Source organism: Variovorax sp. PDC80 (genome assembly GCF_900115375.1).
GTDB lineage: Bacteria > Pseudomonadota > Gammaproteobacteria > Burkholderiales > Burkholderiaceae_C > Variovorax.
On sequence record NZ_FOWG01000005.1, the window covers coordinates 223,973 to 281,643 of the forward strand.

Here is a 57,671-nt window from a genome sequence, read left to right on the forward strand (position 1 = left end):
GCCGGGCGCCACGGCCTCGGTGAAGACCCGCGCTGCGCTGACGGCGGATTGACAGGCAGGGCTCCTACGATGGCGGGCGCGACATCGACACAGGAGACCCCATGACCATCCAGCGCCCCCGCCTCGCGGCCTTCACGCGCCGCGCCCTGCTCGGCGCCGCCCTCGGGCTCGCGCTCGCGGGCTGCGGCAGCCCCGGCGGCAATCCGCAGGCACCGAAGCCCGAGCTCCACGTGATGACCTCGGGCGGCTTCACCGCCGCCTACAACGAACTGCGCCCCGGCTTCGAGCGCGCCAGCGGCCGCGCGGTGAAGACCGCCTACGGCGCCTCGATGGGCAATGCCAGCGACTCCATCCCGAGCCGCCTCGCGCGCAAGGAGCCGGTCGACGTCGTGATCCTGGCGCGGCCCGCGCTCGATGCGCTGGTCGCGCAGGGTCAGGTGCGGGCCGGCAGCCAGGTCGACCTGGTGCGCTCCTCGATCGGCTTCGCGGTGCGCAAGGGCGCGCCCAGGCCCGACATCTCGAGCGTCGAAGCACTCAAACGCACCCTGCTCGCGGCGCCGTCGATCGCCTATTCGGCCAGCGCCAGCGGCACCTACTACGAGACCGAGCTGTTGAAGAAGCTCGACCTCGAGGCCCAGGTCAAGCCCAAGAGCCGCCGCATCCTCAGCGAGCGCGTGGGCAGCGTGGTGGCGCGCGGCGACGCCGCGCTCGGCCTGCAGCAGGTCAGCGAGCTGCTGCCGATCGAGGGCATCGACTACGTGGGCCCGCTGCCGGCCGAGGTGCAGCAGGTGACGGTGTTCTCGGCCGGCATCGCCACCGCGTCGACGCAGCCCGAGGCGGCGCGCGAACTGATCCGCTACCTGAACTCGCCGGCCAGCGCGCCGACCATCGCGAAAACGGGACTGGAGCCGCTCGCTTCGCGTTGAGGCGCGCGCCGCGTCAGGCGCCGCCCGCCATGGCGAGCGGCGCATGCTTCGCCATCAGCTCGTCGACCCAGTCGATGAAGACGCGCAGCTTCGCGCTCTGGTGCCGGTTCGGCGGGAACACCAGGTACAGCGGCATCGAAGCCACCTCCCAGTCCTCGAACAGCGGCACCAGCTCGCCACTGGCGAGATGCGCCTGCGCCATGTAGCGCGGCAGCCAGAGCACGCCCATGCCCGCGACACCGGCCGCGGCATAGGCGTTGCCGTCATCGAGCGCGACCACGTAACGGCCCTGCGGCACGAACTGCTCGCCCGCGCGCGACAGCGCGATCGGCGCCAGCGTGCCGCTGCGCGAGCGCAGGAAGCCGACGATGCGGTGGTGCGAGTCCTCGAGTTCGCGCGGATGCACGGGCGTGCCGGCGCGCGCCAGGTAGCCGGGCGCCGCATAGACGCCGAGTTGCAGGTCGCCCACGCGGCGCGCCACCAGCGAGGAGTCGGTGAGCTCGCCGCCGCGCAGCACGCAGTCGACGTTGTCGCCGATCACGTCGACCACGCGGTCGCTCACGCCGAGGTCGAGCTGGATCTCGGGATGGCGCGCATGGAAGGCCGGCAGCGCCGGCACCAGGATCAGCCGCGCCAGCGGGGCCGGCACGTCGACGCGCAGCCGGCCCTTGGGCGAGGCCGAGGCGCTGGCCAGGCTGGTGTCGGCATCCTCGAGATCGGCCAGCAGGCGCACCACGCGCTCGTAGTAGAGCGCGCCATCGGCCGTGACCTTGACCTGCCGCGTCGTGCGGTGCAGCAGCTTCACGCGCAGCCGTGCCTCGAGCTGCTGCACCAGTTGGGTCACGGTGGTCTTGCTCATGTGCAGGGTCTGCGCCGCCTTGGTGAAGCTGCCGGCCTCCACCACGCGCGCAAAGGCCTGCATCGCATCGAAACGGTCCATCTGATCGCCTGATTGTTTGGGATTACCAAACAGTCATTGTGCGTCTTGCTCGTTTATCCGCAAAGAGCGAACACCTAGATTCACTGCATCCGCAACCATCGAAGAAAGTGAATCCCATGTCCTCCGCACGCGATGTCGTCTTCCCCGCCGGCCGCCAGGCGCTCTACGAGCGCCACCGCTACTCGCCGGCCGTGCGCGCCAACGGCCTGCTGTTCGTCTCGGGCCAGGTCGGCAGCCGGCCCGACGGTTCGCCCGAACCCGAGCTCGAGGCCCAGGTCCGGCTGGCCTTCCAGAACCTGAATGCCGTGCTCGCGGCCGCCGGCGCCAGCTTCGCCGACGTGATCGACGTGACGATCTTCATCGTCGATCCGGCCTCGAAGTTCGAGCGCATCTGGCAACTGGTGCTCGCCGAGTTCTGGGGCGAGGCGCCGCACCCCACGGCCACCGCCATTGGCGTGACCTGGCTCTACGGCTTCGACTTCGAGATCAAGGTGGTCGCGAAGCTGCCCGAAGCCGCCGCCGCCTGAGGCCCTACCGAGCGACGATCCGCTGCACGCCGAGCATCACCAGCATGCCGCCGGCCACGCCATCGACCCAGCGCTCCACGCGCAGGTAGCGCGCGCGGATCGCCTCGGCGCCGAACACCACGGTGATGCCGAAGTGCCACAGCAGCGAGAGCACGGCCACCATCAGGATGGTGGCGGGATAGAACCAGCCCGCGGCCTGCGCGGGCACCAGGGTCGCGAACACGCTGGTCCAGAAGGCGGCGCCCTTGGGGTTGGTGATGCCGGTCAGCAGGCCGGCGCGGTAGGCGCTGCGTGCATCGCGGCGCGTGCCCGCGGGCGTGCGGCGGGCGCTTCCCGCCGCGGTCTTGGCGGGCGGCGACACGGCGCGCCACAGCAGGCTCGCGCCATACCAGACCAGGTAGCTCGCGCCGAGGAAGCGCACGGCCGAGGCCAGCCACGGATGGTGCGCCATCAGGGTGGACATGCCCGCGAGCGAGAGCACGACCCAGAAGATCGAGCCGGTCGTGAGTCCCAGCACCACGTAGCGCGATTCGCGCTGGCGCCCGTCGAGCGCCATCTGGCTCAGGATGAAGAAGTTGGGGCCCGGGCTCGCGAGCACGGCGAGGTAGACGCCGGCGATGAGGAGCAGGGGCGAGAGTTGGGTCATGGCGCCGAGGAGGATGCAGGAGGATGCGAGAAGGACCCGCCGATCCTAGCGGCGGGCGAACATCCCTGCCCTCAGCGCGATTCGATCAGCGTCTTGACCCGCTTGGCCAGCGCATCCATCTCGAAGGGCTTGGTCATCACGTGCATGCCGGGCGCCAGGTGGCCATGGCTCAGCACGGCGTTCTCGGCATAGCCGGTGATGAACAGCACCTTGAGGCCGGTGCGCAGGGTGCGCGCGGCATCGGCCACCTGGCGGCCGTTCATGCCGCCGGGCAGGCCGACGTCGGTCAGCAGCAGGTCGATGCGCTGGTTCGACTCGAGGATGCGCAGCGCATCGGCACCGTCGCCGGCCTCGAGCGTGGCATAGCCCAGGCCCTGCATCACCTCCACGATCAGCATGCGCAGCGAGGCCTCGTCGTCGACCACCAGCACGGTGTCGCCGCGGTCGGCGCGCGGCGCGGTCTCGACCTGTTCGGCCTCCGTGGTGTTCTCCTCCGTGCGGTCGTGGCGCGGCAGGTAGATGCTGACCGAGGTGCCCTGGCCGACCTCGGAATAGATGCGCACCTGGCCGCCCGACTGCTTGGCGAAGCCGTAGATCATCGACAGACCGAGCCCGGTGCCCATGCCGATGGGCTTGGTGGTGAAGAAGGGATCGAAGGCGCGCGCGGCCACCTCCGCGCTCATGCCCACGCCGTTGTCGCTGACCGTGAGCGACACGTACTGGCCCTCGGGCAGGTCGCGGGCCGGCGCGGTGCGCGCGTCGACCCAGCGGTTGGCGGTCTCGACCACCAGCGTGCCGCCCTCGGGCATGGCGTCGCGCGCGTTGATGCACAGGTTGAGCAGCGCGTTCTCGAGCTGGCTCGGGTCGGCATGCACGTTCCACAGGCCGACGGCGGCCACGTTCTCGAGCGCGATGCCCGGGCCCAGGGTCCGGCGCAGCAGGTCTTCCATGCCGTTCACGAGGCGGTTGAGGTTGACCGACTTGGGCTCCAGCGTCTGCCGGCGCGAGAAGGCCAGCAGCCGGTGCGTGAGCGCGGCCGCGCGCTTGACGGCGCCGTGCGCCACGCCGATGTAGCGCTCGAGGTCGGCCTGCCGCCCCTCGAGCCCACGCCGGCGCATCAGCTCCAGGCTGCCGCCGATCGCGGCCAGCAGGTTGTTGAAGTCGTGCGCGAGGCCGCCCGTGAGCTGGCCCACGGCCTCGAGCTTCTGGCTCTGGCGCAGTTGCTCGCGCGCCGCGTCGAGTTCGGCGGCGCGCTCCTTCTGCTGCGTGATGTCGCGCGCGGCCGAGTAGTTGAGGCCGCCCTCGGGCACCGCGGTCCACGACAGCCAGCGGTAGCTGCCGTCCTTGGCCCGGTAGCGGTTCTCGAAGCCGCGCGTGCGCTCGCCCTTGGCCAGCCGCGCGAGCTCGGCCTCGGTCGCGGCCAGGTCGTCGGGATGCACCAGCTGGCGGAACGGCATCGCCATCAGCTCCTGGCGGCTCCAGCCGAGCACCGCCTCCCAGGCGGGGTTCACGCTCTCGAAGCTGCCCTGCCCGTTGGCCACGGCCAGCAGGTCCTGGCTCAGTTCCCAGGTGCGGTCGCGCTCGCGCGTGCGCACCTCGACCTCGCGCGCCAGCGATTCGGCGAAGGCCTGCAGCTCGAGCTGCGCCTCGCGCCGCGCGATCGCCGAGCGGATGCGCTCGCCGACCTCGCGCGTGAAGTCGAGCTCGTCGCGCGACCAGGCGCGCGCGCTGCCGTGGTTGAGGTAAAGCAGCCCGACCAGCCCGCCGCGCTCGGTCAGCGGCATGTTGACCACGGCGCGCGCGCCGATGCCGTCGAGCGCATCGGCGGTGGCACGCGTGCGCGGATCGTCGTGGGCATCGGCGAAAGCCACCGTCGTGCCCTGGCGCAGGTCGTCGATGTAGCTGCCGTAGTCGCGAAAGTGCAGCGTGCCGGCCAGGCTCTTGACGCCGGGCGCGGTCCAGTCGCGCTCGATCTCGATGGTCTCGGCCGCCTTGTTCACCACGCCGTAGCCCGCGCGGTCCACCTGCAGCTGCATGCCGAGCATCTGCGAGGCCGTGTAGGCGATCTCGCAGATGCCGTCCATGTCGCGGATGCGGTCGCTGAGCTCGATCAGCGCCAGCCGGCGCGACTCGGCGGCCCCGAAGATCTCGTGGGCCACGCGCAGCTTGGCCTCGGCCGCCTGCTTGGCCTCGCGGTCGGCCGCTTCCTTAAGCGCGCGCTCCATCACCACCGGCAGCCGCGCCAGCCGGCCCTTGCTCACGTAGTCGGTGGCGCCGCGCTTGAGCAGCTCGACCGCGTTGTCCTCGCCGATCACGCCCGAGACGAAGATGAAGGGCGTGAGCGGCGCCACCGCGCGCGCGATCTCGAGCGCATGCGCGCCCGAGAAGCCCGGCAGCTCGTAATCCGACAGGATCAGCTGGTAGCGCGCGCTCTGCAGCGCGCCCGTGAAGCCCTCCTCGTCGCACACCACGGTCACGCGCGCCCCGGGGAGCGCGGCGACCAGCGCCTCGGTCAGCAGTTCGACGTCGAAGCGCGAGTCCTCGAGGACGAGGATGTCGGGGGCCGTCGTGGAAGCCGTGCCGCTACTCATGGCGCCGGGTGGCCTTGAGCGACCCCGGCGGCGGTTCGTTGAGCACGGCCCAGAACACCCCGAGGTCGGCGATCGCCGAGACGAACCGGTCGAAAGCCACCGGCTTGACCACATAGGCGTTGACGCCGAGCTCGTAGCTGCGCAGCACGTCCGATTCCTCCTGCGACGAGGTCAGCATCACCACCGGGATGCTGCGCAGCGTCGCCGAGGCGCGCACTTCCTGCAGCACCTCCAGGCCGGTCACCTTGGGCAGCTTCAGGTCGAGCAGGATCACGGCCGGGTTGCCTTCGGCGCGATCGGCGTGCTCGCCCTCGCGCTTGAGGTAGTCGAGCGCCTGCGCGCCGTCGCGCAGCACGACCACGTCGTTCGCCAGTTGGCTGCGCTCCAGGGCCACCAGGGTCAGTTCCAGGTCGCGCTTGTCGTCCTCGACCAGCAGGATCGGCTTAAGCATCCTCTTCTCCGTCAGTTGCGTTGCTCGAATTCGTTCCATCCGCCTCCGCGCCCGGCAGCACGAAGCCGAAGCAGGCGCCCGCGCCCAGTTCGCCGCGCGCCCACACCGTGCCGCCATGCCGCTCCACGATCCGCTTCACGTTGGCCAGGCCGATGCCGGTGCCCTCGAACTCCTCGGCCTGGTGCAGCCGCTGGAACACGCCGAACAGCTTGTCGACGTACTTCATCTGGAAGCCCACGCCGTTGTCCTCGACCTCGAGGCCGGTGCCGGCGTCGTTGCGCACCGCGCGCACCGTGATCACGGCGGGCTCGCGGGTGCGCGAGTACTTGACCGCGTTGGCCAGCAGGTTGCGCACCGTGACCTGCAGCAGCAGCGGGTCGGCGTACAGCGGCGGCAGGTTCGGCTCGACACGCCATTCGATGGCGCGGGTCGGCTCGATGCGCACCAGCTCGCGCACCAGGCCCTCGACCAGCGAGGGCGTGTCGACCGTGCGCTTCTGCAGCGCGGCGCGGCCCATGCGCGAGAAGTCGAGCAGCGCGTCGACCATCTGGCCCGCGAAGGCCGCCGCGTCCTTCACGTGGCCCAGGTAGCGCCGCGCGCGGTCGGTCAGTTGCTGGCCCTCGGTCTGCGTCACCAGATCGACGTAGCCCGCGATGTGGCGCATGGGCGCGCGCAGGTCGTGCGAGACGGTGTACGAGAAGGCCTCGAGCTCGCGGTTCACGCGGCCCAGTTCGGTCGCCACGGCCGCGAGTTCCTCGGCGCGCCGCAGCACGATGCCGATCAGCGCCTGGCGCAGCTCGACGGCTGCGCCCACCTCGGCCGCCGACCAGGGGTTGGAATGCCCGCGGATGTGCTCGACCCAGCTCTGGAAGCTCAGCCGCGGATGCATGCGCTGGCCGTTCGGCACCATCGGCTTGCGCGGATCGCCGGCCCATTGCACCGTCTGCACGATCTCGGGCCGGAACCACAGGATCAGGTGGCGGTGCACCTGCGAGATCGAGATCGCCAGCACGCCGGCCGCGACCGCCTGGCAGTCGGCGAAGGGCTTGAAATGCCCGGCCAGCGAATCGCTGTCGTAGACCTCGACGCCGAGCCCGGCGATCCAGTGCGCGAGCTCCTGGACCCGCGCTTCGTCGGGAACGTCGCCCACGGTCCAGACCGCGTCGTCGAGCACCACGGCCGCGCCGGTGGCGCGCGCCACGCGCAACAGCAGGGAGCCCTCCTCGACCAGCCGGCGCAGGGTGGCGTCGCTGTCGGCGAGCTGCGACACGGTCTGCAGCGTGAGCTGCCGCAGCTCGAGCCGGTCGGCCACCTCGCCATGGGTCTGCTTGGCGTCGATCTGCATCGACAGCAGCTGGCCCATGTGCTCGCAGGCCAGCCGGGTCGCGGTGTCGAGGAAGCGCGGGTCGTGGTCGTGGCAGGAGATCAGGCCCCAGAGCTGGCCGCGCACCACGATCGACACCGACATCGACGCCAGGGTGCCCATGTTGCGCATGTACTCGAGGTGGATCGGCGACACGCTGCGCAACTGCGCCTGCGAGAGGTCGATGCCAGTCGGCGCCAGCGCCGCGTCGCTCGAGACCAGCGGCACCGGGCGGTAGTTGGCGTCGGCGATCAGCCGGAAGTGGTTGACCAGGTAGAGCGCGCGCGCCTGCTGCGGAATGTCGGAGGCCGGGAAGTGGTGGCCGACGTAGCTGTCGTAGCCCGCGTCGGCCGCCTCGGCCAGCACCTCGCCGTGGCCCGCGGCATCGAAGCGGTAGACCAGGCAGCGGCCGAAGCCCGTGAGCTGCTTCATCGCGCGCGCGACCAGCCCGGTGAGTTCGTCCACGTCGCGCGCCTGCTGCAGCGCGGGCAGCAGGACGCGGCTCAGCGCATAGATCGGCGCCTCGTTGCCCGCGGCCGGCTTCGCGGCCTCGAACTCGGCGATCAGGTGCTGTTCGGTGCGGTGCACCGCCACGTCGAACAGGCGGCCGTCGATCTCGAATGCGCCCAGCGACACCGGCGAGGCGCCGGGCTGCAGCACCGGCAGCGCCATGCCGCGCAGGCTCTGCGCCGCGGCGGCGGCTTCGCCCTCGGGCCAGTTGTCGCTCCAGGCCAGCCGCTCCAGGCCCTCGGCCGCCAGCACCAGCATGCGGCCGTGCGGCTGGATCGAGCCCGGCACGCGGATCGGCTCGAGATCGCAGCTCGTCAGGTCGGCCGCGTCCGGCGAGCCGGAAACAGCACCCGGGGCACCCGGCTGGTGAGGGTTCGAGGACGTGGGAAGTGCTGACACTTTCGAGGGGAAGGACGGGGCCGGATCGGCCGGCACGGGGTTGGAGGGGGGATGAATCGGGGTCGGATCGATCATGCCAGCGGCCCCGGGGGCCGCTTCGTCGGCCGATTCCTACCCGGCATGCAGGCTGGCGGCGCGGCTTGGGGACGGCGCGGTTCCGCCGTCGCGCTCGAGGCCGAAGCACGGCATCAGCGCCTCGAAGCCCGCCACCGCGCCGCGCTGCGCCGACTGCACGGCCGCGCGGTCGCGCAGCGCCTCGCCGAGCTGGGCGACGAAATGGCGCCAGTGCGCGGGCGTGCCGTCCTCGGCGCCGACGGGCGCGAAGTAGCGCATCGGATGCGGCGCGAGCCGCGGCGCCAGCCGGCGGTGCATGACGCTGCCGCCGAGCCGCGAGCCTTCGACCACGTAGGCCAGGCCCCAGGCGAAGCCGGGGTCGGCGGCCTGCGCGGCGAGCGCCGCGCTGTCCTCCAGGGCGGGCGGCGTGGCCGGCCCGGCCGCCTGCGCATCGCGCAGATCGCGCAGGTCGAGTTCGAGCGCCTCGAGCCGCAACCCGAGCTGCCTCGCCACCACCTCGAGCGCCGCGACGCCCGAGCCCGCCAGCGCGGTACGCACCGCGCCCAGCCATGGCCGCAGCGCGCGCAGGTGCTCGGCATAGTCGGCCAGCGTGGCGTCCTCGCCGCCGATGCGCAGCCGGCTGTCGAGCGCATGGTGCAGTTCGCGCGTGGCTTCGCGCAGCGGCTGCAGCGCGGCGGAGGCCGCCGGTCCGGGCGCCGCCATCAGCGCGCGCCCGGGGCCTCGGCCCCGAGTCCGGCGCAGAAGGAGAAGAAGTCGTCGAGCCCGGCCGACTTGTCGAACACCGCGTCGGCGCCGAGCTCGCGCGCCCAGCCCGCGATGTCGTCGGTGCCGTAGTTGGTCAGCACCACCACGCGCTGGCCGGCGCGGCGCTCGCGGTAGCGCTTGACGATCCCGAGGCCCGAGCCTTCCTCGAGGAACAGGTCGACCACCAGCAGCTCCCAGGGCGGATCGCAGGCATCGAGCCGCTCGATGGCCTCGGCCTCGGTGGCGGCCGTGCCCACCAGCAGGATGTCGGCTTCGTCCTCCATGGCGGCGATCAGGTTGTGGCGGATGAGGGGGTTGTCTTCGACGAGAAAGGTGGAGATCGGCACGATGGGCGACAGCCTCGGTATTTTTTTTCGGATGCAGCGAGCCTACGCGATGGGGCTGAACATCCGGTGAGCGAGAACCTTCAGCCCAAGTAGGAATTTCGGCCGCCCGGGCGCGCCGGGCGGCGGGCGATCGGCGGGCCCGGCGCCGCGCCCGTAAACTCCAGGGCCGCGCCGGCCGCTCGCGCGCCTCCCTCCGACGGACTGCCATGACCCAGATCTCCCCCGCCCTCGTCACCGCCTTCGCGCCCAGCGGCACGCTGCGCGCCTCGATCAACCTCGGCAACCCGATCCTCGCCAACAAGCATCCGGTCAGCTACCAGCCGGTCGGCGTGTCGATCGACCTGGCCCACGAGTTCGCGCGCCGCCTCGGCGTGGGCGTCGAGCTGGTGGTGTTCGACAAGGCCGCGGCCTCGGTCGACGCGGTCCGGGCCGAGCGCGCCGACATCGGCTTCTTCGCGATCGACCCGGCGCGCAGCGAGGGCCTGCGCTTCACCGCGCCCTATGTGCTGATCGAGGGCAGCTACCTGGTGCGCGACGGCTCCGAGCTGCAGGACAACGCCGAGGTCGACACCCCCGGCCACCGCATCGCGGTCGGCGCGGGCAGCGCCTACGACCTGTTCCTCACGCGCGAGATCCACCAGGCCGAGCTGGTGCGCGTGCAGGGCGCGCAGGCCGTGCTCTCGGCGCTGCGCGCGGGCCAGGTCGACGTGGCGGCCGGCATCCGCCAGTTGCTCGAGACCGAGGCGCAGCGCTCCTCGGGCGTGCGCCTGCTGCCGGGTCGCTTCATGGTGATCCAGCAGGCCATGGGCACGCCGGCCAGCCGCGGCGCCGAGGCCCAGGCCCTGCTCGCGGCCTTCGTCGAGGAGATGAAGGCCAGCGGCTTCGTGGCCGAGGCGCTGCAGCGCCACGGCATCGAGGGCGCGAGCGTCGCGCCCTGATCCCGGTCCGGGCTAGGATGCCCGGGACACGGCTTCGGCACGGCCGGCCACTGCCGGCGCGCGGTCGCGCCGCCACAGCGCCAGCCCGCAGCCGAACACCACCACCTGCGTGCCGATCAGCAGCGCGAAGCCCGCGAAGAAGCCCGCCGCCGATCCGCCGCCGGCGCCATGGCCCGCCGCGCCGGCCGACGAGAGCGCGCCGATCACCCCGCCCATCAGCACCGGCATGAAGCCCGCCACCAGGCTGCCCACGCCGTTGGTCACGCCGAAGGCGCTGGCCGTGTGCTCGGGCCGCGCGCAGTGCTGCACCGTGCTCGGGATCGCCGGGCTCTGCAGGCCCCAGAAGAAGTTCGCCGCCACCAGGCAGCAGGCCGCCACGTAGGGATCGTGCGCGCTGATCGCCAGCAGCACCGACAGCGCCACGCCCGCGCTGGCGCCCATGAAGATGAAGGGCACGCGCGCGCGGCCCAGCCGGTCGACCAGCACGCCGCCCACGAACACCGCGAGCACGGTCGCGTACTGCGGCAGCGAGGCCAGCCAGCCCATCTCGCGCAGCGAGAAGCCGCGCGCCTCGCGCAGGTAGGTCGGCAGCCAGTTGCTGCTGCCCCAGAGGTAGGCCAGCGCGGCCGAGGTCAGCAGCGTGATCAGGAACAGGTGGCGCGTCTGCAGCGCGCCCTTCACGATGCCGCCCACGCGCGCCATCGCGTCGCCGAAGGACTTCGGAGCGATCGCATCGCCCTGCCCCGCCGGCATGCGCACGAAGGCCAGCACCAGCGGAATGCCCAGCACGATGTTGAGCACGCCCAGCACGTGGAACGAGGTGTCCCAGGCGTACTGCGCGAGCAGCCAGCCCACCAACGGAAAACCGAGTGCCAGCCCGAGCCCGGTGCCCATGTTGACGATCGCGTTGGGCTTGCCGTTCTCGTCGCCGCGGAAATGCGCCTTGATGTACGACGAGGCCAGCGAGAACAGCGGCCCTTCCGACACCCCCAGCAGCACGCGCGAGGCCAGCAGCAGCCCGTAGCTGTGGAACAGCGGCGAGGCCCAGGTCACCACGCCCCACAGCACCAGCCCGAAGATCAGGCTGCGCCGCACGCCGAACAGCGCCGAGCAGAACGGCGTGAGCACGAAGGCCGAAATGCCGTAGCCCAGCATGAAGGCCGTCGCGAGGAAGCCCTGGCGCACCCGGTCGTCCGGCGCGAGACCCACGTGGCGCAGGAAGTCGGCGTCGGTGATCAGCACCGCGATGTTGATGCGGTCCACATAGGAGATCGCGACGATCAGGAACAGCGTGATCACGCCGTACCAGCGGAGGTTCTTGCTCTGGCTTCGCATGGGACTTTCCGGGCGCGCGATGCGGCCCTCAGAACATGTGGCGCATGCCGAACTCGGTGCCGCTCGAGGACCGGTTCGGCGCCGTGATCGCGCCCGTGAGGGCCGCGGCCGCGCCGTTGCTGTTGCTGATGCGCGCCACGGTCGCGTAGAGCGCGGTGCGCTTCGACAGGTTGTGCACATAGCCCAGCGCGAGCTTCGACGAGGTGGGATTGCGCAGCGCGCCGAAGGGCTCGAGCCGGTAGCGCGCGTACGAGCCCTTGATCTCGCCGGGCCCGATCGGCAGGTGGAAGCCGATCAGCGCGCCCTTGGCATCGGCGGAGCCCTTCGACTCGCTGTAGAGCTCGCCCGTGAGCTTGAAATTCATCAGCGACGGGCCGAAGGTGTAGGAGGCGCCGAGGTTGGTCACGCGCAGGTCGCCGCTCGCGTAGCGCGTCTTGCCTGTGGCCAGCGCGATGTTGAAGCCGCCGTCGGCATAGCCCAGGCGCAGGCCCGCATGGTTGCCGTCGCGCTTGTTCGACACCAGCGTGCCCGGCAGCACCGAGGTCGATTCGTTCTCGCCCATCGCGTACATCACCTGGCCATAGAAGCCGCCGAGGCCGCCCGGCAGCAGGTAGCCCACGCTGTTGGAAGCACGCGTGCCGGTCGGTGCCGTGAGGCCGCCCAGGCCCGAGAAGTAGAGCTGGTTGGCGCCGATGCCGCCGCCGGTGCCGAAGGGGTCGTAGATGGCCGTGTTCCAGAACGCCGGCACGTAGTCGCGGCCCAGGCGGATCTCGCCGAACGGTCCCGCGAAGCTCACGGTGGCGCGGCGGTTGAAGCTCAGCACGCCGGGCGTGCCGTTGCCGCTGGCCTGGTTGTTCGAGTTCGAGGGGAAGCCCAGCGCGCTGTCGTTCTGCAGCCCCATCTCGAGCCAGAAGCTCGCCGACAACCCGCCGCCGAGGTCCTCGGTGCCGCGGAATCCGAGCCGGCTGAACATGTTGCCGCTGTTCGTGAGCTGCGTCTTGCTGCCCGCGCCGGGCCCGTTGCCGCGCGTGTAGGTGACGGCGGCGTCGACCACGCCGAAGATCGTGAGGGAGGATTGGGCCAGCGCTCCGCCAGCCGCGCTGATCGAAACCAGCGTGAGCAAGTACTTTTTCATGGAATGTCTCGGGTGGTTTTTCTTCTGGCCTGAGGCCTGGGAGGGGAATCAGATATCGAGCACCAGGCGCGCGCCCTTGCAGCGCGACACGCAGATCATCATGGTCTTGTTGGCCGCGCGTTCGGCCTTGGTGAGGATGCCGTCGTGGTGGTCGATCTCGCCTTCGAGCACGGCCGTCTCGCAGGCGCCGCACACGCCTTCCTTGCAGCTGTGGTCGGGGTCGAGGCCGGCATCGATCAGGCTGTCGAGGATCGACTTGCCCGCGGGCACCTCGATCTCGCGCCCGCTCTTCGCGCAGGCCACCACGCAGCCCTGCGTGGCGGCCGGTGCCTCCACGTGGACGGCGGCGAAGCGCTCGATGTGCACGTTGGCACAGGCCAGTTGCTCGCAGCTGCGCTCGAAGGCATCGAGCATCGGCGTCGGGCCGCAGCAGTAGTAATGGCTGTCGGTGCCGCGCCCTGCCAGCAGCTTCGCGAGATCGGGCGGCGCGCCCTGCTCGTCGTCGAAGTGCCAGCTCAGTTCGATGGCCTTGTCGCGCGCCAGCGCCTCGATGGCGTCGACGAAGGCCGCTTCCTTGCGGCTGCGCGCGCAATAGACCAGCTCGACCGGCCGTCCGAGCGACGCGAGCCGCTGCAGCATGCACCAGATGGGCGTGACGCCGATGCCGCCGGCCACCAGCACCGAGCGCCGAGCATCCTCCTCGAGCGCGAAGTTGTTGCGCGGCGCCGAGATCGGCAGGGTCATGCCCACGCGCAGTTGCTGGTGCACGTAGCGCGAGCCGCCGCGGCTCTTGCGGTCGTTGAGCACGCCCACCACGTAGCGCTGGCGGTCGCTGGCCGGGTTGCACAGCGAGTAGCTGCGCACCAGGCCGTTGGGCAGGTGCAGGTCGATGTGCGAGCCGGCCTCGAAGGCGGGAAAGTCCACCGCGGGCGTGGCCGGCCGGAACTCGACGCTCACGATGCCGTCGGCCTCGTAGCGCATCGTGTGCACGAGGGCGTTCAGCGTGGGGGAAGACATGGCGATCGCTTCCTCGCTCAGGCGGTGACCGGCTCTGCCGCTTGCGCGAGCTGCGCCACCGCCAGGTTGCGCATGTGGCGGCGCAGCCGCACGATGCCCAGGTCGTGCTGGTAGAGGTTCTCGTGCTGGTTGGCGTCGGCCTCCATCTCCTCGAGCATCACGCGGTCCTGCTCGAGCACGTGCCAGTGGCGCGCCTCGAGCCGGTTGCGGTAGAGGAAGCGCCAGGTGTCGCGCTGCCAGCCCGGCGCCAGCTTGCGCACGCGCCAGAAGAAGGTGGCGGTCATGCCCTTCACGATCGGCGAGAAGGCGCCGACGATGATGAAGTTGCCGCCGGGGCCGCCGGTCTTCGGATACGGGATCTCCAGCCGCATCCAGTGGATGCCGGTGTCGGCCCATTCGGTCCAGTCGAAGTTGACGTTGCGCTGGCCTTCCTTCTCGAACACGAAGCCGATGTCGGTCGGCCGGATGCCGAACTTGGCGCTCGAGTCGCCCTCGGCCATCGAGTGCGACTGCTTGTGCAGGTAGGTGCCGTGCATCGGGTCCATCACGTTGTCGAGCACGTAACGGTAGTCGCCCTTCCACTCGGTGTAGCAGAGGAAGCTCGAATACTCGGCGTCGTCGGTCAGTTGCTCGGGCAGCACCAGCGACGGCGGCGTATCGACCGGCTCCTTCGAGTTGTAGAGGAACACGGCCCCCGCGCGCTCCTGCACGTGGAAGTGGCGCGTGGCCTTCGAGCCCTCGAGCTTGCAGCCCGGGCTGCCGGGCACGCGCGTGACCACGCCGTCGTGCCGCACTTCCACGCCGTGGTACGGGCAGGAGAGCCGGTCGCCGAGCACCACGCCCTGCGACAGCGGCGCGCCGCGGTGCGGGCAGCGATCCTCGAGCGCATGCAGCACGCCCTCACCGTCGCGCCACAGCGCGAGCTTGCGGCCCAGGCGGCGCAGCGAGACGGGGTTCTCCTTGATGAAGTGCGAGGGGCAGATCGGATACCAGAGGTCCTTGAGGCCGATCTCGAGCAGGTGGTCGACTGGGTCGGCGGGAACGGGTTGGATGGCGATGCTCATGGGTGTCTCCTCAGCCGGCCAGCGTGGCCATTTCCTTGCGGTACAGCGCCTCGGTCCAGGCCAGGCCGCCGGGCGTGGCCAGGCCGCTGTCGTTGAGCCGCTGCACCAGGCCCGGCAGGTCGTGGATGCCGTCGGCGAAGGCGCGCTCGATCACGTCGCCCAGCAGGTCTTCGTAGGTGGTGGCCGGGCGCTGGCGCGCCTGGTGCGGTTGCAGGTAGCGGTCTTGTGGCATGGGGTCCTCCGTGGGTGAGGTGGAATTCTTCAAACGGTCGCGGCCATCGCGGCCATCGCGGGCGTGGCCAGCGGCGCGGTCCAGGCGTCGTAGCCGTAGACCCAGTCGGCATTGCCGCCCTCGCGCAGCCAGTTGTTGCCGCGCGAGCCGAGCTGCACCTGGCTCGCGCGCTCGATGCGGGCGGTCTCGAAGTCGGCCAGCGCGGCGGCGACGCCGTCCATCGCCACGCCCTCGAGATGGCGCGCGAGCACCACCGCATCCTCGATCGCCATGCCCGCGCCCTGCGCCATGAACGGCAGCATCGGGTGCGCGGCATCGCCGATCAGCGCCATGCGGCCGCGCGCCCAGGCGGGCATCGGGTCGCGTTCGTAGAGCGCGGTCTTGAGCACCGTGTCGCAGGCATCGAGCAGCGCGCGCGCCTCGGGGTGGTAGGCCGTGTACTGCGCGCGCAGCTCGTCCACGTCGCCGGGCGCGGTCCAGGACTCGAGCTGCCAGCTGTCCTGCGGCGTGGTCGCGAAGATGAAGATGTCCTTGCCGCGGTTGAGCGGGAAGGTGACGATCTGGCTCTGCGGATTCGGCCCCCACCACTTGGTGAAGGCGCCGAGGTTCGGCAGGCCGGCCACGCGTTCAGCGGGCACCACGGCGCGGTAGGCCACGATGCCGGTGAAGCGCGGGCTCTCGGCGCCGAACATCGCGTTGCGCACGCAGGAGTGGATGCCGTCGGCGCCGATCAGCGCGCCCACGCGGGCCTCGCTGCCGTCGGTGAAGGAGATCGTCACGCCACCCTCGTCGGCCGCGATGCGCTCGGCGCGCCTGGCCAATGCCACGCGCTCGGCCGGGAACATCTGGGCCAGCGCGGCCAGCAGGTCGGCGCGGTGGATCGTGAGCTGCGGCGCGCCGTAGCGTGCCTCGGCCGATTCGGCCATCTCGAGGCGCGAGGTCTCCACGCCGCTGTCGTAGGTGCGGCTGATGCGGTGCGAGGGCCGCGCGGCGGTCACGCGGGCCGCCTCGCCGACGCCGAGGCCGTCGAGCGCGCGCACCGCGTTGGGCGTGAGGTTGATGTCGGCGCCGACGCGCGCGAACTGCTTCGCCTGCTCGAACACGACCACGTCGTGGCCGGCACGGCGTAGCGCGATGGCGGCGGCCAGGCCGCCGATGCCGGCGCCGACGATGCCGAGGGTGGATTCGCTGGTGTTCATGGGTGTGTGTCTCTTCCTTCTTGTTCGCGGCTCACTCGGCCACGATGTTTCGCGCCTTGACGATCCGGGCCCAGACGGCCGTCTCGTCGCGGATGTGGGCGGCGAACTCGGCCGGCTTCATCGCGGCGCCGGTCATGCCCTGCGCCTTCAGGCGCTCGCGCACCTCGGGCTGGGCCAGCATCTCGGCCGCGTCCTTCGCGAGCTGGTCGACCACCGCCGCCGGCGTGCCGCGCGGCGCCATCAGGCCGTACCACGAGGTCACGGCCACGCCCTGGATGCCCTGCTCCGCCAGGGTGGGGATGTCGGGCGCGGCGGGGCTGCGCACGGCCTCGGTCACGCCGAGCGCGATCAGCTTGCCGTTGCCGATGAACGGCAGGGTCGCGGGCAGGTTGCTGAACATCAGCGGCACCGAGCCGCCGAGCACGTCGTTGAGCGCGGGCGGCGTGCCCTTGTAGGGCACGTGCAGCAGGTCGATGCCGGCCTGCTGCTTGAACAGCTCGCCCGCCAGGTGCAGCCCGCTGCCCACGCCCGGCGAGGCATACGACAGCGTGCCGGGCTTGGCCTTGGCCTGCGCCACCAGTTCCTTCACGCTCTTGATGCCCGAGGCCGGCGATGCCACCAGCACGTTGGGCGCCTTGGCCAGCATGGTGATCGGCACGAAGTCCTTCTGCATGTCGAACGGGAAGTTCGGCATCAGCGTGGGATTGATCGTGACGTTGCCGGCCGGGATCACCAGCAGCGTGTGGCCGTCGCCCTTGGCGCGCTTGACCTTCTCCATGCCGATGTTGCCGGCCGCGCCGACCTGGTTGTCGACCACGGCCGCCTGGCCATAGCGCGTGGCGAGGCCGTCGGACAGCATGCGCGCCAGCGTGTCGACCGGCCCACCGGGCGGAAACGGCGAGACGATGGTGAAGCGCTCGGCGGCCAGTTGCTTGTGCACATCGCTTTGCGCAGCCGCGGGCAAAGCGATGGCAGCCAGCGCCGCGAACAGGAGGGAGAGGGAGAAGCGTCGTTGCATGGTGATCGGAACCGTCATTTCTTCTCGGTGAGGAAGGCGCCCTTCGGCCCCTCCGCGTTCTTCTGGCGCCGCGTGTGGCCGTCGAGGCCGCCATCGACCGCCCATTCGGCGAACACCGTCGGGCCCGGCTCGAACTCGCGCGGCTCCCAGTCGGCCGTGAGCTGGTCCTCGTCGGCGTAGTACTCGATCAGGCCGCCGGCCGGGTTCCTGAAGTACCAGAAGTAGGCCGAGGAGACCGGGTGCCGGCCCGGGCCGAGTTGCGTGTCCCAGCCCTGGCGCGAGAAGTGCAGCCCGCCGCCGAACACCTCGTGGATGTCGCGCACGGTGAAGGCCACGTGGTTGAGCCCGCGCTTGCCCGAGGGAATCTGCAGCAGGAACAGGTCGTGGTGGCCGCCCTCGGGCGCGCAGCGCATGAAGGCGCCGCGGTTCGGATAGCTGTCGGAGCCGACGAAGCCGAAGCGCTCGGCATAGAAGGCGCTCGTGGCCTTCACGTCGCCGACGAAGAACACCACATGGCCGACCTCGATCGGCGTGGCGCGCTCGTAGATCGGCGCGGGCTGGTTGAGGCGCGGCTTGGCGTTCCAGGTGTTCATCGCGCCGCAGTCGACCTCGACGGCATGCTTGCGACTCACCTGCAGGCGCACGGCCAGGCCGTTGGGATCGATGCAGCCGATGCGGCGCGCGCCGTCGATGCTGGCGTCGAGGAAGCCCGGATCGTTCGCGATCGCGGCGGCATAGCGCTCGAGGTCGGCCTCGCTCTCCACGCCCCACACCACCTCGCGCAGGGTCGGGCCCTCCTCCATCGCGGGCGGCAGGCGCGCGTCGTCCAACGCCGCAACGACGACCCGGCAGCCGTTGAGGCACTCGAAGACGAGTTCGCCGGGCGCCTCGGACTTCAGCGCGAGGCCCCAGTCCTCGAAGAAGCGGCGGCAGGTGGGCAGGTCGTCCGCCCCGTAGGTGATCTGGTCGATGCCTAGAACGCTCATGGTGTGGCCCTGTTCAGTTCGCCCACGCGAGCGGTTGTTCGTTGGTGCCCCAGTACATGCTCTTCTGCTCCATGTACTGGAAGATGCCTTCGCGGCCCTTCTCGCGGCCCAGGCCGCTGTCGCGCCAGCCGCCGAAGGGCGTGGAGACCGAGAACTGCTTGTAGGTGTTGACCCAGACCGTGCCGGCCTGCACCGCGCGGCCGAGCTTCCAGGCGCGCTTGAAGTCGCGGCTCCACACGCCCGCGGCCAGCGCATAGACGCTGTCGTTGGCCTGCGCGATCAGCGAGGCCTCGTCGTCGAAGGGCATCGCGACCAGCACCGGTCCGAAGATCTCCTCCTGGCTGGTGCGCGCGTGGTTGTCCAGGCCTTCGATGATGGTCGGCCGGTAGAAGTAGCCGCTGTCGTAGCCGGCGCCCTGCGGACGCACGCCGCCGGTGCGGATGCGGCCGCCCTCGGACACGCCGAGTTCCACGTAGCGCTCGATGCCCTCGCGGTGCTTCGCCGTGATCAGCGGGCCCATCTGCGTGCGCTCCGAGGCCGGGTCGCCCACGCGCAGCGCGTTCGCGCCCTCGGCCAGCCGCGTGAGGAACTCGTCGTAGATGCCGCGCGCCACGAACAGGCGCGAGCCCGCGATGCACGATTCGCCCGACGAGCTGAAGATGCCGTAGAGCACGCCGTTGACCGCATGGTCGAGGTCCGCGTCCTCGAGCACCATGGTCGGCGACTTGCCGCCGAGCTCGAGCGACACCGGCATCATCTTGTCGGCCGCGATGTGGGCGATGTGCCGGCCGGTGGTGGTGCCGCCGGTGAAGGACACGCGCTTGACCAGCGGATGCTTGGTGATCGCATCGCCGATCACCGAGCCGCGGCCCGGCAGCACGCTGACGATGCCCCTGGGCACGCCGGCCTGTTCGCAGATGCGCGCCAGTTCGAGCGCCATCAGCGGCGTGACCTCGGCGGGCTTCACCACCACCGCGTTGCCGGCCGCCAGCGCGGGCGCGAGCTTCTGCGCCTCGCTCGCGATCGGCGAGTTCCACGGCGTGATCGCCGCGACCACGCCCATGGGCTCGTGCACGCTCATCGTGACGAAGGCACCGCGCGAGGGGGTGATGCTTTCCTCGAGCGTCTCGAGCGCGGCCGCGAAGAACTGGAAGGTCCCCGCGGCGCTGGCCACGAGGTTGCGCGTCTCGTTGATCGGCTTGCCGTTGTCGAGGCGCTGCTTCTGCGCCAGCGACTCGGCCTCGTCGCGGATCAGCTGCGCCACGCGGTGCAGCACGGTGGCGCGCTCGTGCGGCAGGCGCTGGGCCCAGCCGCTGGTGCGAAAGGCACGGTCGGCGCCCGCGATGGCCTCCTCGACATCGGCCAGGCTCGCGGCGCGCAGGCGCGCGATCGGTTCGCCCGTGGCCGGGTACAGGCTCTCGTAGATGTCGCCACCGCCCAGGCGCCATTCGCCGGCGATGCAGATCGGAAGAAGTTCGGAAGAAATCATGGGGTGGCTCAGATGGCGAGCGCCGCGACGCGGTTGCGCAGCGCGCGCACGGCGCTGTAGACGGTCAGCGCGGAGGTCTTGGGATTGGCCGCGAGCGGCTTGTTGCGCATGGTCAGCTCGAAGCTGCCGAAGGCGCCCTCGGCTTCGACGGTGTGCACGTTTTCGGCCGTGGCCGGGTCGGCGATCAGCCGCACCTGCGTGCGGTCCAGCCCCAGCCCCGCGAGCGAGACGGTGGCCGCCACGTTGGCATTCTTCGGATAGAGCAAGGCCGCCTCGCGCGCGCTGCCCTCGAAGATGACGGTGGCCTGCGCCAGCGCATCGAGGTCGCGGCCCTGCTCGGCCGGCGTGCCCTTCCAGGCCTTCGGCGGCTTGCGGCCGGTGTAGCGCACGCTGGCCAGGCCGCCGATGCGGGCCGCGGCCAGCGCATCGATCGCGCCGATGGCACCCGGAATCAGCTGCACCTGGGTGCGGCCCGCGACCGCCGCGGCCTCGAGCCGTTCGGCGAAGCCTGCCGCCGACAGCGCGCCCACCGAGGCGACCACGCAGGGCGTGCCGCGTTCCAGCGCCGGCAGCACGTGCTGCTCGATGGCCGCATGGCCCGCGGTCTCGACCACGAGGTCGATGCCTTCGGCCGGCACCGCGGCGAGCACCCGCGCGCCGGGCGCGGCCTGGCGCGCGGCTTCGGCGCCGTCGGCGGGCACGACGACGGTCGTCACCTTCAGGGCCGGGTCGTCGCGCAGCAGTTCGAGCACCGCGGTGCCGATGGCGCCGCAGCCGACCAGGGCGATGCGCGTGGGGGCGGTCATGGATCGGGTCTCGCTCGCTGTCACTTCTACTGTCACTTGGCCGTGCCGAGCGCGGGAATCTGCGTGACCGTGTTGGTCGGCGGGCCCGCGAAGCTGGTCTTGAAGCCGCCGATCGACAGCATGTCGATCTCGAGCAGGAAAGGACCGTCGGTGGACAGCGCCTCGTCGAGCCGCGCCGGCAGCTCGGCCAGGTCCTTCACGCGCGCATGCGGCAGCGCGATCGACCGGCACAGCAGTTCGTAGTCGGGCGTGTGCAGCTCGGCATAGCACTGGCGGCCGCCGTACTGCGCGTCCTGGATGTTCTTGATCACGCCGTAGCTCTGGTCATTCATCAGCACGATGGCCATCGGCGCCTTCTCCTGCACCATGCAGGCCAGCTCGCCGAGGTTGAGGATGAAGCCGCCGTCGCCGGCCAGGCAGAAGGTCTTGCGGCCCGAACCGGTGACCGCGGCACCGATGGCCGCGCCGATCGCCATCGGCATGCCCTGCCCGATGCCGCCGCCCGTGGCGTGCACGCCGGCGCTCGGTTCGAAGATGCGCAGCTCGCGGTTGCCCCAGGTGCTGTTGGAGACCGTCACGTCGCGCACCCAGTTGAACTGGCGGCCGGCCGCCGACTGCAGGCGGCGCACGAGTTCGGCGTAAGGGCCGAGGCCGTCGCGCAGCGTGGCCACCGCCTGCTCGTGCGCGGCGCGCAGGTCGACCAGCAGTTGCGGATCGGCGCGGTAGCCCGCCGCCTCGAGGCGATCGGCCAGGCCCTCGAGCGCGAGCGCCGAGTCGCCGCAGACGAAGGCCTCGGAGGCATAGCAGCGGCCTTCGGCGGCCGCGTCGGCATCGATGCGGTAGAGCGGGCGCGGCAGCTTGAGTTCGTACTTGAGCGTCTCGTTGCCGCGCAGCCGCGAGCCGACGACCAGCAGCGCATCGCAGCTCTGGTAGAAGGCCTCGACCGGCTTCTGGATGTTGTAGGCGCCGAGCGAGCCGGCATCGTCCTCGGGCACGGTGCCGCGGCCCTGCGTGGTCGTGACCACGCCGAAGCCCAGCTTCTGCAGCCGCTGGATCGCGGCGCGGGCATGGCGCGCGCCGCCGCCGATCCACAGCAGCGGGCGCTTCGCGGCCGCGAGCCGCGCGGCCAGCGCATCGAGCCCGGCCGCCGAGGGCACGGCCCGCTCGATCGGCAACGGCGACAGGTCGGCAGGCATGGTGGTCAGCGCCGACTGGATGTCGATCGGGATCTCCACGCTGACCGGGCCGGTGGGCGCGGTCAGCGCGAGCTGCACCGCGCGCTTGAGCGTGCCGAGCACGGTCTCGACGCTGCGCACGCGCAGCGCCGCCTTCGACACCGCCTTGAGCATGGTGAGCTGGTCGGGTGCCTCGTGGATGTACGACATGCCCTTGTCGAGGTAGGGCGTCTCGATCTGGCCGGTGATGTGCAGCAGCGGCGCGCCGGCGGTCAGCGCCTCGACCAGGCTGCCCGCGATGTTGCCCGCGGCCGGGCCGGTGCTGGTGATGCACACGCCCAGGCTCGCGGTGGAGCGCGCGTAGGCATCGGCCATGTTGCCCGCGCCGGCCTCGCCGCGCGCCGAGACGAAGCGGATCGTGCCGCGCTGCGCGAAGGCATCGAGGATCGGCATGTTGTGGATCGAGATCACGCCGAAGGCGGCCTTGACGCCGCACTGCTCGAGGAAGGCGGCGACGACCGCGCCCACTGTTACTTGATTGGTCTTCATTCAGTTCTTCTCGAGAAGCCATTGGATGGCACACGCGCGATTACCGGCGCAATTGAGGCGGGAAACACCGCGGAACCGGCTTTGCCGGGCCGCTGGTGTTGCCCCCTCGAGGGGGTGCAGAAGCCACACGAAGTGGGCAAGGCTGGGGGTGGGCTCATGCATAGCGCGAGTGGCCTCCGGAGATATCGATATGGCTGCCCGTCGTGTAGGAAGCGAGGGGGGAAGCAAGGAACAGGATCGCGCGCGCGGCTTCGGTCGGAAGCCCCAGGCGACCCAGCGGGATGTGTTTGGTCTTGGCGAGCTGGCCGCTCCAGGCGGCCCAGTCCTGCGACTTGTCTTCGCGCGCCTCGAAGCGGCGGCGCCACTGGCCCGACTCGACCAGGCCGATCAGGATGCCGTTGACGCGCACGCCCTGCGGCGCGAACTCGGTCGCCATCGAGCGCACCAGGTTCAGCAGGCCCGCGCGCGCGGCCGAGGTCGCGACCATGTGCGGCTCGGGCTGGCGCGCCAGCAGCGAGTTGGCGCAGACGATGGCGGCGTCGCCGAGCACGGCGCGCTGCGCCGCGAGCTGCGGCAGGAAGGCGCGCGTGGGATGGATCACCGAGAAGAACTTCAGGTGCAGCTCCTGCGTCCACGCCTCGTCGTCGGTGTCGGCGAAGGTCGAGACCCGGCCCTGCCCCGCGTTGTTGACGAGCATCGACGCCGGGCCGAGCGCGGCCTCGCTGGCGGCCGCGAAGGCGCGTACCGCGGCGGCATCGAGCACGTCGCAGGGCTGCGCGAACAACCGCGCCGCGGGAAAGCGCGCGCGCAGGCCGGCCACGGCGCCATCGAGCCGCTCGGCATTGCGGCCGCACAGCGCGACCGCGGCGCCGCAGGCCAGCAGCAGCTCGACCGTGGCCAGGCCGATGCCCGACGACCCGCCCGTGACCACGGCCACGCGGCCGGCCAGCGCATCGGCGGCGAAGAAGAACGAGGAGGAGGAAGAAGAAGCAGCCATGGGTCTCAGGCGCTGCGCAGCGGCACCACCTTGGCGGCGCGCGCGGGCGAGTAGTTGAGCAGGCCCGAGATCTCGTCGGCCGTGCCGCGCACGCGCTGCACCATCTCGTCCATGCGGTTCTCGTCGATGTGGCCCGAGGTGATGGTGGCGCCCAGCGCCGCCACGATGTGGCCGCCGTGGTCGCGCACCGGCGCGGCGATGGTCGAGATGTTCGATTCGAAGAAGCCTTCGCCGAGCACGTAACCGCGCTGGCGGTCGGCCTGCACCATGTCGAACAGCTCGTTGACGGTCTTCGGCGTGCTCGGCGAGAAGGTCTCGAGCTTGTCCTCGGGATAGAGGGCGCGCAGCTGCGGCAGGGTCAGGTCTTCCAGCAGGATGCGGCCCAGCACCGTGGCATGGGCCGGCAGCCGCGTGCCCACGGTGACCGAGCTCGCGAAGGGCGTGGGCGGCGCGACCTTGGCGACGTAGACGATCGAGCGGCCGTCGCGCACCACCAGGTTGCAGGGCGTGCGCAGTTCCTCGCAGAGGCGGTTGAGCAGCGGCGTGCCGAGCTGCGTGAGCTCGAGCGAGGCCAGGTATTCGAAGCCCAGGCGCAGCACGGCCAGGCCCAGGCGGTAGTCGCGCCCGCCCTCGGCGCGCTCGAGGAAGCCCATGTTCTCGAGCGTGGTGAGCAGGCGGAACACGGTCGAGCGCGGCAGGTCGAAGCGGCGCGCCAGCTCGGGCGCCGAGAGCGTGCGGCTCTCGCGGCTGAACTCGCACAGCACGCGCAGTCCGCGCTCGAGCGCGGGCACGTTGTAGCGGTCCGCGCCTTCGTCCATCGCGTCGTTGTCGTTGGTGGCCATGTCTCTTGATTTCCTTCGTTGGATAGGGGTGATGGCGCTCAGTGCGCGAGCGATTCGCGCAGCAGCGCGGCGACGGCCCGCGGTTGCTCCACGTAGCCGGCGTGGCCCGCATCGTCCACCAATTCGAGCGCCACGCCGCAGCGCCGCGCCACTTCCTCGCAGGCCGCGGGCGGCGTGACCGCATCGAGCGCGCCGCAGGCCACGCGCACCGGCATCGGCGGCGGCAGCTCGGCCAGCAGGTCGGCGTTGCACAGCAGCTCGACGGCCTGGCGGTAGCCGCGGTCGTTCAGGCGCGCCATGTTCCAGCGCACCCATTGGCGCGCGGACTCGCTGGCCTGGTCCGACACCAGCCGGCCCGCGCGCTGCGCGGCCATGCCGGCGATGCCGAGCTGGTCGAGCGTGGCGAGCCGCTCGGCGCGGACCTTGGCGCGCGCTGGCTCGCGCTGCGCGGCGCCGTAGCCGATCGCGGGGCTGACCAGCAGCAGCCGGCGGATGCGCGCATCGCGGCGCGCGGTCGCGGCGGCGACGATCGCGCCGAGCGAATGGCCGAGCAGCACGCAGGACTCGATGCGCAGCGCATCGAGCAAGGCGCCCAGGCGCGCCGCGTAGTCGGCGGCCGCCGGTGCATCGGCCTCGAGCGACGTCGATGCGCCGTAGCCCGGTGCGTCCCAGGCGATCAGGCGCGCCTCGGGTGCGAGCAGTTCGGCGACCTCGAGCCACGAGGCCGCGCCCGAGCCGATGCCATGCAGGCAGACGATCGCCGGGCCCTGCCCGCGTTCGCGCACCGACACCACGGCACCGCCCGCGACCGCGACCTCGCGGGCCGCGAAGCGCGCATCTAGCCGCGCCAGCTCGGAAGCGGGCGGCATCGAGGCCTGGATGTCGGTGCTCTGCATGGCCGCCGTGCTCAACGCTTGATTTTGGCCAGCGGGTGGTCGGCCGGATAGGTCGGCGTCACCGGCTTCTTGGCGCCGAGCATCACGCACATCAGCGCGTCCTCGTCGCCGATGTTGATCTCCTCGCGGTAGACGCCGGGCGGCACCGAGATCAGGTCGCGGTCGGTCATGATGGTCTCGAAGCGCTCGCCGTCCTTCTCGATCACCACCTTGAGCTTGCCGCGGATCAGGAAGAACACTTCCTCCACGTCGGTGTGCAGGTGCGGCGGGCCTTCGTGGCCGGCCGGGATCACCATGGTCGAGAAGGTGAAGTGCTCGGCCGGCACGGTGTTGACGTCCTTCGCGACGCCGGTGCCGCCCGTGCCCACGTAGCGCATCTGGGCGCGGCGGAACTTGGGATCGAAGTCGGCCTGGAACTTCAGCGCGTCCCAGTCGTACTTGCGGGTCGAATAGCGCGCGATGCGGCTGTCCATCCACTCGGCGAGGCTGCTGCCTGCGGGCTGCGCCAGGCTGTTGCTGCCGGCATCGTTGATCTTTTGCTGTTCGGACAGATCGCTCATGGTGTGGGACTCCTGGGTCGAAGAGGAAGGGATTCAGTGCATCGCGAAGCCGCCGTTCACGGCCAGCAACTGGCCGGTCACGAAGCGCGCGAGGCCGGAGAGCAGGAACACGGTGGCGCCGCAGACGTCGGCCGCCTGCTGTTCACGCGGGATGGCGCGGCCCTCGAGGTATTTCTGGTGGCGCGCCATCGGCACGTACTCGGTGGCCTCGACCAGCGTGAGGCCGGGCGCCACGGCGTTGACGGTGATGCCGTCGCCGCCCCATTCGCGCGCCAGCGAGCGCGTCATGGAGATCACCGCGCCCTTGCTCGAGGCATAGGCCAGCAGGTTGGGCGCGCCCCACAGCGCGGTGTCGGAGGCGAGGTTGACGACGGCGCCGCGGCCGCTCTCGGCCAGCGCCGCGCGGCAGGCACGGCCCATGAGCCAGCTGCCGCGCACGTTGACGGCCATCACGCGGTCCCACATGTCGATCTCGAGCTGGTGCGCGTCGCGGCCGCCCGAGTTGGTGATGGCGGCGTTGTTGACCAGGCCGTCGAGCCCGCCGAGCAGCCGGATCGCCTCGGCGGCACCGGCCTCGATCGAGGCGGGGTCCGCGAGGTCGATGGCCAGCGCATGCGCCTGGCGGCCGGCGTCGCGCAGCGCCTTCGCTTCGGTCTCGGCCTGCTCGCCGAGGATGTCGGCCAGCACCACGCCGGCACCGGCCGCGGCGATGCACTGCGCGAACGCGAGGCCGAGGCCGCGCGCGCCGCCGGTGACGAGCACGCGGCGGCCGGCCAGCAGGTTGGCCGGCAGTTCGGCCAGCAGCGCCTGCAGGCTGGCGGGATCGGCGGTGGTCTTGAGTTCGGTCATGGCGGGTTCAGTCGGCCTGGATGCCGAGCTCCTTGATGACCTTGCCGAAGCGCGCGTAGTCGGCGGCATTGGTCTTGCCGAGCACCTCGGCCTCGCCGCCCACCGGCGTGGTGCCGAGCACGGCCATGCGCGAGACGATCTCGGGCATGCGGAGGATCTCGTTGAAATGGCCGTTGAGCGTCTTCACGATCTCCGGCGGCAGGTTGCGCGGGCCCCAGAGGCCGTTCCAGGCCGTCACCTCGACGTCCTTGTAGCCCTGCTCCGCCAGCGTGGGCACGTTGGGCGCGAGCGGCGTGCGCTGGGCCGAGGCCACGGCCAGCGCGCGCAGCTTGCCGTTGGCGAAGTACGGCGCCACCGGGCCCAGCGTGATGAAGGTGACGGGCACGTGGCCGCCGAGCACGTCGTTGACCGCCGGCGCCACGCCCTTGTAGGGCACGTGCGCGAGGCTGGCGCCCGAGGCGCGCGCGAACATCTCGCCGAGGATGTGCATCGGCGAGCCGCTGCCCGGGCTCGCGTAGCCGAGCGGTTTGCCGGGCTTGGCCGCGGCCACCGCGTCCTTCAGGCTCGCGAAGCCGCTGCCGGCGCCAGCCACCAGGAACAGCGGCTGGCTGCCGGTCTGCACGATCGGCGTGAAGCCCGCGAGCACGTCGTAGCCCGAGGTGCCGCCGGTCTTGAGCACCAGCTGCGCGATCGAGAAGGTGCTGGGCGCGAGCAGCAGCGTGTAGCCGTCGGGCGCGGCCTTCGACACGAAGGCGCTGCCGATGATGCCGCTGGCGCCGGGCCGGTTGTCGACCAGCACCGGCTGGCCGACGCGCGTGGCGAGCTTCTCGGCGAACAGCCGCGCGAGCGCGTCGGTGTCGCCGCCGGCCGGGTAGGCGACCACCAGCGTGATCGGCTTGGCCGGATAGGCATCGGCCCAGGCGGACCCGGTGGCGCTGGCGGCGGCCGCGCAGACGGCGGCGGCAAGGGCGTGGCGGCGAGTGAAGGGCATGGATTCGTGGGTCCGGGTGGATCGTTGTTTGTTTCACTAACGAAACAACGATTTATTAATGGAACGCCACGAAGGATAACGATCAGGACAACTTCATATCTAAGTAGAAACCCTAGTCAACAAATCTCGAAAAAGTCACGGCCTCACGCCGTCAACCGAGCGTCGCCATTCCGGCTTCCTCGGCGCAGCACGCCAGTGCCTGGCGCAGCACGGTGTCGAGCCGCCGCAGCGACAGATCGCTGCGGCGCGCCACCTCCTCGCGGGTCATCTCGTCGACGCGCAGTGCCATGAACACGGCGCGGTGGCGCTGCGGCAGCCGCCGCATCGCGCGGTCCACCGCATGCAGCGCGCTGCGCGCCTCGGCGATCGCGCAGGGGCCCGGCGCGTGGTCGACCAGCGCCTCGAGCTCGGTGTCGGCGGCGTATTGCCACGAGCGGTTGCCGCGCATGCGGTCCATCGCCACGTTGCACGCGACGCGGTAGACATAGGCCTCGGGGTTCTGCACCGACGCGACCGGGGTCTCGCCCAGGCGCAGCCAGGCGTCGTGCAGGCACTCGCTGGCGAGGTCGGGGCACCGCAGCTGGCGCACCAGGCGCTGGTGCAGGCGCCGGTAGTTCGCGGCCAGCCAGGCCTGCAGCGCCCACTGGCGCTGCGCCTCGTCGAGCGGCTCGTTCGCCGCCTCGTGCGCAGCGGACAGGTCAAGATCGTGGAGCGCATTCGACGCCATGGCGGATCTCCCTCTTCGGTCGTGGATGGTTCGCGCAGCGCCGTGCCCGCCCGCTCCCGTCCTGCACGCGTGCAGGCGGGAGACCGGGCGGCGCGGCCGCGCGGTGCTCGGCTCAGCGGTCCTGGCGCAACTGGCCGCGTTGCTCGCGGGTCAGGCGGGCCAGTTGCCCGGCATCGAAGTCCTGGCCCACGCCCACGATCTGCACCGGGCTGGCCGGGTCGTAGGGAACGCCGCGCGACTGCAGGCCGGTGCGGCGCGGCTCGGGCGGCCTGCCATCCTCGCCGGGCTCGTTGCCGAAGCCGAGCACGCGCACCGTGAACACCGAGGGCAGCGCCTGGCGCTGCGCCGTGCGCTCGCGCTGCAGCACGTTCTGCGCGGCGGCGGCCGCCTGCGAGGTGGCCGCGCTGGCATTGGTCAGCGCGCTCACGTTCACCGCCGCCAGCACCGGGATGCCCGCCGACTCGCCCTTGACCGCGATGTTGGCCGCGTTGACCACCTGCAGCGCCGCGAGATTCACGTTGCCCGACACGCGGATGCCCGCCTCCCCCGCATCGATGGTGCCCAGCGGCGCGATCAGGTCGATGTCGCCCGCGGGCACCTCGGGGATCGGCGCCAGCGTGGCGATGCCGGCGCCGGTGCTCGGCACGTTCGAGGACAGCGTCACGTTGCCCCAGGCGTCGTACTCGCGCTTGGGCGGCGTGTAGACCACGGTGGTCTTCGAGCCGCGGCCCGCGTTGATGTCGCCCTCGGCCGACCAGCCCAGGATGTGGCCGCCGAAGGTGGTCATGATGCGGCTCTGCCCGAGCAGGATGCTGCCCAGCGCATAGGTCGAGATGTCGCCGCGGCCCTGCGTGATGACGCCCGGCGTGACCCGGCCCCTGGCCACGGGCGCGTCGCCCTCGATGCCGAACACCTGCGCGCCGCCCGGAGTTAGCAGCTGGATGTCGCCGCCGAACAGCGTGTTGATGCCGGCGGAACCGTACATGGTGATGTCGCCGCGGTAGCTCAGCGCGCCGCCCGCGGCATCGGTGGAGGGGAACAGCGCCGCGATGGCATTGCGCCCGCGCAGGTAGCTGCCGAAGCGCACGCCGTCGGCGTCGTTGTACTCGCGCCCGCCGGCCTTCAGTTCGGCGAAATACACCTGGCGCGCGAACACGCGCTGCTGCGCGGGCGGCAGGGCCTCGAAGAAGGCCCGCGCATCGGCCGCCGTGCCGGCGAAGCCGAAGCCGTTGGCCGGATCGGCCAGCCATGCGAGCAGCTCGGCCTCGTAGGTCTTGACGACCTTGCCGGGCTGGTCGGCCAGCGAGGTGCCCGACTGCGCGCGGTTGGCCGCATCGAGATAGCGCGCGAGGAAGCCCGCATAGTCCGCGCCCTGCGCGCCGGTGCCGGCCGTCATCGCGATGCGCGCGCCCGGCCGCTTGTCGCCCGGCGTCGCCGAGCCCAGGCTGGCGATGGCGGCACGGTCCTCCATCACGATGTTGCGGCCCGCGCCGAGCTCCAGCGTGCCGGGGCCGGCCACGTAGAAGCTGCTGTAGAGGATGTCGCGGCCGGCGACCACGCGCGACACGTCCTGCGCATGGCCGTGGATCGCCAGGTTGCCGCTCGAGGTCGCCGCGTTGTCCAGGCTCACCAGCGTCGACTGGCCGGGCGCGGTGCCCGCGCCCACGATGTCGCGTCCGGCCATGACCCAGCTCGGTGCGGCGGCTTCGTACCAGGTGCTGCCATCCTCGCGCGCCAGGATCTCGCCGCTGCGCAGGCCCACCACGTCGCCGGCCAGCGCATAGAAGCGCGCCGGCGTGCGCGGCGCATCGCCGCTCGTGCCCGCATAGGTCTCGGGGACGAAGGCGAACAGGCGGAACGGGTCGGTGCGCGCCGTCATCCTCAGCCCCTCGGTGCCGAGATTGCTGGCCACGCGCGCATTGCCGCTGAAGCCGGCGAAGGCAGGGTTCAGCGGGCCGGGCATCGCCGCCGGGTCGGCGCCAGACTGGTTGATGGGATAGCTGCCCAGATACAGCGAATCGCCGGCCAGCAGTTCCAGCTGGCCGCTGCGCGACGGGGCCAGCAGCAGCGAGGTGCGCGAGGCGAAGTCGTTGACGCTGTCGCTCGCCGCGTTCGCGGCCGCGCCGCTGAAGATGCTGCCGCCCGCGGCCGTCGCGCGCAGGATGGCCGGGTAGACGAAGCGGTAGTCGCTGGCCGAGGCGTTGACGCTGGCGGTCAGCGACGAGCTCGTCGCCTCGCTCATCTGGGTGCTCGGCGTCAGGCTGCCGCCGGCCGAGAACAGGTCGATGGCGGTGCGCCCGGTCCACAGCGAGAACCAGCTGAGCCCGCCGCCGCCGTAGGCGCTGGTGCCGACGCTGAAGGGCGAGCTGTTCAGCATCCGCACGCGGCCCGGGTCGGCCGCCGCGCCCACCACCAGGTCGCCCAGCGTGTCGATGCGCACGGCCGAGTCGCCGGGCACCAGCACCAGGCCACCGGTCGCCTCGGCACGGTTCGCGCTGAAGGGATCGAAGGCGCGCGGGTCCTTCAGGTCGCGGCCGCCCAGGATCATGCCGCCGACCGAGGCCGCGCTCAGCTGCGTGGCGCCGCGCAGGTTGACCAGCGCGCCCTGCAGGTCGTGGTTCGGAACGAAGGTGCTGTTGGCGTTGCCGCGCGCCAGCTGCGAGCTGTTGATGCCGCCGCCGATGCGCATGTCGATGTCGCCACCGCCCGTGAGCACCAGGCTGCCGTCGTCGGCCACGCGGCCGGTGCTGCCGACCGCGACCACCAGGCCCTGGCTGCGGGTCGTGCCCTTGCGCTCGAGCATGCCGGCATCACCGCCGGTGAGGATCTGCACATTGCCGCCGCCCAGCGTGCCGAAGCCGGTGAAGCCCACCAACGACGGCTTCGGGTCGGCGCCCAGCACGCCCGCCGGGTTCACCGCGTAGCTGCCGAAGTTGATCCACCACGCCGTCGGCAATTGCGCGCTGCCGTCGCCCTGCCGCCAGAGCCAGTTGCCCACGCCCACGCTGGCCTGCTGCACCACGTCGCTGGTGGACGCGGACAGCATGTCGCTCGTGAGGTTGCCGCCCGCGCGCACCGTGAGGTTGCCGCCGGCTTCGGGGAACCACGCCTGGTAGACGCGACCGTCACCGGCCACCAGCGATTCGTACTCGGTGCCACCCGCGCCGAGCACGCTGCTCGCGCCCGGCGCGTTGCCGCGTGCCCGGTTGAAGCGGCCGTCGACACCTGCCGACGGCGTGCCGGCCGTATAGATGCCGTAGAGCGAGCGCACGTCCACGTCGCCCGAGGCGATGAGGTCGAGGTCGCCGGTGCCGGTGCGCACCATGCTGAGGCCCTGGCCGTGCGCGGCGATCACGTTGGTGGCCGAGCCGTAGTCGATGCAGGAGCCGGCGATGATGTCGCACAGCACCAGGTACTCGTCGGGAACGGTGGTGCCGGCGGGCTCGCCGAAGACGTTGTCCGGCGCCCACACGATGCCGGTCTTGCTGACGCAGTCGGACGGGTCGATGATCGGACACAGCCCCTCCTCCTCCTTGGTCACCGGCTGTCCCGCGGGCATGCCCCAGTTGTTGTTCTCCGCCCAGACCAGCGTGCCGCCGCCCTTGGTGACGGTGGCACCGTAATGCGTGTCGGCCAGGCGCAGGCTGCCGGTGTTCGCCAGCGCGATGCGGGTGTCGGCCGCGCCCAGGTCGGCGCCGGCCACCAGCCGCACCGCCCATGACTCGCTGCCCGCCGGCAGCATCGGCGCCAGCGCCCAATTGCGCCCGCGCGTGCCGTCGCTGTCGGGGCGCAGCTCGATGTAGCCGACGCCGTTTTCGAGCACCACCCGCGTGGTCGACGGAATCAGCGCGCCGCGTCCCAGTTCGAGCGCACCGCGCAGCAGCACGGTGTTGCGAACGACGTCGTTCTCGTAGGCCACCGGCAGCGGCACGCCCTTGGGCCATCGCATGTCGCGCAGCGCGGTGCCGCTCGGCAGCGGCGTGCCGGCGCCCAGTTGCGTGCCGGCCGGCAGCGTGACGGCGTCCTTCAGCAAGGTGCCGCGCGCATGCAGCAGCGTGCCCGCCGCGTCGCGCACATCGGCGGCCAGCACGGTGCCGGCGGCCAGCGAGAGCGGCTGCGCCAGCGTCGCGACAGCGGGCAGGCGCACGGCCGCGCCCAGCGTCAGCGCCTGGATCGGCAGGTCGTAGTTCAGCGTCGCACCCGACGGGAACGCCGTGCCCTCGGCCAGGCGGACGCCGCCGATGGGCAGCACGAGGTCGCCGTTGTAGGGCTGCACGCCCGGCACAAGCGCCCAGCCGTTCTCGTCGGGCGTGAGCGGCGGCGGCGCGAAGCCGTCGTTGATGCTGCCGTAGACGTCCATGTTTCCCGCCGCGCGCAGCACCAGGCTGCCCGCTTCGCCCGAGCCGTAGACGCCGGTCTTCTGCGTGCGCGGGTTCAGGCTGGCATAGCGGTAGCCCGACAGGTCGAGGTCGCCCTGCACCACCAGGTCCTTGTCGGTCACGATCTCCACGCCGGGGCGCAGGTGCAGCGCGTCGGCATAGGTGGCGTTGTTGAGGCCGGCGAGCTTGCCGTGCAGCAGCGCGCCGTTGGCGAGCGCGGCGTCGATGAACTTCGTGCTCTGCGCGTGCTTCTGGTCCAGGTAGGCCTGCGTGATCTCGCGGTACGGACGGCCGCTCACCGAGTCCAGCCCGTCCTTGATGACGGCCGCCGGATCGCTGTCGTCGTAGCGCCAGACGGCGTTGAGCGCGATGGAACGCGCGCCCTCGATGTCCAGGCGGCCGCTGGCGTCGATGCGGATGTCGCCGCTGGTCTCGCCGGTGCGCGCCGCATTCAGTTCGAGCGTGCCGCGCTGCTGCCCGTCGTGCTGGCCGGGCTGGCTGCCGACAGCGGCGTCGGTGCCGTGGCGCAGGTCGATGCGCGCGCCGCCGGCCAGCGTGAGCGTGCCCTGGCTGCCATCGAGCTCGACGATGGCGCGGTTGGGCGCGTCGATGATCCGGCCGCGGCTGTCCACGCGCAGCACCGTGCCGTGCGCATCGAGCACGGCGCTGCCGCCGAGGGTCAGGCCGTTCCTGCCCGCCAGCCGGATGCTGCCCACGCGCTCGCCGCTGGCATCGATGGTGCCGCGCACCGTGAGGCTGCCGTTGTCGACGGAGACGTTGACCTCGCCGGCCTTCAGGCCGTCGCCGATGACGAGGTCGCCCTGCTTGAGCTGGAAGCTGCGGTTGCCGAACACCGCGCCGTCGTTCAGGCGCCGGTTGAGGGCCGCGAACTGCTCGTCCAGCGTACCGGCATCGCCCAGGCGCTGCGCGCGGATGTCCACGCTGCCGGCCTTGAACGGCACCAGGGTGCCGCCGGCGTCGTAGTGGCGGCCGCTGGCGCCGAGGATGCGGCCCTGCAGGTCCACCGTGCCGGCCGCCGCGCCGAGCGCCACGGCCGAGAGCATGCCGGCGCGGTTCTGCTGCGCCGACAGGTCGATGCTGGCGCCCGCCGCCTGGCGGATGCTGCCGGCGCGGCTTTCGAGGGCGACGTCGCCGCCCCAGCTGTACTTGTCGACGTCGTTGAAGGCCAGCCTGCGGCCGCCCACGTCGATCAGCGCGCCATCGGCCAGCGTGATGTCGTCCTGGGCCGTCAGCGTCAGCTTGCCGCTGGGCAGCACGATGGCCGAAGCCAGCGCGATGGTGCGCGCGTCGAACGCGAGGTTGGCGCCCAGTGCCTGGATGCCCTGGGCCGCCGCCGCGTCGAGCGCCCGGCCTTCGGGCGCGCCGATGCGCAAGCCCTCGCCCGCGGTGATGCGCAGGACCGCGCCGGCCTCGCCGGTGATCAGCGGCGTCGAGATCTCCAGGTCGCCGCCGCTGTAGGCGTAGCCCTTGCCCTCCTCGTAGGTGCCCTGGCTGCGGTAGACCGCGAGGCTGCCCTTGCGGCCCGCGCTCAGCCGCTCGCTGGCGGTCAGCTTCACGGTGGAGAAGCCCAGCGCGAGGCGGGCCTCGTCGTCCTGCCCGTTCGCCACCGTGTGCGGCGCGTCGCCGAGCTCGATGCGCGCGGCCTGGATGTCGAGCGTGCCGCTGCCCGTGCCCGCGCCGCCGGCGATGACCATGCCGGGCGCCTGGGTGGCGCCGCTCCAGACCAGGTTCTGCGTCCGGATGGTCGCCACGTCGCCCGCCGCGCCGGCGCCATGGATGGCGGGCGTGGCGAGCACCAGCGTGTCGAGCCGCGACCTGCCCGTGACCGGGTCGATGGTGTCGAGCGTGACGTTGCCGTAGAAGTTGATGGCGTCGCGCACCGTGAGCGTGAGCGACTCGAGCGCGGGCGCGCCGCTGCCGGTGTCGCCGTTCAGCAGCCGCTGCAGCAGGTCCTGCGTGAGCGTGAGGCCGCTGGCGAGCACGCCGCGCGCCTGCGCATCGGCCAGCGAGTCCGAGGAGCCCGCGTTCACCGCGCCCACCGCCAGCGCGAGGTGGCGCGTGCCGTAGCGGGTCGCGTCGCCCAGTTCGAAGGCGCCGTTGGTAGCCACCGTCAGCGTGCCCTCGGAATAGAGGGTGCTGGCGCGGTCGCAGGACGGCAGCGCGCAGGTGCCCAGCCGCACCGAGCCCGCGCCGCCGACGCTGGGCGCCAGCGGTGCCAGCACGTCGAGCCGCCCGTTCGAGACCGCCAGCAGGCTGGTGGTGCCGGGCTGGTAGGCGAAGCCCGTCGACGCGTCGTAGATCGCATCGCCCTGCCCCAGCGTCGAGATGCCGGCGCCGGCTTCCACCGCCACGTCGCGCGCGGCGAGAAAGACCTCGGGGGCGCTCAGCGAAGCCCCGGCGCGCAGCGTCACGAGGCCGGACGGCGCGCTGAACGTGACGAAGCGCCCCCGCTGGCCGTAGACCACCGTCGGCGTGGCACCGATCACCAGCCGGCCGGCATCGAGCGCGTCGAGCGTGTCCGAACGCACCGACGCGCCGTCGAAGCCCGCCGTGTGCCGCTGCCCCGCGCCCAGCACCTCGAGGTGGCCGCCGAGCACCAGGGCCGTGCCGCCGCGCCCGCCCTGCGCCGCCTGGAAGCGCGCCAGGCCGTCGAAGCGCAGCGCGACGTCGTCGTTGCCGGAGCTCAGCACGAAGGCCAGCGAGCCGGCATCGGCCGGCAGCACGGCGCGCGGCACGCCCAGGCGCGCGGCATCGGCGCGCACGAAGTCGGCATAGCTGGTTTCGTTGTACTGCGCGTAACTGCGCAGCACGTCGGCCGGCGTCAGGATCAGCTGGCTCGGCAGGCTGTCGCGCAGACCCGTGCCGGCCACCGAGAGCTGGCCGCTGCTCGACCAGGAGCCGTTGCGCATCGCCAGCGGCAACGCGGCGGCGCCGTGGGCACCGGGCGCGCCGTTGAGTTCAACGCGGAAGGCGCCCGGCAGCAGCGCATAGGTCGAGGGCATCAGCGTGTAGGTGCCCGCCGGCAGCCCGGGCACGCCGGCGCCGATGGTGATCTGGCGGCCGAGCGCCGCCTGCGACGCGCCCGCGGCACCGCCGCTCGGGGCCGCCACCGGCTGCACGCCGGGGACGATGGCATAGACCGCGTTGGTCGACAGCGACGGCAGCGAGAAGCGGCCATCGGCACCGATCTGCATCAGCGGATGGAAGCGCGCATCGGTCGAGCCGCCGCGCCCCGCGATGAAGCCGGCGCCCCTGAGTTCGCCGCCGCCCGAAAGGTCGAGCAGCGCGCCGGCCTGCACGTCGACGAGTTCGGCGCCCAGGCGGATGCCGGCCCCGCTGCCAGCGCCCTTGAGCGCCACCGTCCGGCCGTCGTACTGGTAGCCGATGCCGTCGGTGGTGCCGCCGTAGGGCATCGCCAGCCCGGCGGCGCTGACCGAGGTGATGCTGTCCGGCAGCAGCGCCACGCGCCGGGTGCCCTGCCCCAGCTCGGAACCCAGCGTGATGTTGCCGAGCGGCGCGCGGATCGTGCCGCCCTGCTCGATCACGGCGGCGCCGAATTCCAGCGAGCCGAAGGCCGAGTACGGAACGCCGGCCGGCGCTTCGCCGCGGCGCTCGATGCGCAGCACGCTGCCGGGGTCGTAGTAGGTCCGCAGCAGCACCGGGTCCATGCGGTAGCCCGCCTGGACCTGCGCGCTGGCGCCGGTCTCGGGCGAGAGCTGGGCGGCGGCGAACGTGAGGCCGCCACGCGTCCACAGGCGCGAGAGCGCGCTGCCGTCGTTGGGGGCGAGGAAGCGGATCTCGCCGTCGCTCGCCAGCGTCACGTCCGAAAAGCCACGCCGCACGACCGGCACCGGCGTGAACTCGGTCTGCTGCGCATAGCGGCCTTCGGTGCCGAAGGAGATGCTGTTGCCCAGTTCGAGCAAGCGGCCGGCCTGCACCGAGAACGCGGCCTCGGAATCCAGCGGCGTCATGCCATGCAGCATGCGTGGGCGCAGCACGCCGTTGTCGGCGTGGTAGAGCCCCGTGCCCGAGAGCTTCACGTAGGGTGCAGCCAGTTGCACGCGGGCCGTGTCGCTCGATGACTCGGCCAGCGTGAGCGAGCTCGCATAGAGCGACAGGCTCCGGCCCAGGCGCAGGCTCACGTCGCCCTCGAAGGACAGCTGGCCGTTGGCCAGCAGCGTGAGCTGGTCGAAGCCGCCGGCACTCAGCCGGTCGACCGAGATGCGGGTCTTGCCGTAGCGCAGCGCGGGGTCTGCCTGGCCCGGCGCGAGGCCGTCCGGCAGCAGGGAGTCGGCCGTCTGCGCCACGATCAGTTCGCGCGGGACGATGGCCTCCTGCTGCGCCCGGTCGGTGCCGGTGGCGTCGTACAGCGGCGATTCGAGCGCGATGTCCAGCGCGCCGCCGGCCGCGCCTGCGCCACCGGCCGCCGCGCGCAGCGAGCCGTCAATGTGCAGGCCGAGGAAGGAACTCAGCGAGATGCGCCCGCCGTCGCTGGCGACGCGGGTGCGCCCCATGCCCGGCAGGTCGAGCACCGCCTGCGCGCCCGAGGCATCAAGCCGGGCGCCCGGCCGCACGATCACGTAGGCATCGGCCGAGGTGGCGACGGCCCGGTCGTGGTCGATCTCGCCGCCGATCGTGATGCGGCCGCCGCCATCCACGACGCCGTAGCTGCGCCCCTGCACGTCGGTGGCCGTGTGCGCGCGGCCCGACACGTCGAGCACGGCGTTGTCGCCGATCCAGATCGAGCGCTCGTGCACCTTGCCGTCGACCTCCGTGGTCGACACGGCCGGATCGACGAAGCCATGCTGCTGTTGGCGCACGTCGATGCTGCCGCCGTGCGCGACCAGCACGGCGTCGATGGTGATCTGGCCGGCGCCGCGCAGCGCGATGGCCTGCCCGGGGTCGACCTCGATGCGCGCGCCGCGCCCCACGGTCAGCGGGCTGGCCGCCGGATCGATCTCGGTCAGCAGGTTGCGCCCGGCCTGCAGGCCGAGGCTCGCGCCCTTGCGCTGCAGCAGCACGCCGTTCGCGGCGTCCTCCTGGTAGAGCGGCGGGGTCCACAGCTCGAGGGCCCGCGCCGTGCCGCTGGCGGTCGCCACGTGGCGCGCGTCGTCCCGCAAGCGCAGCACGGGCATGGTCACGTCGACCTGCGTGCCCTCGGCCACGCTCAGGCCTTCGCTGCCGGCGATCTCGTAGGCGGAGAAGCCCTTGTCGAAAAAGCCGCCGCCCAGCACCAGGGTGCCCGGGCCGGCATCGGACGGCCGGTCGGACACCAGCACCCTGGCGGCCTCCAGCGCCAGCGTGCCGCCGCCCGCGACCCCGTGGCCGCGCAGCTGCGCCTCGGGATCGAGCTGGAGCGTGGCGGTGGGCGTGGTGGCGGCCAAGGTCACGCTGCCGCCCTTGCCGCCCAGCGCCTTGCCGCCCGTGCGCATCACGGCGCCGGACGACACGTCGATGACGCTCGCGCGCCGCAGCGCCACGTCGCCGCTGCCGCGGATCGACACGCTGCCGCCGTTGGCGTAAGCGAGGTCCTGCGCGGACGGGTCGAGCTCGAGGTTGCGCCACAGGCCGCTCGCGTCCAGCTTCACGCCCTCGGCCAGCGTCACGTCGCCGACCGCCGTCGCGGTGTTCACGAGGGTGTCGACACGGCCGCTCGCGCCCAGCTGCGACAGCACGTTGCCCAGCACGATGCTGCCGCCGCGCGCCGTCAGGTGGGCCTGCACCGCGACCTCGTTGCCGTACAGCGTGAGGTTGCCGCCCGCGGCCACCTGCAGCTCGGCATCGACCTCGATCCGGCCGCGCGCGGCGATGCGCACGGCGCCCAGCGCCATGCCGTTGAGCTGCGCGGTGTCCAGCACCAGCTTGTCGCGGCGTTCGGCCGGCAGTGCCGTGCCCAGGTCCAGCCCGGCCGCGATGCGCTCGCTCGTCGCGCCCAGTTCGACCCGCTCCAGCGTGGCACTGAGCACGTGGCTCACCTTGCCCGTGCTGCGGTCGAACATGGGCACATAGCCGCCGATGACCAGTTGGCCGCGCCGGGAGGCCGCGTCGTGCGACTGGTCGTAGCCATCGAGCCCCGCCTGCGGGGCCTGGGTCTGGCGCGCGCCCTGGAAGGCTTCGCTGACGATGTCGCCCTCGAGCACCGCCGCGGCGGTGGAGACGACCAGCGTGCCGGCGTCGCGCCCGACCGTGTAGCCGTTCTCCAGCCGCTTCTGCGGGCCGATCAGCGGGTTGTAGAAGAAGCCGGTGGTCTTGTCGCCCCAGCGCTTGTGCGCGTCCTCGAAGCCGCGGTAGAGCCCCTCGTAGCGCTGGTCGCCCGGCGCCTTCGACACTTCGTGGAGGCGGCCGTCCGCGCCTTTGAGCCAGGTCTGGCGGATGAAGCCGGTCTGCACGTCGAGCGTGCCGCCCGAGAGGTTGATGCGCGAGCCGCCCTGCGTCACGAGCTCCGCGCCGCCGAAGCTGACGGTGCCGCCCTGCGCCATCCATTCGCCGATGCCATGGCCCTCGGTGCCCAGGTAGCCGCCCACCTCGAGCAGGCCGCCCGCGGTGTACCAGCGGTCGCTGGCGTAGCCGTTGGTGCCCTTGGGCACGAAGACCAGGCTGCGCCGGTCGATCCACACGTCGTTGTTGTTGAGGCTCTTGCCGTCCCGGTTGAGCGGCGCGTCGCGCTGCTCGTTGCCCTGGACGTTGACCTTGAGGTTGTTGCTCTCCATGGCCAGGTTCACGCCAACCGCGCCCGACACGTCGATCTGCGCGCGATCGCGCACCAGCGCACGCCCGGCGGCGGTGACCGCGATCTGGCCGCCCGTGGCGAGCGTCAGGGAGTCGGCCTGGAAGTCGACCGTGCCGCCGCTGGCGATCTCGATGCGCGACTGGTCGCGGCGGTCGGTCACCGCCACGATGTCCTGGTTGGCGACGGGCAGCGCGGGGCCGCGCAGTCCGTCGCGCTGGCTGTCGAGCGCGGTGGCCCGGCCGTCGTCCTCGATCGCCACTGCCGTGACGGCGCCCTGCCCGAGCGCGACCGCGCCGCGCTCGCCCACGGCGGCGAGGTGGACCGTGCCGCGGGTGTTGAGGGTGGTGGTCGCCAGCGCCACGCCGTTCTGCTGCACCTCGCGTCCCGCCATCGTCACGTCGCCCTCGCGCGCGACGATCAGGCCGGTGTTGACGACCTTGCCCGCGAGGCTGTCCGCATTGAATTGCGGCGTGACCTCGTTGCCCTGCGTGGTCGAAGCCTGGTTGCCGCCGGTGCCCGCGCCCTTGCGGATGAGGAAGCTGTCGCCCGCCGCCAGCGCCGCCTGGCCCCGGGGCGTGGCGATGTCGCCGCCGTTGTGCACCTCGCGCCCGAGCAGCAGCACGTAGCCGCCGCCATCGGTCGAGACCGTGGGCGCGCGCGTGGCGATGCGCGCGCCCGGCAGCACCTCGACCGTGCCGCCGGCGTCGGTGAAGCCGGGCGTGCTGCCGTTCGCGTAGATGCCGTTGGCCTTGAACTGCGCATCGGAGATGCGCGCGGCTGCGGCAACCAGGTTGCGTGTGTCGACCTGGCTGCTGCCGCTGAACACCACGCCGTTGCGGTTGGCGATCAGCACCGTGCCCTCGGCCTTGATCTGCCCCTGGATCTGCGAGGGCCGCGCCTGCGGGTCATTGACGCGGTTGAGCACGGCCCAGTCGGCCTGCTGCCTGAATTCGAGCGTGGTGTTGCGCCCGACGTTGAAGCTCTCCCAGTTGAGGATCGCCTTGTCCGCCGTCTGCTGGATCGCGACCTGGGTGCGGCCGTCGGCCTGCCGCGACTGCTCGGGCGCGTTGGCGTTGAGCCAGCCGGCGGTCAGCGAGTTGCCGTCGATCTTCAGGCCGCCTTCGGCCAGGCCGTCGGGCACGCTGCCCCCGTCCCGGAGCGCGGCCTCGCGCGCGGCGGCCTGCGCCGCCTGCTGGGCGGCGATGCCGCGCGCGGCCAGGTTGAGGTTGCCGATGGAACGCTGCAGCTGCGCCTGGGCCTGCTGCTGTTGCGCCTGCGGGCTCGTGAGCATCGACGCGGGCATGCCGTTGGGCAGCCGGCCGGTCTGCACGGCCGTGTTGTGGATCGCGCCCTTGTCCGCGAACCAGACCGGGCTGAATGCGCGCTGCGCCTGCGCCGGGCCGATCAGGCCGCCGGCGGCCAGCGCCCAAGCGATGGCCCGGGCCGTCGGCGCCAGCCTGAAGATCCTGTTGTCCGTGCGTGGGGTTCGACGGTCCCTGGGGCCTTGCCCGCGTGTGCTCATGTGAAGTTCTCGCCCGATCGTTGGTTCGATGTCATCGGGCCGAACCGCCTGTGCCGCTCAGCCCCATGCGCGAAGGACCGCAGGCACCGCCAACGACTCGCGCCAGCGACACAACAGCCCCCCTACGTAGGAGTGACGAGTGGCAGCCGTCGAATGCCGCAAACTTTTTTTGCGCGCTGTTCGCGATGCGCCGGCGCACGCGCTCAGCTCAGGACCAGCAGGCCGCCGGGCAGCGAGCGCGCGCGAAGATCGAAGGCTTCCTGCAGCTGCCAGAGCGCGAGGTCCAGCGAGGCGATGGCAAAGCGTCCGCTCACGGGCTTGTCGCGCGCGGCGTCGTTGAGCAGCAGCACGCGGCCGGGCCGGTAGCGGTCGATCTCCTCCAGCGCGTCGGCCAGCCGGGTCTGCTGGAACACCAGCATGCCCTGGCGCCAGGCCGAGGCGGTGTCCGGGTCGACGCCCGCGATGCCGCTGACGGAAGTGGCGTGGTAGACGGTCTGCTGCCGCGCCTCGAGCTGGCGCACACCCGCCGGATGCTCGACGCGCACGCGGCCTTCGAGGCAGGTGACGCAGACCTTGCCGTCCCAGCGGCGCACCTGGAACGATCCCGACTCGGCCACGCTGCGGCCGGCGCCGGCCACCACCACGAACGCGCCGCGCGTGCCGCGCAGGTCGATCGCGGCTTCGCCGGCGAGCAGGTCCAGCCCGACCATCCGGCCCGCGACCACCTCGCGGCGCACGCTGGTGCGGGTGTTCAGCGTGACGTCCACATCGCCCGGCACCGCGACCGTGCGCTGCTCGCCCGCAGCCGTGTGGTCGTCGGCCTGCCAGGCGTCGGGCCCTTGCCACAGCCCCGGGGGCGCCACCGCCACGACCACGCCGGCCGCCGCCGCGGCACTCACGGCCGCGCCGATGAAGGCCCGGCGCTGCCGCAACGGCACGGCCGGCCGCGGCTCGCGCAGCGTCGCGGCCTCGGGCCGGCGCCGCAGCAGCTCGCGCGCGGGCTCTTCGATCGCATCCCAGCGGCGCTTGACGTCGTGGTACGCGGCGCGATGCGAGGGGCTGGCGCCGATCCAGCGGCGGAAGCGCTGCGCGTCGAGCTCGCGCGCCTCGCCCGAGGTGAGCAGGCGCAGCCAGCGCCATGCCTGGGCTTCCAGGTCGTCGGGCTGGGCGGTTTCGCCGTCCCTGTGGGCAGAGGGCTTCATCGTGTCAGGCCCGCCCGCCCGGCCACGCGGCCGCGCAGCGGGTGCGCGGCCCGTGCCGCGCACGTGGTTTTCGGGGTGTCATGCTGGGTGACGAATGGCGGCGCGAGAACCCGCATCATTTTTTCTCCGCGGCCAGATAGGCATCGAGTCGCTCGTGGACACGCTGGAGCTCGTACTCCACCGTGCGCAGCGAAACGCCCAGCCGCCGGGCGGCTTCGCTCTGCGTCAGGCCCTCGGCATGCACCAGCAGCGCGACGGCGCGGCGGCGCTCCGGCATGCGCTCGAGCAGGGTGAGCACCGCCTCGAGCTCCGAGCGGATTTCGGCGCTGCGTGCCGGACCGGGCGCCGGATCCTCGACCTCCTCGAGCAGTTCGTCGATGTCGTCGCCCGACAGCAGGCGGCTGTTGCGGCGCTGCACGTCCACCGCGATGTTGACCGCCATGCGCGACAGATAGGCGCCGGGGTTCTGGACCGCGCCGTGGTCCTCGCTCCCCTTCAGCCGCAGCCAGGTGTCGTGCAGCGCGTCGCCGGCGTCGTCCGCGTTGCCGAGCTTGCGGGTCAGGCGCTGCTTGAGCGAGGTGTAGTGCTTGCCCAGGTAGTTCAGCAGGACGAGCTGCGTGTCGTCGGCCATCGCTAGCCGCCTCCCCGCCGCGGGCCGCACTGCGGCCCGGTGCCCGCCTCGTCGCGCCGGACCGCCAGCGTGAGCGGCTGGCGGACGATGGCCGCGGGCGGCGGCCGGTCGAGGCGAACGCCGTCCACCGTGCGCAGCAGCGCGGCGTCGCGCTGCGCATCGCCGCTGCCGCCGATCAGCTGCGTGCTGCCCACGCGGCCGTTCGCGTCCAGCTCGAAGCGCAGCAGGGTGTCGTAGGCACCCGGCCGGGTCCGCGCATTGGCGCACAGCGCCTGCCAGACGCGCGACTGCAGCAGTCCGGCGTAGCCCTCGTCGCCGAACAGCGCGGCCCTGCCGCCGCGCGGCGCGCCCGCCTCCTTCAGCACGAAGGTCTGCCCCAGCGCGGAGCTGCGCTTGTCGGCGACCAGGCCGGTGTCCTGCAGCAGGCGTCGCAGCGCGGCTTCCGCCGTCAGGCGGCCGCGCACGGCCGTGGAGGTGCGGGCATCCGCGATGTCGCTGGGAAACAGCGCCGGCTGGCCCGAGATGTCCGCATAGCGGCTCAGCGCGGCATGCAGGGCTTGGGCGGGGATGTCGAAGTCGAAGCGCGGCGCCGCGCTGTCGGATGCGCCGGGAGCGGGCGCCCGGTCGGCCTCACGGACCTGGGGCGGCGGAGCCGCCGCGTCCACGGTCGCCCACGCCGGGCCGCCGAGCCCCCACGACAAGCAGAACGCCACCTCGCGAAAACTCAACCGAAGGGCGTGCGCAGGCACGGGACAGATTCGTCGGGCAAGACGCGGTTCCAAGATGTAAACCGCAATGGTTACATCCGAATGCGACAGGTCCGTTACACCGCCGCGCCGCTCGCACGTGCGGCGGCCGCTCGCGCTCAGCCGCCGTAGCGCGCGACCGTCAGCCCTTCTATGTCGATCGCCGGCGCGCGCCCTCCGACCAGGTCGGCCATCACGCGGCCGGTGCCGGCCGCCATGGTCCAGCCCAGCGTGCCGTGGCCCGTGCTCAGCAGCAGGTTCGGCAGCCGGCAGGCGCCGATCACGGGCGTGCCGTCGGGCGTCATCGGGCGCAGGCCGGTCCAGAAGCTGGCCGTGCCCACGTCGCCGCCGCGCGGGAACAGATCGGTCACCACGTGCTCGAGCGTGTCGCGCCGGCCGGCATCGAGGCGCAGGTCGAAACCCGAGAGCTGGGCCGTGCCGCCGACGCGGATGCGCTCGCCGAGCCGGGTCACGGCGACCTTGAAGGTCTCGTCCATCACGGTGGATTCGGGCGCGCCCGCCGGGTCGGCGATCGGCACCGTGATCGAGAAGCCCTTGACCGGGTACACCGGCAGGTCGATGCCCAGCGGCCTGGCGAGCGCGGGCGAGTAGCTGCCGAGCGCGAGCACGTAGCGGTCGGCCACGAAGCGACCGGCATCGGTGCGCACGGCGGTCACGCCGCCGCCGTCGTGCTCGATGGCCTCGATGTTCACCCCGAAGCGGAAGCTGGCGCCATGGCCCTCGGCCAGCACCGCGAGCGCCTGCGTGAACTTGAAGCAGTCGCCGGTCTCGTCGCCCGGCAGCCGCAGGCCGCCGACGAACTTCTCGCGCACCGCGGCCAGCGCGGGCTCGTACGCCACGCAACCGTCGCGGTCGAGCAGCTGGTAGGGCACGCCCGAGGCCTTCAGCACCTCGACGTCCTTGGCGCTGCCGTCGAGCTGCTGCTGGCTGCGAAACAGCTGCAGCGTGCCCTGCATGCGCTCGTCGTAGGCGATGCCGGTGTCGGCGCGCAGTGCCTTCAGGCAGTCGCGGCTGTATTCGGCCAGCCGCACCATGCGCGCCTTGTTGACCTCGTAGCGCGCCTGCGTGCAGTTGCGCAGCATCGCGAGCCCCCAGCGCCACATGGCCGGATCGAGCATCGGCTTGATGACCAGCGGGCTGTGCTGCATCAGCATCCACTTGACGGCCTTGAGCGGCACGCCGGGCCCGGCCCAGGGCGCCGAATAGCCGGGCGAGACCTCGCCCGCGTTGGCGAAGCTGGTTTCGAGCGCCGGCGCCGGCTGGCGCTCGAGCACCGTCACCTCGTGGCCGTCGCGCGCCAGGTAATACGCCACCGAGGTGCCGATGACACCGCTGCCCAGGACCAGAACCCGCATCGAAGACCTCCCGCTGCCGAAGCCGGCATGCCGCGAGGGTACAGCGGCGCGGCTACAGCTTCAAAGCGTCCTGCAGTTCGGAGGCCGACCAGCGCCGCGGCGAGCGCGGCCAGGCCTCGAGCAGCTCGAGCATGCGCGCGTTGCGCGGTGCCTCCAGGCCGCAGGCCTCGGCCAGCCGCACGATCTCGCCGCTGAGCGCATCGATCTCGGTGCGCCGGCCGAGCGCGAGGTCGTCGGCCATGCTCGAGCGCGCCTTGGCATCGATGCGCAGCATGCGCGCGGCGACGATGCGGAACAGCCAGTCGGGCAGCCGCAGCAGCCCCGGCAGCCGGCGCGGCGGCACGGCCGTGACCTGGGCCGGCGCGATGCCGGCCTGGCGCAGCACGCGCAGGCCCTCGTCCATCAGCGCCGCGAAGCAGCGCCGGTAGCCGCGCTGCATCAGCTGCTCGCGCAGCGGCAGGCCCGACAGCGCATTGACCGGGTTGTTGAGGTTGATCAGCAGCTTGCCCCACTGGATCGGCTGCAGGTCGGCATGCAGGTCGAGTGGCACGCCGGCGCGCTCGAACACGGGCAGCCAGGGCCGCAGCGCCGCGTCGTCGCGCGCCGCGAGCCGGCCCGGCGTGCCGCGGTGGAAAGCACCGGGGCCGAGCTCGGCGACGTTGTAGGGCACCATCGCCGGCACCACGTTGAGCGTGGGACCGGCCTCGGACGCGACCGCCGCATTCGACACGCCGTTCTGCAGCGAGACCACCAGCGTGCCCGCGGGCAGCGCGAAGGCCAGCTCGGCCGCCGCCTCGGCGGTGGCGCCGCTCTTGACGCTGAGCAGCACCAGCGCGGGCTTGATGCCGCTGGGGACGCGGTCGATCAGGTGCAGGCCGGCGGCCGGCAATCGGTGGCTGCGGCCCTCGAGATCGGTCAGCGCCAGGCCCTGCGCGGCCAGCGCCTGCAGGACGCGCGGGCGACCGACGAAGGTGACCGGCACGCCGGCCGCCGCGAGGCTGCCGCCGACGAAGCAGCCGATGGTGCCCGCGCCCATCACGAGGACTTCGCCGGGCACCGTGTCGTTCATCGCGAGGGCGCCGGGATCAGAGGCGTTCGCTCACCCAGGCCTGCACCGACTGCAGCGCCGCGGGCAGCGCCGCGGCATCGGTGCCGCCGGCCATCGCCAGGTCGGGCTTGCCGCCGCCCTTGCCGCCCACCTGCTGGGCCACGAAGTTGACCAGCTCGCCGGCCTTGACCTTGCCCATCGCGTCGGCCGTGACGCCGGCCGCGATCTGCACCTTGGCACCGTCGACCGCGGCCAGCACGATGGCGGCGCTCTTGAGCTTGTCCTTGAGTTTGTCCATGGTGTCGCGCAGCGTCTTGGCATCGGCGCCGTCGAGCTTGGCGGCCAGCACCTTCACGCCCTTGACCTCGATGGCCTGCGCCAGCAGCTCGTCGCCCTTGGAGGAAGCGAGCTTGCCCTTGAGCGAGCCGACCTCGCGCTCGAGCGCGCGGATCTGCTCGAGCACCTGGCCGAGGCGGCCCTGCAGCTCGGCGGCCGGCGCCTTGAGCGTGGCGGCCGCGCTGTGCACGGTGGATTCGAGGTCCTGCAGGTAGGCCAGCGCATTGGCGCCGGTGATGGCTTCCACGCGGCGCACGCCGGCGGCCACGCCGCCTTCGCTCACGATCTTGAACAGGCCGATGTCGCCGGTGCGCGTCACGTGCGTGCCGCCGCAGAGTTCGCGGCTCGAGCCGATGTCGAGCACGCGCACGGTCTCGCCGTACTTCTCGCCGAACAGCATCGTCGCGCCGGTCTTCTGGGCCGATTCCATGTCCATCACGCGCGCCTGCGTGGCGGCGTTGGCGAGGATCTCGGCATTCACGCGCTGCTCGATCTCGAGGATCTGCTCGCGCGTGACCGGTGCGTTGTGCGCGAAGTCGAAGCGCGTCTTGTCGGCATCGACCAGCGAGCCCTTCTGCTGCACATGGCCGCCGAGCACCTCGCGCAGCGCCTTGTGCATCAGGTGGGTGACCGAGTGGTTGCGCATGGTGGCGGCACGGCGCGCGCCATCGACCGCGGCCTTGACGCTGTCGCCGACCTTGAGCGTGCCCTGGGTCTGCGTGCCGTGGTGGCCGTAGACGTCGGCCTTGATCTTGAGCGTGTCTTTGACACCAAATTGCACGCCTTCGGCCGAGATGAAGCCCTGGTCACCAATCTGACCGCCGCTCTCGGCGTAGAACGGAGTGGTGTCGAGCACCACGATGCCCGGTTGGCCTTCCTTGAGTTCCTGGACGGAGGAGCCTTCGAAGTACAAGGCAAGGACCTTCGCGCTTTCTTCCAGATGTTCGTAGCCAGTAAAGACATTGCCAGCACCGGTGTACTCAACCTTGCGCTCTTGTACCCAGTCCCCGCCTTCACGCGACTTCTTCCTCTGCTTCTCCATCTCTTCCCAGAAGCCCGCTTCATCCACGGACACGTTGCGCTCGCGACAGACGTCCTGAGTCAAATCCAACGGGAAGCCGAAGGTGTCATGCAAGGTGAAAGCCAACTCGCCTGAAAGCGTCGTCACACCTTGGTGCAGTTCGCCCTCCAAGATCGCCATGCCGTTGGCAATGGTTCGGAAGAATCCCTCCTCCTCGGCCTTCAATGTCTCTGCGATCTTGGCTTCGTCAACCACCAGCTTGGGGTACGCCTCGCCCATCAACTTCACGAGGTCGGGCACCAGCTTGTGGAAGAAGGGCTTCTTCTGCCCCAGCTTGTAGCCATGGCGGATCGCGCGGCGGATGATGCGCCGCTGCACGTAGCCGCGGCCTTCGTTCGACGGGATCACGCCGTCGGCCACCAGGAAGGCGGTGGCGCGGATGTGGTCGGCGATCACCTTGAGCGAGTTGTTCGCGAGGTCCTTCTCGCCGGTCTCGCGCGCGGCCGCCTTGATCAGCGCGTCGAAGATGTCGATCTCGTAGTTGCTGTGCACGTGCTGCAGGATCGCCGCCAGGCGTTCCAGGCCCATGCCGGTGTCGACGCAGGGCGCGGGCAGCTTGACGACGCTGCCGTCGGGCTGCATGTCGAACTGCATGAACACGTGGTTCCAGATCTCGATGAAGCGGTCGCCGTCTTCCTCGGGGCTGCCCGGGGGGCCGCCGGGGATGTGCGGGCCGTGGTCGTAGAAGATCTCGGAGCACGGGCCGCAGGGGCCGGTGTCGGCCATCATCCAGAAGTTGTCGGACTTGTACTTGCCGCCCTTGTTGTCGCCGATGCGGATCACGCGCTCGGGCGGGAGGCCGATCTCCTTGGTCCAGATGTCGAAGGCCTCGTCGTCCTCGTGGTAGACGGTGGCCAGCAGGCGCTCGGGCGGCAGCTTGAAGACCTGCGTGAGCAGCTCCCAGCCCCAGTGCAGCGATTCGCGCTTGAAGTAGTCGCCGAAGCTCCAGTTGCCCAGCATCTCGAAGAAGGTGTGGTGGCGCGCGGTGTAGCCCACGTTCTCGAGGTCGTTGTGCTTGCCGCCGGCGCGCAGGCAGGCCTGGACCGAGGCGGCGCGCACGTAGGGGCGCTTGTCTTCGCCGAGGAACACGTCCTTGAACTGCACCATGCCCGAGTTGGTGAACATCAGCGTCGGGTCGTTGCCCGGCACCAGCGGGCTCGAGGCCACCACCGTGTGGCCCTTGGAGGCGAAGAAATCGAGAAAGGTCTTGCGGATGTCCGCGACAGTGAATGTGGGCTGGCTCATCTTTGGATTCGTCTTCTGTCGAGGGCGGCGCGGCGATGGCGACCCTCATGTCGAACCCACTGCGGCGAACCGGCCTAACTGCTTGATTTGCTTGAACAATCGATTATAGGTTTGGCGCCCGCCGGGCGGCCCGGCCGGATGCAATCCCCCGCGGCCGGCCCCCACGCCCCCGGACGGCCCGCCCTGCACGCTCCCGGACACGGGGCTAATATGCGCCCTGACGCGAATCCGGCGACCGACGAGAACCAAAACCGGCCGGGCTCCTCCTATTCATCTGGACATGAATCAAGGAACACGCATGGCAAGCCACGAGGTGGAAGCGCACTGGACGATCGAAGACCTCGACTTCTCGCGCATCGCGCTCGACAGAGTGCGCTCCGACGAGAACCTCTTCTACCTGGTGGCCGCCGCCTCCTTCATCGAAAGCGGGTCGGACCTCTACACCCACAACCTGGTCGATTTCTTTCGTGGCGATGAGGAAGTCACCGCCTGGCTCAGCACCCAGTGGGAACAGGAAGAACTGCAGCACGGCAAGGCGCTGCGCGCCTACGTCGAGTACGTCTGGCCCGAGTTTCCCTGGGAACAGGCCTACCGCGGCTTCCTCGAGGAGTACGCCACCTACTGCAAGGTCGAGCTGCTGGCGCCCACGCGCGGCCTCGAGATGAGCGCGCGCTGCGTGGTCGAGACCGGCACCGCCACCTACTACAAGGCCATGGCGCGCAGCACCGACGAGCCCGTGCTGCACGACCTCGCGACGCGCATCGCGACCGACGAGGTCAACCACTACAAGCACTTCTACCGCTTCTTCCGCCGCTACCGCGAGCAGGAGCGGCTGGGCCGCTTCCGCGTGCTCGGCACCATCGGTCGGCGCACGCTGGAGCTCAAGAGCGAGGACGCCGACTGCGCGATCCGCCACGTGGTGCGCGCGCGCTCGCCCGAGCGCGCCGACGATGCCGCCTACGTGCGCGGCCTCGGCGCCACCATGAACCGCACCATCCGCACCCACCTGAGCCCGGGCGCCACGCTCAAGATGCTGATGCGTCCGCTCGAGCTGCCCGCGCGCGTGCAGACGGTGGTGCAGTACCCGATCCAGCAGTTCATGCAGCACGTGTTCCTGCGCTGAGGCGCGGTGCATGCGGGCCCGCGCGGCCATCCATTCACGACAGCGAATAAGGGAGAACGAGCATGCCGCCATCGGCATGAAATTGACGCACGTCAAGAGTTTTTGAGGCGAACGCTCCGACAGTGGAAACCGTTTCGGAAGCCCTCCACGCGAAGGCTCCGAGCACCTTCCATAACTACAGACTCGCCCAGAGACAAAGGACAGGTTCGTCATGACCACTCCCTCGCCCATCGCCGTCGAGAGCAGCAGCGCGCCGCGCTCCGCCTCGGCATCCACCCCCAACACCCGCAATCCCGCGACGCGCTGGATCCAGCTCTCGCTGGGCATCGTCTGCATGGCGATGATCGCCAACGTCCAGTACGGCTGGACCCTGTTCGTCGCGCCGATGGAGGCCAAGCACCACTGGGGGCTGGCCGCGATCCAGATCGCGTTCTCGGTCTTCGTCGTGGTCGAGACCTGGCTGGTGCCGATCGAAGGCTGGCTCGTCGACCGCTTCGGCCCGCGGCCGGTGATCGCCGGCGGCGCGATCCTCGCGGCCTGCGGCTGGATCATCAACGCCTACGCCGACAGCCTGCCGATGCTCTACGTCGCGGCCGTGGTGTCGGGCATCGGCGCCGGCTGCGTCTACGGCACCTGCGTGGGCAACGCGCTCAAGTGGTTCCCCGACCGCCGCGGCCTGGCCGCGGGGCTCACGGCCGCCGGCTTCGGTGCCGGCGCGGCGCTCACCGTGATCCCGATCGCCAACATGATTCAGACCTCGGGCTACGAACACACCTTCCTGTACTTCGGCATCCTGCAGGGCGCCTGCATCTTCGTGATGGCGATGTTCATGGTGAAGCCCTTCGTGCCCAAGGGCGTGGTGGCGCAGACCCGCCTGGTGATGACCAAGGTCGACTACACGCCGGCCGGCATGGTGAAGACGCCCGTCTTCTGGCTCACCTACCTGCTGTTCGTGCTGGTGGCTGCGGGCGGCCTGATGGCCACGGCCGAGATCGGCCCGATCGCCAAGGACTACCACATCGACAAGCTGCCGATGCACTTCCTCGGCCTGTCGATGCCGCTGCTGACCATGACGCTGGCCATCGACAACCTGGCCAACGGCTTCACGCGGCCGCTGTGCGGCTTCGTGTCGGACAAGATCGGCCGCGAGAACACCATGCTGATCGTCTTCATCGGCGAGGGCCTGGCCCTGCTGGGCCTGCGCCAGTACGGCCACGAGCCGGTGGCCTTCATGACCTTCGCGGCGCTGGTGTTCCTGTTCTGGGGCGAGATCTACTCGATCTTCCCGGCGCTGGTGGCCGACACCTTCGGCATCAAGAACGCCGCTGGCAACGCCGGCACCATGTACACCGCTAAGGGCACCGCCTCGCTGTTCGTGCCGCTGGGCACCGTGCTGGCCGCGGGCGGCAACTGGGACCGCGTGTTCCTGCTGGTCGCGGTGGTGTCGATCGGCTCGGGCATCGCGGCCAAGCTGGTGCTGGCGCCGCTGCGCCGGCGCACCATCGAGGCCGCGAACGCGGCGGCCGCGGCGCGCAACTGAAGACGCTCTCGCCCCCAAGAAAAACGGCCGCATCAGCGGCCGTTTTGTCGTCGACGCGCAGTATCAGCTCGCCGAGGTCGCGCCGGCACGCCGGCTGGCATCGAGCGAGTAGAGCTGCGGCTGCGGACGCTCCTCGGACACCTTGGGCGCGTCGGCGCCGACGGGCTGCTGCGGCCGGTAGAGCTCGCTCTCGAGGCGGCGCACCCGCTCGGCGTACATGCGCGCCAGCGCGCTGTGGTGCTCGGCCGCGGCCTGGTGCTCGATGCGCGCCATCTGCGCTTCCTCGAGCAGCGTGGCTGCGCGCTTCAGGTAGGCGGTCGGGCTCGAACGAAGGAAGTCGAACATCATGGATGCTCCTTTCGGATGTGATGCGATGGAGCCATCCTTCGCCGATGGGCGGCGGCGGTCTGTAGTCTCATGCGCCACGCGGGCGTAGACACGAGGAAATCGTTCACGGAATCGCGGCCGGATCCGGGCCGGATCGCCGCTGTCGCCCACGCGGCACGAAGGCAGGGAAAGTACCGACGTTGAACTTTTGTTTTCATCGGAAACTTCGCTCGAATCCTCCCTCCCCCTGAGCTACATGCTCACCTCATCCGCTTCGGCGGGTGTTTTTTTGGGGCTTTCGATCCGTGGCCCGCCCGCCTCAGACGCGCCGCCGCTGCCGGCTCGCCAGGAAGGCCGCGACGGCCGCGCCGATCAGCAGCCCGATCGCGTCCGCCAGCAGGTCCTCGAACTCCGCCGAGCGATCGGGCGTGAAGGACTGCAGCACCTCGATCAATCCGCCATAGGCCAGCAGCGCGGGCAGCACGAGGCGCAGCCGTCCGGGCCACGACCAGCAGCCGAGCCCGCCGAGCGTCGCGAAAGCCAGCAGGTGGTTGGACTTGTCCCAGCCGGTGCTCGGCATCGGCACGTTCTGGGGCAGCAGGCTCAGCACGAGCACTGCGACCATCGTGATGGCCAGCAGCCAGCGCCACTTGCGCGGGCCGGCGAGGGCCGCATGCGAAAAGATCTCCGGTCGGCTCACGCCATCTCCTGTAGCAAAGCCTTCGATTGTGCCGCCCGCGACCGATGCGGCTTGCCGCCGCGCGCGACGCACTTGCAGAATGGCGCGTGCCCGCACCCGCGCGCATTCGCCCCCAAGAAAAATACGAGGAGACAACCGATGCCGAAGCGCCTCCTGGCCCTTGCCGTTCTCGCCGCCGCGCTCGCGGGCTGCACCACGGCGCCTCCCGTTCCACCCAACGCCGGCAAGCTGCCCAAGGGCGCGAAGGTCGGCCTGCTCGTCAACATGCCGGCGCCCGCGCAGCACATGCACGTGGGCACCACCGTCTTCAACAACTTCTCGACCGGCTACCAGTTTCCGTGGAACCCCACGTCGCGCACCTACGACGTCTTCACGGCCGATCTCGAGAAGGCGGGCTTCCAGGTCGTGCGGCTCACGAGCTACGCCACCACCACCGTCAATGCGCTCGCGGTCTCGCAGAACGATGGCTGGCGCGCCAACCCGGCCCAGTCCTGGGCGATGCAGAAGCTCAAGGAGGAACAGATCGCGGCGGTCGTCGTGGTCGAGGGCAAGCGCACCCTGACGCGCATGGAGTGCAGCGGCGGCCCCTGCGCCGAGAGCTACATGGCCAATTCGGGACTCTTCACCCGCAGCATGTTCGGCTCGACGCGCTATTCCGCCGTGCCCGCGATGGAGGCCAAGGTCTTCGCCCTCGCCCCTCCGATCGAGCTCTCGGCCTACGAGCCCTTGAAGACGCTGCAGGCGGGCCGCGTGCGGCAGCTCAAGGACTTCGCGGAACCGAAGGACTTCAACCAGTTGAGCAAGGCCGAGTTCCAGCCGGTGGTGACGGCGATTGACGCGCACATCGCCGCGATCTCACGCGCGACGGTGCAGACGCTGGTCAGCGGCGCGAAGTAGCGCGGCGCATGCACGTCCAACCGCTGTTCGCCATGACCGGGCGCGAGGAGTTGCACCGGCTCATGCGCGACTACCCGCTCGCCACCGTCGTCGTCGCCCGGTCGGGCAAGATCGACGCGAACCTGCTGCCCCTGCACCTCGCGGACCGCGGCGCGCATGGCCTGCTGTCGGGCCACGTGGCGCGAAGCCATTCGCTGTGGGCGGAGGATCCGAAAGAGACCGAAGTCACCGCCGTCTTCCAAAGCCCCAACGCCTACATTTCCCCGCGCTGGTACGTCAACGGACAGCGCAGCGGCCGCAATGCGCCGAGCTGGAACTACGTGGTGGTGCAGGCGCAAGGGCGGCTGCGCTTCATCGACGACGCCGACTGGATGCGCGCCCACCTTGCCGCGCTGACCGCGGCGCAGGAGGCGGGCCGGCCGCAGCCTTGGTCGGTGGACGACGCATCGCCCGAATTCCTCAACGAGACGGCTCGGCGGCTCGTGGGTTTCGAGATCGAGATCCAGGCCTTGACCGGCAAGCGCTTTCTTTCCCAGCAGCGGACCCAGGCGGATCGGGAGAGCCTGGTGCGGAACCTTGAGGGGGAGGTGTCGTTGGGGGCGCGGGCGGTGGGTGGCCTCATCGGACGCCGGGGCGCGTGATGCTGCGCGCGCTCGTCCTGGCCGCCCTGCCCCTCTTGGCTAACGCCGAGCCCCGCACCTGCCTCGTCGTGAGCGTCAACGACGGCGATACGCTCACCGCGCGATGCGGCGGCACCGGCAGCCACGAGCGAATCAAGGTGCGCATTGCCGCCATCGACGCGCCCGAGAAAAACCAGCCGTTCGGGCAGCGTGCGAGGCAGGCCCTGAGCGAGCTTTGCCTTCGCGACATGGCGAAGGTCTACCGCCGCTCGACGGACCGGAACGGCCAGGCCGTCGCGGGCGTCGAGTGCCGAGACGAGGATGTTGCGCGGCACATGATCGCTGGTGGCTGGGCCTGGGTATACGACGGCGCCACGGAACTCGGGGATGCGCGGCTGTACAAGGCACAGGACGTGATGCGCGACTCCAGACAGGACTTTGGAGAAACCCGGCAGCGGTTGTGCCGTGGAATTGGTGCAAGCCCCAAGCTGTAGGCGCGGCAACCTCACCAAACTTACGCCCAAAGCTACGCCGCCAAGGAAGACTTCGTCCCAAGCAAACTGCTTCATGGAAGCGGGATGCGTGGCGGCGCGAACGGCACGAGGAATTCAATGAAACGGCCGGACCTGATGGCGCGGTCCGCGTTCGCCCTCCCGCGATGGCACCTAGGGTCTTCGCGCTCTCGCCGCCGATCGAACTCTCGGCCCATGAACCCTTGAAAGCGCTACAGATGGGCCGAGCCCGGTAGCTCAAGGATTTCGCGGAACCGAAGGACGCCAAGCACGCTCGTCGCGCATGCCGATGCCCGCCTCCTCGATGAATGACACGTCGTTACACTACGACGATCAATTGAATGGAGTGGAGAAGCCGTGAATCGAATCGTTGTCGCTATCGCTTTGGCCTCCGCGCTGGCTGGTTGCGCGGGCAAGCTCGACTACATCCGACCGCCCGCGCTCGGCGCGGCTGAGAACAGCAAGATCATCAACAAGCCGCGCCAAGCCGTATGGGACGCCGCCGTCCCGCAACTCGGCAAGGAGTTCTTCGTCATCAACAATCTGGACAAGTCATCCGGGCTCATCAACATCAGCTATACGGGCGACCCGGAAAAGTACATCGATTGCGGCCGTATCGTGTCCTATGTGAAAAACGCTCGGGGCGAGCGCACTTACGACTTCGCGGCGTCAAAGCAGCAGATGACGTATGAGGTGATGACATCCAACCTGTTCTTCCTGAACCGGCAGATGAATCTCGAAGGTCGAGTCAACCTGATCTTCGAAGAGGTCGGACCCGATCAGACCCGTGTCTCTGCCAATACCCGGTATGTCGTCAAGCGCGATCTGACGGTTCGAGATGTCCGCGAGAAATCGCAAAGCCGCAGCGACGTCGTGAACTTCAACACAAACACTTCTGCGAGCTTCCCACCCAGCAACGAGTTCGGAGATACGGCAACGTGCCAAGCTTCCGGTGTTCTGGAAAGGGAGATTCTTTCCAACATTCGCTGACGGCGCGCCCTGCATCGCCGTCATCTCTGGCGACGACGGTTTGACAGGCACGCTAGAATCCGCCCCCACGCGGGTGTAGTTCAATGGTAGAACGGCAGCTTCCCAAGCTTCATACGAGGGTTCGATTCCCTTCACCCGCTCCACACACCTGACCACGGGCCGCGCAACGCGGCCCGTCGTGCTTCTGGCAAGCACTCTTGCGCCCCCTCTCCTCCCCATCCGACACTGTCGGCCAGCCGCCATACGAGCGGCACGGCACGAAGAGATGGAGACAAATCCCGCATGGAGAACTCGCCCACGCCCGAGCGCATGAGCCTGCCCGCGATGGAACCGCTGTCGCCCGGGCTGCGCGGACTGGTCCGCGAACTGCGCCGCGACAGCCCGAACCTCTCGACGCACATGCTCGACACGCTGCGCGGCAGCATTCCCGAGTACGGCGCGCTGGGCCAGGCGCTCGCGCATGACGTCTACCGCGTGGGCCTGCGCAACGCGGAGCTCTGGTACGACGCGCTGCTGATCCGCGACAAGCCGCACGACGACGACCTGCAATGGATCGGCCGCTTCAGCCAGCGCCGCCATGCGCAGGCGCTCTCGCTGTCGGCGCTGCTGCAGGCTTACCGCACGGGCACGCGCGTGTACATGGACGCGCTGCTCGCGCACGTGCGGCCCCATCCCGCGCTGTGCGACGAGGTGCTGTTCCGCGTCTCGCCCTTCCTGCTGTACTACAGCGACCTGCTGAGCCGCACGGTGAGCGATGCCTACCTGGCCGAGCACACGCGCGAGATGCGCTGGAAGGCGCAGATGCAGGCCCGACTCGCGGCGGCGGTGTTCGATCCGACCTGGGTCGGCGCCTTCGACGACGCGGCGCAGGCGCTGGGCATCCAGGCCGACCAGCCGCACGTGGCGCTGGCGCTGCGGCCGATGCCGCTCGAACCGACCACGCCCGAGGCCGGCGAGCGGGTGCTCGAAGCGGTGGCCGCGGCGGTGCGCGAAGACCTGGGGCCGGTCGCGCTGGCGCTGCATCGCGGCCACTGGGTGGCCTGGCTGCCGGCGCCTCCCGGCGAAGCGGCCGATGCGCGCGAGCGCCGGCTGCTCGCGAGCATCGAGCAGGCGATGCGGCTGCGCCCGAGCATCGAGGCAGCGGGCCTGGGGCTGCCGTCGCAGGGCGCCGCGGGCTGGCGCGGCAGTGCCGAACAGGCGCTGGCGGCGATCGAGATGGGGCAGCGCCTGCGCCGCAACGACGCCAGCTTCTGCTATTCCGAATTCGCGCTCGACACGCTGATGCGCCAGTCGACCGAGGTCTCGGCGCTGTGCAACGAGATGATCGCGGCCCTCGCGGCCGAGCCGCCGCTGCTCGAGACGCTCGAGAGCTATTTCGACCACCGGCAGAACCACAAGGCGACCGCGGCCGCGCTCGGCATCCACCGCAACACGCTGCTGCACCGGCTCGCGCACATCGAGTCGCTGCTCGGCGCGCGGCTGGACGACATGGCCTGGCTCTCGCGGATGTACCTCGCGCTGCGCCAGCGCCGCCTGGGCCGCGGCGGGACCTCGGCGCTGCACTGAGGCCATCGCGCCGAGGGCACCCGCCCTTGTGCAGATGCACAGCCCGGCAGGGCACCTTGCCAATGGCGCACGCGGCAACCCGTCCGTAGAGTGCGGGAGCCCGCGGATGGCCGCGCCATGTGGCGGCCCGGGCCTTCGAGAAGACACAACAGGAGACAACGACCCATGCCGATGCCCGATCGCGCGCAGGCCCCTGCGCGCCCCGACCTGCTTCACGACAGGACCACGACCTCCCGCCGGCCACGCCGCTGGCGCCTGCTCGCCGGCACGGCGCTGCTGGCCACGATGGCGGCGCTGTCCGGCTGCGGCGGCGGCGGTGGAGGCTCCAGCTTCGGCTTCGCCGGCTTTCCGCCCCCATCGGGCCCCGGCACCGGCAACCCGCCGCCTAGCGATCCGCCGATGCTCGCGAGCATCGACAGCCAGTTGCCCGCCGACACGGCCACCACGGCGCAGCGCTGCGACTTCCTCGATCCCGCGCACTGCATGCTGCCGTTTCCCAACGACTACTACACGGTGGCCGATGCCAGCACCGACACCGGCCGCCGGCTGAACCTGCAGACGGCCTCGATGCCGCGCAGCGAGGTGGTGCGCAACAAGCCGATCGACACCACCGAATGGAACCGCAACGACGGCTTCTCGCCGGGCGCGATGATCGTGACGCGCGTGCCGGGCGTGGACCTCGCGCGCACCGGCGCGCCGGGCATCGGCGATCTCTCGGCCTCGCTCAAGGCAGACGCGCCCGTGGTGCTGATCGA

At 71.0% G+C, this 57,671-nt stretch carries 46 protein-coding genes and 1 tRNA gene (2 of these 47 running past the window's edge); 13 read left to right on the forward strand and 34 right to left on the reverse strand.

Features of this window, described 5'->3' with window-relative positions; translation table 11 throughout:
- Both BM109_RS16825 and BM109_RS16830 read left to right on the forward strand, forming a co-directional pair.
- Window positions 1-52, forward strand: the final stretch of a protein-coding gene (locus tag BM109_RS16825) for a sensor histidine kinase (protein WP_256222610.1). It extends 1,436 nt beyond the left edge of the window; only the last 52 of its 1,488 coding nucleotides appear in the window; its start codon lies beyond the left edge, outside the window; it ends in the stop codon at window positions 50-52.
- A 49-nt stretch (window positions 53-101) separates the two neighbouring features.
- Window positions 102-926 (forward strand): substrate-binding domain-containing protein, encoded by an 825-nt coding sequence (locus BM109_RS16830; RefSeq protein WP_093344490.1) that lies wholly within the window; start codon window positions 102-104, stop codon window positions 924-926.
- 13 nt (window positions 927-939) lie between these two features.
- Here BM109_RS16830 and BM109_RS16835 read toward each other — a convergent pair whose 3' ends face one another.
- Entirely contained in the window at window positions 940-1,866 is a 927-nt protein-coding gene (locus BM109_RS16835) for a LysR family transcriptional regulator (protein WP_093344492.1), read from the reverse strand.
- A 116-nt stretch (window positions 1,867-1,982) separates the two neighbouring features.
- Here BM109_RS16835 and BM109_RS16840 point away from each other — a divergent pair, with 116 nt between their 5' ends.
- Window positions 1,983-2,393, forward strand: a complete 411-nt coding sequence (locus tag BM109_RS16840; RefSeq protein ID WP_093344494.1) for a RidA family protein — start codon at window positions 1,983-1,985, stop codon at window positions 2,391-2,393.
- Between the two features lie 4 nt (window positions 2,394-2,397).
- Here BM109_RS16840 and BM109_RS16845 read toward each other — a convergent pair whose 3' ends face one another.
- From BM109_RS16845 to BM109_RS16870, 6 genes are all read right to left on the reverse strand, one after another.
- Window positions 2,398-3,039 (reverse strand): LysE family transporter, encoded by a 642-nt coding sequence (locus BM109_RS16845; protein WP_093344497.1) that lies wholly within the window; start codon window positions 3,037-3,039, stop codon window positions 2,398-2,400.
- Between the two features lie 71 nt (window positions 3,040-3,110).
- Window positions 3,111-5,630: a response regulator gene (locus tag BM109_RS16850; protein ID WP_093344499.1), complete on the reverse strand. Its 2,520-nt coding sequence runs from the start codon at window positions 5,628-5,630 to the stop codon at window positions 3,111-3,113.
- A complete protein-coding gene (locus tag BM109_RS16855) occupies window positions 5,623-6,081 on the reverse strand; it encodes a response regulator (RefSeq protein WP_093344502.1) in 459 nt (152 codons plus the stop codon). Before BM109_RS16855 ends, BM109_RS16850 begins: the two co-directional genes overlap by 8 nt.
- Window positions 6,074-8,353, reverse strand: coding sequence for an ATP-binding protein (locus tag BM109_RS16860; protein ID WP_256222611.1), 2,280 nt, complete (start codon window positions 8,351-8,353; stop codon window positions 6,074-6,076). The genes BM109_RS16855 and BM109_RS16860 overlap by 8 nt, the downstream gene beginning before the upstream one ends.
- A 111-nt stretch (window positions 8,354-8,464) precedes the next feature.
- Window positions 8,465-9,130 carry a biliverdin-producing heme oxygenase gene (locus tag BM109_RS16865; protein WP_256222612.1) on the reverse strand — a complete coding sequence of 222 codons (666 nt, stop codon included), beginning with the start codon at window positions 9,128-9,130 and terminating at the stop codon, window positions 8,465-8,467.
- Entirely contained in the window at window positions 9,130-9,519 is a 390-nt protein-coding gene (locus tag BM109_RS16870; RefSeq protein WP_093344508.1) for a response regulator, read from the reverse strand. The genes BM109_RS16865 and BM109_RS16870 overlap by 1 nt, the downstream gene beginning before the upstream one ends.
- A 206-nt stretch (window positions 9,520-9,725) precedes the next feature.
- On the opposite strand from BM109_RS16870, the gene BM109_RS16875 reads away from it, so the two are divergent.
- On the forward strand, window positions 9,726-10,457 hold the full coding sequence (locus BM109_RS16875; RefSeq protein ID WP_093344510.1) for an ABC transporter substrate-binding protein: 732 nt from the start codon (window positions 9,726-9,728) through the stop codon (window positions 10,455-10,457).
- Window positions 10,458-10,469: 12 nt separating this feature from the next.
- Here the strand turns inward: BM109_RS16875 and BM109_RS16880 are convergent, their stop codons facing one another.
- The 25 genes from BM109_RS16880 to alaS form a co-directional block, all read right to left on the reverse strand.
- Window positions 10,470-11,792, reverse strand: coding sequence for an MFS transporter (locus BM109_RS16880; RefSeq protein ID WP_093344513.1), 1,323 nt, complete (start codon window positions 11,790-11,792; stop codon window positions 10,470-10,472).
- 28 nt (window positions 11,793-11,820) lie between these two features.
- Complete coding sequence (locus tag BM109_RS16885; RefSeq protein ID WP_093344516.1) at window positions 11,821-12,927, reverse strand: porin; 1,107 nt, start codon at window positions 12,925-12,927, stop codon at window positions 11,821-11,823.
- 48 nt (window positions 12,928-12,975) lie between these two features.
- Entirely contained in the window at window positions 12,976-13,944 is a 969-nt protein-coding gene (locus tag BM109_RS16890) for a PDR/VanB family oxidoreductase (RefSeq protein WP_093344519.1), read from the reverse strand.
- 17 nt (window positions 13,945-13,961) lie between these two features.
- Window positions 13,962-15,008: an aromatic ring-hydroxylating oxygenase subunit alpha gene (locus tag BM109_RS16895; protein WP_093344522.1), complete on the reverse strand. Its 1,047-nt coding sequence runs from the start codon at window positions 15,006-15,008 to the stop codon at window positions 13,962-13,964.
- A gap of 10 nt (window positions 15,009-15,018) precedes the next feature.
- The gene (locus BM109_RS16900; protein ID WP_057595700.1) at window positions 15,019-15,240 is read right to left on the reverse strand and encodes a recombinase-like helix-turn-helix domain-containing protein; all 222 of its coding nucleotides are present in this window, start codon (window positions 15,238-15,240) and stop codon (window positions 15,019-15,021) included.
- Window positions 15,241-15,269: 29 nt separating this feature from the next.
- Window positions 15,270-16,439 carry an FAD-dependent monooxygenase gene (locus tag BM109_RS16905; RefSeq protein WP_093344525.1) on the reverse strand — a complete coding sequence of 390 codons (1,170 nt, stop codon included), beginning with the start codon at window positions 16,437-16,439 and terminating at the stop codon, window positions 15,270-15,272.
- Window positions 16,440-16,470: 31 nt separating this feature from the next.
- Window positions 16,471-17,457 (reverse strand): Bug family tripartite tricarboxylate transporter substrate binding protein, encoded by a 987-nt coding sequence (locus BM109_RS16910; RefSeq protein ID WP_093345037.1) that lies wholly within the window; start codon window positions 17,455-17,457, stop codon window positions 16,471-16,473.
- Between the two features lie 14 nt (window positions 17,458-17,471).
- Window positions 17,472-18,443, reverse strand: coding sequence for a VOC family protein (locus BM109_RS16915; protein WP_093344528.1), 972 nt, complete (start codon window positions 18,441-18,443; stop codon window positions 17,472-17,474).
- Window positions 18,444-18,456: 13 nt separating this feature from the next.
- Entirely contained in the window at window positions 18,457-19,932 is a 1,476-nt protein-coding gene (locus BM109_RS16920; protein WP_093344531.1) for an aldehyde dehydrogenase, read from the reverse strand.
- 8 nt (window positions 19,933-19,940) lie between these two features.
- Window positions 19,941-20,738: an aspartate dehydrogenase gene (locus BM109_RS16925; protein WP_093344534.1), complete on the reverse strand. Its 798-nt coding sequence runs from the start codon at window positions 20,736-20,738 to the stop codon at window positions 19,941-19,943.
- A gap of 32 nt (window positions 20,739-20,770) precedes the next feature.
- Entirely contained in the window at window positions 20,771-22,462 is a 1,692-nt protein-coding gene (locus tag BM109_RS16930; protein ID WP_093344536.1) for a thiamine pyrophosphate-binding protein, read from the reverse strand.
- 154 nt (window positions 22,463-22,616) lie between these two features.
- Entirely contained in the window at window positions 22,617-23,459 is an 843-nt protein-coding gene (locus tag BM109_RS16935; RefSeq protein ID WP_177239366.1) for an SDR family oxidoreductase, read from the reverse strand.
- 5 nt (window positions 23,460-23,464) lie between these two features.
- Window positions 23,465-24,301: an IclR family transcriptional regulator gene (locus BM109_RS16940; protein WP_093344539.1), complete on the reverse strand. Its 837-nt coding sequence runs from the start codon at window positions 24,299-24,301 to the stop codon at window positions 23,465-23,467.
- A gap of 38 nt (window positions 24,302-24,339) precedes the next feature.
- Window positions 24,340-25,197, reverse strand: a complete 858-nt coding sequence (locus tag BM109_RS16945) for an alpha/beta fold hydrolase (protein ID WP_093345042.1) — start codon at window positions 25,195-25,197, stop codon at window positions 24,340-24,342.
- 11 nt (window positions 25,198-25,208) lie between these two features.
- Window positions 25,209-25,757 carry a cupin domain-containing protein gene (locus BM109_RS16950; protein ID WP_093344542.1) on the reverse strand — a complete coding sequence of 183 codons (549 nt, stop codon included), beginning with the start codon at window positions 25,755-25,757 and terminating at the stop codon, window positions 25,209-25,211.
- Window positions 25,758-25,790: 33 nt separating this feature from the next.
- A complete protein-coding gene (locus tag BM109_RS16955) occupies window positions 25,791-26,606 on the reverse strand; it encodes an SDR family oxidoreductase (RefSeq protein WP_093344544.1) in 816 nt (271 codons plus the stop codon).
- A gap of 7 nt (window positions 26,607-26,613) precedes the next feature.
- Window positions 26,614-27,597: a Bug family tripartite tricarboxylate transporter substrate binding protein gene (locus BM109_RS16960; protein ID WP_093344547.1), complete on the reverse strand. Its 984-nt coding sequence runs from the start codon at window positions 27,595-27,597 to the stop codon at window positions 26,614-26,616.
- 151 nt (window positions 27,598-27,748) lie between these two features.
- Complete coding sequence (locus BM109_RS16965) at window positions 27,749-28,324, reverse strand: RNA polymerase sigma factor (protein WP_093344550.1); 576 nt, start codon at window positions 28,322-28,324, stop codon at window positions 27,749-27,751.
- A gap of 112 nt (window positions 28,325-28,436) precedes the next feature.
- Complete coding sequence (locus tag BM109_RS16970) at window positions 28,437-40,976, reverse strand: filamentous haemagglutinin family protein (protein WP_093344553.1); 12,540 nt, start codon at window positions 40,974-40,976, stop codon at window positions 28,437-28,439.
- Between the two features lie 203 nt (window positions 40,977-41,179).
- Window positions 41,180-42,178 (reverse strand): FecR family protein, encoded by a 999-nt coding sequence (locus BM109_RS16975; RefSeq protein WP_093344556.1) that lies wholly within the window; start codon window positions 42,176-42,178, stop codon window positions 41,180-41,182.
- 115 nt (window positions 42,179-42,293) lie between these two features.
- Complete coding sequence (locus tag BM109_RS16980) at window positions 42,294-42,809, reverse strand: RNA polymerase sigma factor (RefSeq protein ID WP_093344559.1); 516 nt, start codon at window positions 42,807-42,809, stop codon at window positions 42,294-42,296.
- Between the two features lie 2 nt (window positions 42,810-42,811).
- Window positions 42,812-43,474 (reverse strand): hypothetical protein, encoded by a 663-nt coding sequence (locus BM109_RS16985; RefSeq protein WP_093344562.1) that lies wholly within the window; start codon window positions 43,472-43,474, stop codon window positions 42,812-42,814.
- 200 nt (window positions 43,475-43,674) lie between these two features.
- On the reverse strand, window positions 43,675-44,931 hold the full coding sequence (locus BM109_RS16990; RefSeq protein ID WP_093344565.1) for a D-amino acid dehydrogenase: 1,257 nt from the start codon (window positions 44,929-44,931) through the stop codon (window positions 43,675-43,677).
- Between the two features lie 52 nt (window positions 44,932-44,983).
- On the reverse strand, window positions 44,984-46,000 hold the full coding sequence (locus tag BM109_RS16995) for a 2-dehydropantoate 2-reductase (protein WP_093344567.1): 1,017 nt from the start codon (window positions 45,998-46,000) through the stop codon (window positions 44,984-44,986).
- A 16-nt stretch (window positions 46,001-46,016) separates the two neighbouring features.
- Window positions 46,017-48,641, reverse strand: a complete 2,625-nt coding sequence (gene alaS, locus BM109_RS17000) for an alanine--tRNA ligase (RefSeq protein WP_093344570.1) — start codon at window positions 48,639-48,641, stop codon at window positions 46,017-46,019.
- A gap of 298 nt (window positions 48,642-48,939) precedes the next feature.
- On the opposite strand from alaS, the gene BM109_RS17005 reads away from it, so the two are divergent.
- A complete protein-coding gene (locus tag BM109_RS17005) occupies window positions 48,940-49,764 on the forward strand; it encodes a ferritin-like domain-containing protein (protein WP_093344573.1) in 825 nt (274 codons plus the stop codon).
- Window positions 49,765-49,975: 211 nt separating this feature from the next.
- Window positions 49,976-51,304 carry an oxalate/formate MFS antiporter gene (gene oxlT / locus BM109_RS17010; protein WP_093344576.1) on the forward strand — a complete coding sequence of 443 codons (1,329 nt, stop codon included), beginning with the start codon at window positions 49,976-49,978 and terminating at the stop codon, window positions 51,302-51,304.
- A gap of 63 nt (window positions 51,305-51,367) precedes the next feature.
- Here the strand turns inward: oxlT and BM109_RS17015 are convergent, their stop codons facing one another.
- Complete coding sequence (locus tag BM109_RS17015) at window positions 51,368-51,652, reverse strand: hypothetical protein (RefSeq protein ID WP_093344579.1); 285 nt, start codon at window positions 51,650-51,652, stop codon at window positions 51,368-51,370.
- A 298-nt stretch (window positions 51,653-51,950) separates the two neighbouring features.
- Window positions 51,951-52,331: a VanZ family protein gene (locus BM109_RS17020; protein WP_256222613.1), complete on the reverse strand. Its 381-nt coding sequence runs from the start codon at window positions 52,329-52,331 to the stop codon at window positions 51,951-51,953.
- A gap of 138 nt (window positions 52,332-52,469) precedes the next feature.
- Between BM109_RS17020 and BM109_RS17025 the strand changes: the two genes are divergently transcribed.
- The 7 genes from BM109_RS17025 to BM109_RS17055 all read left to right on the forward strand — a co-directional run.
- Entirely contained in the window at window positions 52,470-53,228 is a 759-nt protein-coding gene (locus BM109_RS17025) for a hypothetical protein (protein ID WP_093344582.1), read from the forward strand.
- 8 nt (window positions 53,229-53,236) lie between these two features.
- Window positions 53,237-53,869 carry an FMN-binding negative transcriptional regulator gene (locus BM109_RS17030; protein WP_093344585.1) on the forward strand — a complete coding sequence of 211 codons (633 nt, stop codon included), beginning with the start codon at window positions 53,237-53,239 and terminating at the stop codon, window positions 53,867-53,869.
- Complete coding sequence (locus BM109_RS17035) at window positions 53,869-54,342, forward strand: thermonuclease family protein (RefSeq protein WP_093344588.1); 474 nt, start codon at window positions 53,869-53,871, stop codon at window positions 54,340-54,342. Before BM109_RS17030 ends, BM109_RS17035 begins: the two co-directional genes overlap by 1 nt.
- Before the next feature lie 375 nt (window positions 54,343-54,717).
- Complete coding sequence (locus BM109_RS17040) at window positions 54,718-55,350, forward strand: hypothetical protein (protein ID WP_143129183.1); 633 nt, start codon at window positions 54,718-54,720, stop codon at window positions 55,348-55,350.
- A gap of 69 nt (window positions 55,351-55,419) precedes the next feature.
- Window positions 55,420-55,493 (forward strand) — tRNA-Gly (locus tag BM109_RS17045).
- 139 nt (window positions 55,494-55,632) lie between these two features.
- On the forward strand, window positions 55,633-56,916 hold the full coding sequence (locus BM109_RS17050; protein WP_093344594.1) for a PucR family transcriptional regulator: 1,284 nt from the start codon (window positions 55,633-55,635) through the stop codon (window positions 56,914-56,916).
- A gap of 165 nt (window positions 56,917-57,081) precedes the next feature.
- On the forward strand, window positions 57,082-57,671 hold the start of the coding sequence (locus tag BM109_RS17055) for a hypothetical protein (RefSeq protein ID WP_093344597.1). Its footprint extends 1,762 nt past the window's final position; the window shows 590 of its 2,352 coding nt (coding positions 1-590); it begins with the start codon at window positions 57,082-57,084; its stop codon lies off the right edge, out of view.

Excerpts from the sequence above, each read along its gene's own strand:
- BM109_RS16830 (WP_093344490.1), top strand. The coding sequence starts at position 102 with ATGACCATCCAGCGCCCCCGCCTCGCGGCCTTCACGCGCCGCGCCCTG.
- BM109_RS16835 (WP_093344492.1), bottom strand. The coding sequence starts at position 1,866 with ATGGACCGTTTCGATGCGATGCAGGCCTTTGCGCGCGTGGTGGAGGCC.
- BM109_RS16840 (WP_093344494.1), top strand. The coding sequence starts at position 1,983 with ATGTCCTCCGCACGCGATGTCGTCTTCCCCGCCGGCCGCCAGGCGCTC.
- BM109_RS16845 (WP_093344497.1), bottom strand. The coding sequence starts at position 3,039 with ATGACCCAACTCTCGCCCCTGCTCCTCATCGCCGGCGTCTACCTCGCC.
- BM109_RS16850 (WP_093344499.1), bottom strand. The coding sequence starts at position 5,630 with ATGAGTAGCGGCACGGCTTCCACGACGGCCCCCGACATCCTCGTCCTC.
- BM109_RS16855 (WP_093344502.1), bottom strand. The coding sequence starts at position 6,081 with ATGCTTAAGCCGATCCTGCTGGTCGAGGACGACAAGCGCGACCTGGAA.
- BM109_RS16865 (WP_256222612.1), bottom strand. The coding sequence starts at position 9,130 with ATGGCGGCGCCCGGACCGGCGGCCTCCGCCGCGCTGCAGCCGCTGCGC.
- BM109_RS16875 (WP_093344510.1), top strand. The coding sequence starts at position 9,726 with ATGACCCAGATCTCCCCCGCCCTCGTCACCGCCTTCGCGCCCAGCGGC.
- BM109_RS16880 (WP_093344513.1), bottom strand. The coding sequence starts at position 11,792 with ATGCGAAGCCAGAGCAAGAACCTCCGCTGGTACGGCGTGATCACGCTG.
- BM109_RS16885 (WP_093344516.1), bottom strand. The coding sequence starts at position 12,927 with ATGAAAAAGTACTTGCTCACGCTGGTTTCGATCAGCGCGGCTGGCGGA.
- BM109_RS16890 (WP_093344519.1), bottom strand. The coding sequence starts at position 13,944 with ATGTCTTCCCCCACGCTGAACGCCCTCGTGCACACGATGCGCTACGAG.
- BM109_RS16895 (WP_093344522.1), bottom strand. The coding sequence starts at position 15,008 with ATGAGCATCGCCATCCAACCCGTTCCCGCCGACCCAGTCGACCACCTG.
- BM109_RS16900 (WP_057595700.1), bottom strand. The coding sequence starts at position 15,240 with ATGCCACAAGACCGCTACCTGCAACCGCACCAGGCGCGCCAGCGCCCG.
- BM109_RS16905 (WP_093344525.1), bottom strand. The coding sequence starts at position 16,439 with ATGAACACCAGCGAATCCACCCTCGGCATCGTCGGCGCCGGCATCGGC.
- BM109_RS16910 (WP_093345037.1), bottom strand. The coding sequence starts at position 17,457 with ATGCAACGACGCTTCTCCCTCTCCCTCCTGTTCGCGGCGCTGGCTGCC.
- BM109_RS16915 (WP_093344528.1), bottom strand. The coding sequence starts at position 18,443 with ATGAGCGTTCTAGGCATCGACCAGATCACCTACGGGGCGGACGACCTG.
- BM109_RS16920 (WP_093344531.1), bottom strand. The coding sequence starts at position 19,932 with ATGATTTCTTCCGAACTTCTTCCGATCTGCATCGCCGGCGAATGGCGC.
- BM109_RS16925 (WP_093344534.1), bottom strand. The coding sequence starts at position 20,738 with ATGACCGCCCCCACGCGCATCGCCCTGGTCGGCTGCGGCGCCATCGGC.
- BM109_RS16930 (WP_093344536.1), bottom strand. The coding sequence starts at position 22,462 with ATGAAGACCAATCAAGTAACAGTGGGCGCGGTCGTCGCCGCCTTCCTC.
- BM109_RS16935 (WP_177239366.1), bottom strand. The coding sequence starts at position 23,459 with ATGGCTGCTTCTTCTTCCTCCTCCTCGTTCTTCTTCGCCGCCGATGCG.
- BM109_RS16940 (WP_093344539.1), bottom strand. The coding sequence starts at position 24,301 with ATGGCCACCAACGACAACGACGCGATGGACGAAGGCGCGGACCGCTAC.
- BM109_RS16945 (WP_093345042.1), bottom strand. The coding sequence starts at position 25,197 with ATGCAGAGCACCGACATCCAGGCCTCGATGCCGCCCGCTTCCGAGCTG.
- BM109_RS16950 (WP_093344542.1), bottom strand. The coding sequence starts at position 25,757 with ATGAGCGATCTGTCCGAACAGCAAAAGATCAACGATGCCGGCAGCAAC.
- BM109_RS16955 (WP_093344544.1), bottom strand. The coding sequence starts at position 26,606 with ATGACCGAACTCAAGACCACCGCCGATCCCGCCAGCCTGCAGGCGCTG.
- BM109_RS16960 (WP_093344547.1), bottom strand. The coding sequence starts at position 27,597 with ATGCCCTTCACTCGCCGCCACGCCCTTGCCGCCGCCGTCTGCGCGGCC.
- BM109_RS16965 (WP_093344550.1), bottom strand. The coding sequence starts at position 28,324 with ATGGCGTCGAATGCGCTCCACGATCTTGACCTGTCCGCTGCGCACGAG.
- BM109_RS16970 (WP_093344553.1), bottom strand. The coding sequence starts at position 40,976 with ATGAGCACACGCGGGCAAGGCCCCAGGGACCGTCGAACCCCACGCACG.
- BM109_RS16975 (WP_093344556.1), bottom strand. The coding sequence starts at position 42,178 with ATGAAGCCCTCTGCCCACAGGGACGGCGAAACCGCCCAGCCCGACGAC.
- BM109_RS16980 (WP_093344559.1), bottom strand. The coding sequence starts at position 42,809 with ATGGCCGACGACACGCAGCTCGTCCTGCTGAACTACCTGGGCAAGCAC.
- BM109_RS16990 (WP_093344565.1), bottom strand. The coding sequence starts at position 44,931 with ATGCGGGTTCTGGTCCTGGGCAGCGGTGTCATCGGCACCTCGGTGGCG.
- BM109_RS16995 (WP_093344567.1), bottom strand. The coding sequence starts at position 46,000 with ATGAACGACACGGTGCCCGGCGAAGTCCTCGTGATGGGCGCGGGCACC.
- alaS (WP_093344570.1), bottom strand. The coding sequence starts at position 48,641 with ATGAGCCAGCCCACATTCACTGTCGCGGACATCCGCAAGACCTTTCTC.
- BM109_RS17005 (WP_093344573.1), top strand. The coding sequence starts at position 48,940 with ATGGCAAGCCACGAGGTGGAAGCGCACTGGACGATCGAAGACCTCGAC.
- oxlT (WP_093344576.1), top strand. The coding sequence starts at position 49,976 with ATGACCACTCCCTCGCCCATCGCCGTCGAGAGCAGCAGCGCGCCGCGC.
- BM109_RS17015 (WP_093344579.1), bottom strand. The coding sequence starts at position 51,652 with ATGATGTTCGACTTCCTTCGTTCGAGCCCGACCGCCTACCTGAAGCGC.
- BM109_RS17025 (WP_093344582.1), top strand. The coding sequence starts at position 52,470 with ATGCCGAAGCGCCTCCTGGCCCTTGCCGTTCTCGCCGCCGCGCTCGCG.
- BM109_RS17030 (WP_093344585.1), top strand. The coding sequence starts at position 53,237 with ATGCACGTCCAACCGCTGTTCGCCATGACCGGGCGCGAGGAGTTGCAC.
- BM109_RS17035 (WP_093344588.1), top strand. The coding sequence starts at position 53,869 with ATGCTGCGCGCGCTCGTCCTGGCCGCCCTGCCCCTCTTGGCTAACGCC.
- BM109_RS17050 (WP_093344594.1), top strand. The coding sequence starts at position 55,633 with ATGGAGAACTCGCCCACGCCCGAGCGCATGAGCCTGCCCGCGATGGAA.